The following is a 57671-nucleotide window of genomic DNA, read 5'->3' on the forward strand; positions in this document are numbered from 1 at the left end:
TAAACGTAAGATATCGTCTCAGAAATACATCTAAATCAATCACCTAACATTCTATTCCGATTTTTTGAAAACTATTATGGAACTTAATCAACTTTATGACTGGTTCATGAGCCTTGGAGAACCCTATGGAGTAAATCCTATCATTTTTGGCTCTATTTATGTTGGAGCTATTCCTTTCTTTTGGGTCGCCATGTGGTGGCTGGTAAAAAATATTCGCAATAATCGCTCTGTTGCCGGACCTGTTTTAATGGCATGCTGTTGCGCGGTCTCTTCTTATGTATATCTAATTTTCGTAGGTGAGAACGTTCCCTATTGGGTTTATGGATTAATTGTCGCCATCATTGTGTATGCTATCTATTCTACCTTACAATCAGTGAAAAAGAAAAAAAGCGAGATCAAGGAAGAGCAAACGCCTGCATGATAGTACTGTAATTACGAATGTAATGCGGCAATCTTTCCTCAACAACGACTGTCATCGCGAGCGAAATGGAATGGAGCGCGGCGATCTACATAAAACAATTTGCTCATGCTTAAGGAATAACTTTAGATACTACACACACCTGCACCAACAAATGGCTTCGGTGTACAGGCGAACCTATTCCGGGAGATTACTACGGTCAATCAGGCCTCCCTCGTACTGACAGTGCTTTTTAAAAACAACAAAGTCTTCCATCATTCATTTTCTGCCCACCTTAGTTCGTGGTGATCAAATCCATCCCGAATAGAAGGTTTCACAATCTCAAAATAGGGCGACACATCAAAATCACGAGGGGCAAACAAGCTGTGGTGACGTATATGCAAAATTTCTTTCTGTGACTGAATAAGCGCTTTGCTACTCGACCCATCAACATCAATATTGGGAAGGATTGGATATTGAATCGACTGAAAAGCCTGCGCAATTAGGGAAGAGCAAATAGCCTTTGTGGGATCGCCGCTGCCCAATGCCAACAGCCGACGCCGATATTTTTGAGGAACCGGCGGCGTTTGGATAAGGTAACGCGCCAGATCAAAAATATTCTTTAGATCATATTTATAGCCAATTCTCTCTTTCATAAAATTAACCACTTGTTTTATCTCTTCGGAAGAAAGTCCTACAGGACGACAAATTCTGGTGTGATTTTCACAATAGTTGCCCAAGGGAACTGTTCGAACTCCTTCTTTAAGATCTGCTTCTATAAGAACGTGCTGCTTGTTGGGTTCTTCATCTATCAAATTATCTTTTCCAATAAAAATAGCAGCATGCGACCAAGTAGATTGAGTAAGATATTTAATGGCCATGCTAATACGGCTACTACCATCAATTAACAATATATCTCCCGGCTTTAGGGTCTTTTCCAGTACTTCTCGAGAACAGGTGGCAACCGACTCCTGTTCCTCATCAGTCTGAGTAAGATAACGTGCTAACCGATAGCCTAAACCACTTAGTGCAGGAATCATCAGGACTTTATTTTAAATAATTTCTATCATAATCATTTCATAAATCACAAATAACGATCCACCCAAGCAGCCGTTACTGAACCGACATAGTGGGCATCCTCTTCGTTAGTCAAAAGATGGTCGGCATCATCCAGCGAGATAAAACTTTTGGGATGTTTAGCCAACTTATAAATATGGGCGGCATTATCAATTCCCACGGTCTTATCTACCGGTGAATGAAAGATAAGCAGTGCCTTGTCAAGGTTTTTAATGATCTTGTTCATTGCTTGCTCTTTCAGATCATCCAGAAATTGTTTTTTAATAGTAAAAACACGTCCGGCCAGCTTCACACGGGCTTCTCCCTTTTTCTCAATCTCATCTTTCTTGTCTACAAGAAGATGAGCAACATGTTTAGGATTACAGGGCGCACCAATAGTTGCTACTGCTTCCACAGACGCAATTCGATGCGCTGCCTGAAGCACCGCGGCGCCACCCAGTGAATGACCAATTAACATTCGCGGGGTCGACCATTCCTGATCCATATACTCTGCCGCCGCTTGAAGATCATCAATATTGGACGAAAAATTGGTGTCAGCAAAATCACCTTCACTTTCACCCAAGCCGGTAAAATCAAATCGAAGGACCCCCATCCCGTGCTCTGTCAAAGTACGGCTAATGCGTCCAACCGCACGCAGATTTTTACTACAGGTAAAACAGTGAGCAAATAATGCCGCTCCTTTTGTTACTCCCTGATCCGGTTCATCAATTCGCGCTGATAATTTTACCCCTTGACTTCCTAAAAATTCGACCTTATTACTTTCCATAAATATTTTTTGATATTAGTTATTAGTATAAATTTCTGTCTCCGGCCAAAAAACCAGCCAGGCAAACGCAAAGTAATCACCAAAGGTGACAGTCTCCAATTGTTGTCCTTCGTGTTCACCTTTTACTGCTTTGCCAGTTACACTCCAAACTGATCCCGTTTGCTTATCTACAATATTGCCATTTTCAACTACAAACGTGAGTTCCGTGCCATCAAGTACTCGTTTAAATACTCCTGTCGAACCCGACTCCTTGGATTCAGCTATCCGCGCCGCATCCATAGCCGAAGTAGCTCCACCGGTATGGATAACTACCAATGGCGTCTCTCCAAGTTTATCATTGATAACTTGTTTTTTCTTAGTAACAGAATATGGATAGGCTTTTTGATGCTCATCCAGCTTTACTCCAATGACTTTTTCCATGGGTGGCAAGCGATCGTCATCATTGCCCGCACCAAATAGGGGCGAATTATTAATATCGTCATATCCTGTATATGGATTCCGGCCGTAATTACGATCATAACCCGTATTTTTGGAAAGCACGAGTCCATCAGGATAGCTCTTTCTAAATTGTTCAAACGAAATAATCTGGCTGGAAATCTGCTCCAACGTTGTCCCCACATAATCACCCACAATAGCTTTGCCGGTAAACTGCTGCCAAAGCGTTTCGGTTTTGCGATCAAACATTACCAGATCGGAATGGCGCAAAAATCCGGATACCCCGAATTCGAGCGTTTCTCCATTAACAGTACGCTCAAAAACGAGCGCTGAGTAACAAAGCGGACAAAAGGTTACCAGTAAGGGATCCCCTTGAATCTCATCATTCACAATTTCGTGCCAGATCATAATCTGCAGCGGATAAGCCCGTGCTTCTCCCTCATGTTCTACGGAAAGTACGGGCTCCTTGGCAGCTATCCATGACGAAGCCTCATTAAGAGACACAAATTTGGGATCGTCAATCGAGGGAATCCCATCTTTGGGCGGTCCGCCACGTTTTAGTTCGCTTAGCTCAATAGTTGATTTATCAGTATTAGTATCCCAACCCCGAAGCTGCTGGGCATTCACTTTTTTTGCTAATCCTATAACAATCAATAGAATTATTACATAACTTAGCTTATATGGCTTGAATGAAAGCATAGCTCTTGTTATTTACTTGGCTAATTAAAAACTAAAACTTTTACATGCTCAACTGGTTTAAGAGACGTCGTAAGAAGAATTCTTCTTACGAGACAAACGAAGAATGGATCGAGGCGCTCAAGCCTCCCGTTGATGAGCAAGCTGTGAAAAAGCTTCGCGCCCAATTAATACGTGGGCTTAAACCAGCGCTGCATAAATATGTTGATCGCGAACTCGACCAGTTTGTTGAGGATGTAGCTCAAGATGCGCTGCTAAAAGTTCTGGATAACATCGACTCATTCCGCGGAGAAAGCAAACTCCTTACCTGGGCTATGAAAATTGCCGTGCGCGAGGGGCTCACCGAACTTCGTCTAAAACGTTATGATGATATTTCTATTGAGGATCTAAAACCCGATGACGAAAGCCGAGAGGTTTTTTCGCTATCCGTAGCCAGTGATGATACCAGCCCTGAACGTTCGCTGCACGAATCGCAGCTTGTCGATAAGGTTTTACAAATTATTAACGAAGAGCTAACTCAAAAACAGAAAACCGCAATCAATGCGCTTATGATTCAAGGATTGCCAATGCCCGTTGTTGTTAAACAACTGGATACTAATCGCAATGCGCTCTACAAATTAGTTCACGATGCGCGGGTAAAAATCAAGAACAAGCTCGAGGTAGAGGGTATCGACCCTGACGAAATGTTAAATAAACTGTAAGATCTGTAAAGCTTAGATCATCAGTACTTATGATATATAAAAGTACTTAATACCTTAACATGGAATTAACACCTAAAATATTAAAGAATTTAATTAAGTCGGCACAGATGGCGACCGCTCATGAGATCGGTTGTGATGAGTGCTTTGACGAGCTTCATAAATTTGCTGAAATGGAATTGGCTGGAAAATCTCCCGCCGAAGCCAAACCGTTGGTTCAGGATCATCTGAATAAATGCGGAAGCTGCCGGGAAGAATATGAAGCCCTGCTTGAAGGCCTTCGTGCTCTACAAAATGGTCACTAATTGTAAAAATGTTAAAACGGTATAAAAATTCCCATACCCTTATTAATGGGAATTTTTTCTTCCAAGCCACCTACTGCTTAAGTATCCCAATACCCAGCCATAAACAAGGTGTACCAATAACGTAATAGTGATATATAAAAGTGCACTATCTAAATAGAGGGGATGATCGGTTGGTAAATTATTAGCATATCCAAAGCCGAAAAATCCCCACCCAATAAGCGGACTATACACAAACATCATGAAAAGCCACAGCACAATGGCCAGCACTTCCGCTTTGAGAATAGATAGATCGTCCTCAAACGTATAAACCAACACAAAAGCCCAAAACGTGCCGTAACAAAAATGGAGCAGCAGTGCGTAACCCGATTCTACCACTCCCAAATTATACAAAAAAGCTTGCGAGGGAGGCACGTTAAAAGGGGCCAATCCCGTCACATTTATCCCTATATAGATAAACAAAAACATTACTAAGCTGGCCAAAAATCCTGAAAGGGCAATATTAAATGTTCGTTTAATTGTACACGTCATAGCAAAAAATTACTTATTCAAATAAGGCGTTACTTGATCCGGAGGCATCCGACTTTTCAAAAGTTAATGTTATATTCAATCCTCCATTATCTTCTACCGATAGTTCTCCGTCAATTTGTTGTATTAAAGCTGCAATAATAGCAGAACCAGTGCTCTCGGAATTTTCAAAGTCGTCATCTGCCGATATTCCTTTACCATCATCCTTAATTTGAATATGCACTTTTTTATCAACCTGATGCATTCCAATTTTAATAGTCCCAGATTGTCTTCCATCGAAACCATGTTCAATGGCATTGGCCATAATTTCGTTAATAATCAGTCCCACGGGAACTGCCTGATTTATATTTAATTGCACTTGGCCCAAATTGGACTCCAGCGTAATATTTTTATCCTTAGTGATATAGGTACTACAAATATGATTGGTCAATTCTTTCATGTACGCTGCCAAATCAACTTCGGAAAATGAATTTGACTGATATAGCTTTTCATGAATCATCGCCATTGATTTGATACGATCGCGACTCTCCTTCAATGCCTTGTCGGCATTTCCGTTACTCATGCTTTCCAGCTCCAGCATCCCCGAAATAACCGCCATGTTATTTTTTACCCGGTGATGAATCTCCATCAGCATCACTTCTTTTTCGTAGAGTGCCTCCTCCCACCGACCAATGCTTTTATTTGCTCGAACCGAAAATACTACGCCAATTAGCACTAATAAAATGCCCAGAATTACACTTATCCAAAGTCCAAACTGTTTTACTACTCCAGAGGCATCCCCAACCGAAGCCATAAGTTCACGATTTTGATCGTTCCATTTGTCATTTAGGCTATTATATTTTTCAAGCTTTGCCTGAGTCAGGCTATCACTGGAATCTTTTTTCTCGAGCTTCTTAAACCAGTTAACGATCAACTCATGCTGACGATGTTCTATTTCTTTCAGCTTTTCCCAATTGTGACGTAATTCTTGTATTGGCCTTGATGAATTAAAATAACGGAAGACAGTTATTAAACCGCTTATCTCGCTGGGATATATTTCGTCAGTATCAAAAGTCCGAAATACCGTTTCTACATCAGGATCCTCGGAAAAAAGCTCATCGATTGTATTTCTCAATGAATCTTTCTGAGCTTTTACTTGCAGGTAAGCCTCGAAGTGTTTCTTGTCACTTTTCCGGCTTAACCGTTCTACATGCATTCCAGCCTGGTAATGGTAGTGATTCCATTGAGAGAGCAGGGCCGAATAATCGCCTGAGGCAGCAATCATGTTAATTGAAAAGTTGGTGAGTACCGTCAACCCACTAGCGGCAAAAATAAATATTCCTACCACAATAATGAGCTTACGGCTCAAATAGAATCTATTCCCTTCTTTTAACTTATCTTCATCCATCACTACATCCCAAGTTAATGCTCACGTACAAAGACGAATTCATAAATTCAATTCTTACCGATTTATTTAATATCAAAGAATTATAATGAAGAACTGTATATACATTATTTTATAGTAAGATATGCACCCCTCGATACATCTATAAGTTGGATTGAGAAATGGATCCCCAAAAATAACTTTCGCATAAAAAGAAGAGCTGAAATCATGCATAATATTACAAAGAAAATATGGTCTGCCTTGGCTGTTTTTCTCGTTTCGGCAACCGTTGTGGCAGCCCAAACCTGTAGTTGTGCCGGAGCCCCCTTAATTAGCTCGCAAAGTATTAGTACTACATCACAGGGCAATCTATTATTGGGCATAACATATGGACATAAAGAAATTTCGGAACTGTACCAGGCAGATAATAAACTCAAAAATACAACTGTTGAGCGCAGTACACAGTCAACGCTTATTGAATTAAACTATGGCATTACCAACCGACTCACTATTTCTGGAACGGCAACCTATGTACGAAAACGACGATTGGGTTTACAAAGCAATGACGAACTTATAACAACTGGAATTGGCGATGGAGTTGTATTATTAAAATATGTTCTACATCAAAATACAATTAAAGAGCAGTATCAGCTGGCCGTTGGAGCCGGAGCCAAAATACCTTTTGGAAAAACCTCACTGACCAATGATGGAATCGGGCTTAACTTAGATATGCAGCCGGGTACCGGGGCATGGGATGGTGTTGCTTGGTCATATTTTTCCAAAACTTTCGCGCCGGTCACGACAATAAATTTATTTCTTTTTAGCACGTATCGAGCTACGGGCAGTGCAGAGCGGTTTGGCGAAAATGATAACTACGAATTCGGCAATGAACTACTGATAAATATTGGTGCCACGAATAATATTACTTCTGACCTATCCTATATTGGCACTATAAGTTATCGATCTACCAGTTCAGACCTACGAAACGAAAACAAGCTGCCCAACACAGGTGGCAAATGGATTAATTTAGAACCTGCACTAAAGTATCAACTTACTGACGGGTTATCGATTAAAGCATCTGGTGAAATACCCATCTATCAATATCTCAACGGGTTACAACCAACAACCAGTTATACCGCATCGATCTCACTCTTTTACAACTTTGGAAAGAAAGTAATCTTTTAATAAAAGGATACCACCACTATGAATTTCTTCAGACTATGGAGCGTTATACTTTTTGCGTTAACTTTTGTGGGTTGTACTTCGGTTACAAGTAACACCGAGTCTTCCTCATCTGATAACCCATCTGAGGAGTCAGAATGGCTGCTTCCAGAAGATGAAGTCATTAATGGTGGAGTATCAAAAGATGGCATTCCTTCAATTGATGATCCCAAATTTAAGCCTACCACCGAGATCAATTACGTTCAGGATGATCGGCTCATTATTGGTGTTCGTATTGGAAATACCATCAAAGGATATCCCCATCAGGTTTTAGATGCCCACGAAATAGTAAATGATCAAATTGGTGACCAACCTTTTTGTCTCACTTATTGCCCTTTGACAGGCAGTGGAATTGCCTGGGATCGAACTATTGATGGAGAAGCAGTTGAATTTGGGGTATCCGGACTATTATTCCGAAACAACCTGATACCCTATGATCGTAAAACCAACACCTAATTATTCACAAATGCTCATGAAAGGAGTTAAGGGAACGAGATCTGGAGAAAATTTAGAAACGTTTCAGGTTTTTGAAACCAGCTGGTCTACTTGGAAGAAGATGTTCCCCAATGCCAAAGTGCTTTCCACAGATACCGGATTCGGCAATAGTAGATACCAAGGCTATGTGTATGGGGAAGATTATCTGAACGAAAACTCACCTCCACTATTTCCTATCAATGTTGATGAAAAAGCTCTTGGAGGAAGGGGATATAAAGAACGTGTCTTTGGTATCATTGACTCAAATAGGGATAACAGTATATTAGATACCCAAAATTTTGTTATTGATAACTTTGGATCCGGCATAAATTTAACAAAAACGAGTACTCGAAATACCGACTATATTGTTGTGGGAAGTACTTCGTTAAACTTCGTCGTAGCCTTCAAAAGTGAGTTATCCGATGGCACGGAGTTAAACTTTCAACCTGTCCAAGGTGCACTTCCTATTATTCTAACAGATAATGAGGGTAACCGATGGGACGTCTTTGGATACGCTGTAGATGGTCCTCGACAAGGAGACCGGTTAACTCCTGCTACAGCATATCACAAGTTACTGGTTTGCCTTGGGAGAATTTTTTCTATGGGGTTGGTATCCTAGATAGCTTTAAAAGGAATTTACCATTTGTAAAACACAATATAAGGATAATGGCATTTATAGATATTATTGAACCCGAGGAGGCCACGGGCAATCTCAAGGAGATCTACGAAGAGCTTAAGCAGAAGACGGGGCAAATTGGCTACAGATTCATAAAATCCAGAGCCTGAATCCGGAGACGATAACTGCACACATGGACCTGTATATGTCCATCATGTTCAGCAAGTCACCCTTAAGTCGAGCGCAGCGCGAGATGATGGCGGTGGTTGTTTCGGTTGCCAACGATTGTGAATATTGTCAACAGCACCACGGACAGGCACTTAATCACTACTGGAAAGATCGAAATCGTATAAAACAGCTTCGGCAATAACTACAACAAGCTGGACCTCAACAATGTTGACAAGCGGCTTTGTCAGCTCGCGCGGGAATTAACGCTTAATCCCAGTAGCATAAATAAAGAGCAGTATATTCAGCCGCTTAAAAATACGGGACTGTCTGATCGAGCTATACTGGATGCGGTACTGGTCATCAGCTATTTTAATTTTGTAAATCGTATCGTTACGGGGTTGGGAGTAGAAACCAATGAAGAAGAAGTGCAGGGTTATAAATACTAAATCAAAATGGGTTTAATAATGTAGATCAATCTCCCTAAATCCCTCTTCTCCAAGAGGGACCATAAAGCAGTATTTACTAAAAAAGTTCCTCCTTAGAAAAGGAGGACAGGAGGATTGATTATAAGGTATGATTTTATTTTCGCAGTAGTGCTAATTGTAGATTAAAATATGATATGCAGAAAGTAATTATAATAACGATCACATTTATGTTGGGTATAATTGTTATTCCTGCTAATGGCCAAGATGGGATGGAAGTTATTCAAAGCCAGCATTCCGTGGAAGAAACTACAGATCGACTTAAAAATATTCTTAAAGAAAACGGTATTACCATCTTTCAAAAAGTAAATCATAAGGAGGGAGCGGCTGCAGTAAATATGGATTTATCTCCTACAACCGTTCTCATATTTGGTAATCCCAAGCTGGGCACACCGCTTATGCAGTGCGCGCAAACAACTGCTATTGATCTGCCGCAGAAAGCACTTGTTTGGGAAGACTCGGAAGGGATTACACATATTGGATATAATTCTCCCGAATATCTTAAAAAGCGACACAATATTGAAGGCTGTGATCAGGAATTGAATAAAATTAGCAAGGCACTCGACAAATTTACTCGAGCAGCAGCGGGCAGTAATTAATAACTGCTGACAGATACGTATTACACGTGAACTCTTAAATTTATCAAAACTAAAATATTATGGCATTAAGTAAAAAACAGGAAGAGATGTGTGATGAAAGTCAATGGGATTTTTCAAACTTGAATGCACTATTCTTAAACTGTACACTTAAGCGAAATCCCAAGGAATCGCATACTGAAACACTGATTGAGGTATCCCAATCCATTTTTGAAAAGAATGATGTATCTACCGAGATCATTCGTCCTGTAGATTACAACATTGCTCCGGGCGTATATCCGGATATGACCGAACACGGCTTCGAGGAAGACGACTGGCCTGAGATTCAACAGAAAGTAATGGATGCTAACATTTTGATCATTGGCTCTCCCATCTGGCTGGGCGAAAAATCATCGGTTGCCACCAAAGTAATTGAGCGGCTTTATGGCTATTCGGGCAATCTCAATGAAGAGGGACAGTACGCCTATTATGGACGCGTGGGCGGTTGCCTGATTACCGGTAACGAAGACGGCATCAAACACTGCTCGATGAGTATTTTATATGGACTTCAGCATCTTGGATATGTAATTCCTCCCCAAGCCGACGCCGGCTGGATTGGCGAAGCGGGGCCGGGACTCAGTTACGGCGATGAAGGCGAAGATGGCCCCGTTGGGTTTGATAATGAGTTTACTCAGCGCAACACCACCTTTATGACGTGGAATCTTATGCACATGGCCCTAATGCTTGACCAGGCTGGCGGTATTCCCGCACATGGCAACCAGCGATCAGAATGGGAGGCTGGCTGCCGATTTGATCATCCCAATCCTGAGCATCGATAACCTAATCCATTTATTCAATAATTATCAGAAGGTAGATTTTCTATGGATGAACAAATTACAATGACCTCTCCCCAAATGTTGAAAGAGGTTATTGAAGGATTAGAAAAAGATCAAAAAGAACTGCCGAGCAAATACTTTTACGATCAGCGTGGTTCTCGACTTTTTGAAGAAATAACTCAGCTGGATGAGTATTACCCTACGCGGACTGAAATATCCATCATGCGGAATAATATGCCCGATATTATACGAACGCTTGGCAATGATATCGTATTGGCTGAGCTTGGTAGCGGCAGCAGCAAAAAAACGCGCCTGCTGCTGGATCATTTGCCGTGCATTAGTTCTTATGTCCCCATAGAAATATCTGAGCAGTACCTGACAAACGTTGTTCAAAAGCTCAATCAGGAATACCCGGATTTACAAATAGATCCGGTCTGCACTGATTATACGACACCTTTTCAACTGCCTGCCATCTCAAAACCCTATAGCAACATCGTTTTCTTCTATCCGGGGTCGACTATTGGTAATTTTCATCCGCCTCAGGCCAAAGCGTTTTTAAGTAACCTTTCCACACTGTTGGATTCCGGCGACGGAATGCTTGTCGGCATTGACCTAAAAAAGGATATCAGCAAATTGGAAGCTGCTTATAATGATAGTCAGGGAGTAACGGCATCATTCAACAAAAATATACTCCAACACATCAACCAAAAGCTGAATGCTAATTTTAATCTTGATCATTTCCGTCACAAAGCATTTTACAATAATGACGAAGGACGCATAGAAATGCATCTGGTTTCAACTAGGAATCAAACAGTAATCATTGAAGGTCAAGAGTTTCATTTTGGACGGAACGAATCCATCCACACCGAAAACTCCTATAAATATAGCATAGCAGAATTTAACAACCTGGTGAACGAATGGTTTTCGATGGAAAAGGTATGGACCGATGCCAACGACTATTTTTCAATTCAATACCTGCAGAAAAAGTGATTTCCATTAATTTTTAACAGCGTCTGTTGGCTACGCAATTAATTAGCTGATAAAACTACCCATGAATACACTTTCTACCCAAAAACTTATTTCCAAGATTAAAAAAACCAATGCTATCTTAATCGATGCTCGCCCCATTGCAGCTTACAATGGATGGAAACTCGAAGGTGAAGAACGCGGTGAACATCTTCCGGTAGTAAAAGGTATTCCCTTGCAGTAGACCCAGTATATGGACTGAATCGAGGTGTTGGAAGAGAAAAACATCAGAATATTAAACGGCGATATCACCCTGACAAAATATATTGCTTTTTACTGCAAACCCGTATGGTGGGGCAGTGAAACTTTTATGAATGCCTGGTATATGAGATGACCCAACGTTTCGGTCTATGATGGAGGATGATATGAATGGTGCAAAGATCCGGAAAATTCCATTGAAACAGGAACTCCGGAAGAAACCGTTTTAATCAACAACAGTTAAGTTGCTTCATAGTTTTTTATTGAAAGATTTTTAATTAGAAGCTGACCGCTATTATCCGGAAAACCTTTGCTGCAATCCTTTAACTCCCAGATTATACAATCCTTCCAGAGCTTCTTTCATATCATCTTCCATACCATCTGCTGCATCAAATGTTGATGACCAGCTAAATTTCGATCTCCCATCCTCTAACTCATCAACTTGCATGGTGCCCGTATAATTTTGAATAGGCATTGGCGAATCCAAAATTGAATACTTTAGCACTCGTTTAGCCTTATCCAAACTTTCCAGCTTCTCCTTTACTTTTCCGCCATCCTGTAGCGTCAACGTTCTTACGGCTCCAACACCGTTTCCTTCGATAGTACAATCTGATACCCCTTCAACAATTTGATTTAATTCACCAAAATTGCTCGCTAATTCCCAAACCTTTTCGACTGGGGCATTTATGGTACCGCTCACTTTTACTTTTTGCATAATTTTATTCGGTTAATTGAACATTCTATCTGTAATATTGATGTACTAAAACAACAAAATCTTTCCAAAATAGCTTAAACCTATAAGAGCAAAAAAATTGGTAAGATTTGGTCTCTTTCTGCCTTCCTAATAGTAGAGATGAAGTAAAAAATATGGCCGCGGGGTCATCGCCTTATGCATGCATTTTTATATTGGAGATATATTTTATGTGGACTATTAGGGACGCTTTTTTTCTTATCTGCAACAGAGGCAAAGAGTCAAAATCCTATACCTGATTCGAGCGAAAAAAAGACCGCAACCACAAACCCCCATTGGGAGCCTTATTCATCAGAAAGGAATGCCGGGGAACACCTCCTCGCACTCCCCTCTTACTTGCTACATTGGACAACCCGGCCTGTTGGATGGGGGATCAAATGGGCAGAGAAAAAGCTTCCCCAGTTACTACAGGGAGAGCGGGCACCTTATGGAGTATATCCATTTTTTGAGCTGGGAGGAAATGTTAGAGTGGCCTATGGTCTACTGTTATATCATAATAAATTTTTAAAGTACAACCATCGGATACGTTTAGAGGCTCTCTTTGGATCCAAAGAATACAACGACTTTGATTTTAAATATTCAATTCCAGCATTTATCTCCCAGGCAAACCAGTTGGAGATCAATACCAGCTATTCCAACGATCCCGTCAAGTCACTGTATGGAGGTAACAATTCAGCACTCGCAGATGAGCAACTATATGCCACTGAAGAAGTTGAGGGAACCATCGAATTTCAGCACACAATTAGCTCTACAACAGCACTTTCAGTTTCAAGTCGCTACAGAAATTTTGATATCACCGATACTCAAACCATCATAGACGATCCATTACCAATAATTTCCGAGCAGCTTAAGGGGACAACTTCACTACTTTCATTAGGCAGCTCACTGCATTTTAATTTCGTCAAAGGATTGCCCCGAACCGTTCGCGGATCTCGTTATACTATAGGTCTCAACTGGAACCATTCCCTAAACAACAATCAATTCCATTACCTGCATTATAATCTGGGATGGGAACAGTTTTTACCAATACCATTCCTCCCAAATTCGAGACGACTCGGATTAAAAACAAATCTTAAAAAAGCCGCTCCGTTAGGTAATAAAGAGATTCCCTTTTTCACTTATCCCAATCTCGGAAGTTCCTATGATTTACGTGGATTTTCCTCCGGCCGTTTTCGCGATGACGGATCGCTACTTGTAACCCTGGAATACCGCTACCCCATGTGGAGTTTTGCGGACATCGTCTTTTTTGTGGACGAAGGACAAGTTTTTAGTCAATACTCTGATATCGGAATTAACGATTTTCACACGAGTTATGGATTTGGTTTTCATCTGATCTCCACCAAGGGATTTGCCTTCCGCTCTGAATTTGCATTCAGCAAAGAATCATCTCGCGTAATTCTCAATATTAATCCTAATTTTTAATTACCGGTAGTGACTTCAGCCATCAGAAATATCGGGAAATGGTTCCTTATACCACTTGTATTGATTGCTGCAAGCATCTCCATTTCAAGCTGTAGCAGTACCAAGCCTTACACATTGGATCGTATTAAAACATTTGATCCGGATACCTCGGAAATTGACCAACCGCCTGAAAACGCCTCCTACCAGTACTGGGATCGCATTGACAACACGATTTTTCATCAACTGGAAAAACCGCTAGATCTAAACAGAGTAATTCGAGCTACCGGTCAGGCTATTGGAGCAGCCGATGCCAAACAAGCTGATAATATAAATCACCTTGATGAACCTCCAGAATCGAGTTGGTATAACTACCGGCATTACTATAATCACATGTCCACCAAAGAGTTGGCACAAGGTCCCAATACCGTCGCACCGGATACTTCGGGTACCTGGAATATTTTCTCAGCAAAGCTGGAGGGGGCAAATCCCGGATTTTTCATTGAGGATGGGCAAGGCAATCGATTCCTGATCAAATTTGATGGCCCGAACTATCCCGAACTTACAACTTCGGCCGAAGTTATAAGCAGCAAAATATTCTACGCTGCGGGTTACAACGTGCCAGAAGCTACCATCACCTACTTTGATCCCAATCAAGTAACTATTAAAGAAGGAGTTACCGTAATGGAGGCTGGCGAAGAACGACCTATGACCATGGAAGATTATCGGGCTATTGTTGGAGACAAACCCAGAAATAAAGATGGACATATTCGCGCCGTAGCCAGTAAATTCGTGAACGGTACGCCCGTAGGGCAATGGGCCTTTGAAGGAACACGTGCTGATGATCCAAATGACCGGGTTAAACATGAGCATCGTAGAGAACTCAGGGGAATGCGTATTCTCAGCTCTTGGGTCAATGATACCGACCGTCGCGATGCCAACACCATGGCTGTCTATACAGATAAAAACTATATCAAACATTACGTACAGGATTTCGGAAACACCCTCGGAGCCAATGGCACAAGCATCCACGAACCTATTTATGGGCAGGCCTATCTCATTGATCCGCGTTACATGGGATTAAACGCTATTTCGCTGGGACTTAAATCCAACTCTTGGGAAACTGTTGATGCACAAAAACATATTCCCCATCCTTCGGTTGGATATTTTCGGGCTGATATTTTTAAGCCCGGACGCTGGGTATCAGCTCATCCGCTGCCTGCATACGAAAATATGACGCTGCGCGATGCCTTCTGGGGCGCCAAACAGGTGATGAGTTTTAGCGACGAAGATATCCAAGCAATCGTTGAAACCGGAAAGCTTAGCAATCCAGAAGCCGAAAAGTATTTAACTGAAGTATTAATCAACCGCAGAAATAAAATTGGACGCTATTGGTTTAGCCGCATTAATCCAATTGACAAATTCCATGTGGAAAAAAATAAAGAAAAAGTTTTACTTTCATTTGAAGATTTGGGTATTCATAGTCATTTATATGATGCCAGCCAAACCCACTATGAGTATAAAGTTTCAGTTGTTGATGGGAAATCCCTCTTGCAAAATCAGAAGACACAAAAACCTAACATCTCAGTTAATACTTCACTTATTCCCAAATCTAATTCAATAAAGCAACCTACAGTGCTGAAGTATAAAATTGTTACGCGCCGTACATCTGATATTTCTGAAAAGAGCACTTGGGTATATGTTGCCCTCGAGACTTCGAATACAAGGGTCATAGGCATTAAACGGGAAGAATAAACAAAAACAGTTATGGCTAAGAAAAGTATTATCGAAAGCATTCGTAAGAACTTCTTTGATATCAAAAAGAAAGAGTGGCCCAACGTCATCATGATGTCCCTCTTTTTCTTTATGGTGATCGCTACCTTTTGGGTCTTGAAACCATTAAAAAGGGGACTATTAGTCAACTTTTACCAAGAACATCCTCTCCAATTATTGGGCACAAGTTTTGCCGGCGCCGAAGTTGAACAGCTGGCTAAAGTTGTCAACATGCTTGTAGTCTATGTCATCGTCGTTGTATTTACCTTACTCTCCCGAAAACTTCAACGCCAGCATTTAAACCTGACACTCAACCTGTTTTTTGCAGGACTCTTTATACTTTTTGCCAGCCTGATGAATAATCCCGGTCCTGCCACAAGCTGGTCGTTTTACGTACTTGGAGATATGTTTAATTCCGCGATGGTTACTTTTTTCTGGGCGTATTCAAACGATATTTTTACCTCCGATCAGGCTAAACGAACATATGGCATCGTTGGCTTGGGAGGTATTATCGGAGGCATTGTCGGTTCAACAGTGGTAGTAGGCTATGTGAACCAGCTAGGGCGGCCTACACTCCTTTACCTATGCCTAATTCCCCTAGCTGTTATGATTGCTATCGGATACTACGTTAACAGTAGAACAAAGGATACTGAGCGACCAAGTCAGGACCCGTGTGCTGAGGGTAAGCGCTGCAGTGCTATTTTTGAAGGAGCAGATATTGTATTCAAATCCAAATATCTAATATCCATCGTAGGTATTATCGCTCTCTACGAAATGGTATCAAATATTGTAGATTTTCAACTTTCGGCGACCATCGCCTCCAGTATTAGCGGTGACCTGGATAAGGATGCATACTTTGGCTTCGTGGGACAAATTACCAGTATTATCTCCCTTGCTGTACAGCTATTTCTAACCAGTTTTGTTATGAAGCGGTACGGGGTTGGCATTGCGCTCCTGTTTTTACCCATCGCAATCACGCTCGGATCGGTAGGCTTCCTGGTAATCCCGAGCCTGCTGTTTGTAACCATCATGTCTGCCAGCGACAACAGCCTGAATTATTCCATCAACCAATCAGCCAAGGAAGCACTCTATACCCCGACCGAACAGGATGTTAAGTACAAGGCCAAGGCATTTATCGACATGTTTGTACAGCGATTTGCCAAAGTGCTGGCCGTCGTACTCAACCTTGCGGTTGCAGCTTGGGTGGGCCTGGAACATGTGCGATGGCTTTCCATTGCCTGCCTGATTATTCTGGTATTTTGGATATTAGCAGTACGATATGCCGGACGTAAGTTTGAAGAAAAAGCAGACGTCGAAGAAGTCCCGGTATAATAAGATTAACCTTAACTATTTGGACATAAAGCCCTGAATTCAGCTTGAAGAAACTGATCTCCATATTTTATGATATCCGAAAGGATGAGTGGCAACGAGTATTTTTGATGTTCGGGCTGCACTTTATCCTAATGGTGATTCTTTACTTTCTTAAGCCCGCCCGCGACAGCCTTTTTCTAACTGAAAACGGTCCTAATGAGCTGCCCTATGTCTATATTCTGCTGGCTGTTATCTCAATACCTGTAACACAGTTTCTTACTAGTATCATGGGCCGGTATTCGGTACGATCAGTACTAATATGGACCCTCGGATTTCTCGCAGGTAACCTGCTTCTACTGCGTTGGATGTTTCGCTTTCAACTGGATTGGATATTCATGGCATTTTATGTGTGGGTAGGCATTTTCGGGATATTGGTAATATCTCTATTCTGGTTGCTGGGAAATGCGGTTTTTAAACCCGCACAGTCTAAACGCATTTTTTCCTTCTTAACTTTGGGAGCCATCTTAGGAGCCATAGCTGGCAGTGAGGCTTCCAGCCTAACCGTTTCATGGCTGGGATTAGCCACAGAAAACCTGCTTTTTGTCTGCATTGCTCTGCTTATTGTTGGAATGGGAATTACTTATTTCATTCCGACAAATTCCCAATCCGAAAAAAACGGTAGTCCCAGCAGCAAGAAACAAAAAACATCTTCTATAAAGGCGGCACTAAAAATACTAAAATCCCGTTACCAGTTAACGGTGGCTGTAATTATTGGGCTAACAATGATTACTACCACCTTTACCGATTACCAGTTTAAAACCATAGCGTTTGATGTTTATCCCGAAAAGGCTAATCTAACCGCGTTCATGGGTACCTTTTATGCAGGGGTAAGCCTGGCTTCTCTGGCCATACAGGTATTGCTGTCAACACAGATCATTAAAAAGCTTGGGCTTTCCGGGGCTGTACTTTCCCGTCCCGCCGGAATGATGGTTGGCGCCATTTTAATGGCAATAGAACCGGTGTTGGCCTCGGTCGTTATCCTTAACGGTTTTGACGGTGCTACCCGCTATTCGATTGATAAAACCGGACGCGAGTTGCTTTTTCTCCCTCTCCCACAGCATACCAAAGAGCAAACCAAAATCTTTATCGACATTTTTGTAGATCGCTTTTCTCGGGGATTAGGAGGCTTAATGCTGCTGGGATTAATTATGGTCCTCGGCTGGTCGGTATATCTGCTAACTTATGTGGTTATCGCTTTATTAGTGATATGGATTATTCTGGGAATACGGGCAAAAAGAGGATACGTGCAAAAGTTTCGCGATTCGGTACAAAAACAACTCATCAGTACCGGAAGTATAGCGTTAGATCTTAATGAATCGACCATCTATTCCATCATCCAAGAATCACTACATAGCAAGAGCGATTCCCAGATTTTGCATACGCTCTTCTTGCTAAAAGACAGTAATATCGAAAAAATTTCGGATGATCTTAGACAACTGTTAAATCATGAGAACAGAGAAATAAAACTGCAGGCTTTAAAACTGCTACAAGATGTAGAGAGTCTAAATCTAACTGAGGAAATAAAAGGATTATTAGAAGATAAGGATCCTGAAATACGGTTAGAGACTATCTATTACCTTTGCAAACACTCCCACGAAGATCCTACCAGTGTGATTAAGTCTTATTTGGCACACGATGATTATAAATTAAAATCAGCGGCCCTTGGATGTGCCAGCAAGCACAGAGGATCAGCAACAGACTTAGTAGAACCAGAATTTTTTGATCAGCTTTTAGATCAAGAAGGTAAAGATGCTGTAGTCATAAAAGCCCAAATCGCGGATGCGCTGGGATACATTAATAATGATACCATCGTACAAAAATATTTATCCAAATTACTGGATGATGAACATCCTATCGTGGTGCGAAAAGCCATTTCCAGTATGGGGCGTCAAAAAAATGATCGTTTTATCCCATTATTAATTGATAAATTGAAAGATTCTGAATTTAAGGTCGAGGTTAGAAAAACACTTGCCTCATATGGCACCGCTCATCTAATCCTCTATAAAGATCGCTTTTTTGACAGCAATCTGGATAAGGACATTCGTAAGAATATTCCGGGAATTTTCTCCTACCTCTCTGAGCAAGCGGCGGTCAATCAATTGTTTGATATGATTTCCATTGATGATCCCAACCTGCGTTATCATGTCATCAAGGCCCTCAATAAACTACGTCGCAAATCTTCTGGGCTCGAAATGGACATACCCAAGGTACGCAAAACTATCAAAAACGAAGCTAAACACTACTTCGAAATGCTTGCTGTAAAGCAGATTCAGCCTTCGAATCGTCCAAATGCAATTCTTATAAAAGCTCTCGAGGAAAAATTAGATCAGAATACAGAACGTATATTCAGGCTATTAGGACTTATTTATAATCCCAAAGATATGTATGGTACTTACTTGTCCCTGCAAAGTATATCGTCGGACAAACGATCTGCTGCGGTCGAATTTTTAGATAATATATTATCAGAAACAGATCGCAAATACCTGTTTCCAATTGTTGATACTCGAGAACAGTCAGAAAAAATGGTCGCCGGTCGACAACTTTTTGATATTCCTCAAATGCAATACGATGAGGGCTTACTTCAATTAATTAACGGCGAAGATCAGTGGCTACATATCTGTGCTATCTATAGCGTATCGCCCCAGTGCCCTGCTAATCTACAATCAAAAGTGAAAGAAGCAGCTCAGTCATCAAATGAACTAATAAAGGAAACTGCTGAACTGGTAATTAAACGAAATAAGAAAAACGTCTAATTAGATCACTATGGAAACAACTATTGAACGGGTAATTTTCTTACAGGGAATTGAACTATTTGAAGATATATCTTCCGAGCAGTTAGCCCATCTGGCCGGTATTACCAAAAGTTTTTCGGCTGATGCTGGTCAATCCCTATTTAAAGAGGGAGATCGATCTCAATCCATGTTCATTTTAATTAATGGCAATGTTCATCTACTTCGCGATGGAGAACTAAGAAAAGAGCTTACTGAATCTGTGGCAATAGGGGTGTGGGGATTTTTTGATGGTGAAGAACGATTGATGTCAGCTACCTGTAAAGAAGAATCTCACTTCTTGGTTATTGATCGAATAGACTTTTACGACCTACTCGAAGACCGAGTTCAATTAAGCCAAGGACTGCTTAAATATTTCGTGAAACGAATTCGAAAACTAACTGAACTATCGGACGCTGTAGTATAATTTATTAACTCATAACGTGTTTAGCGGTTAGATCAGATGCTAAAAACTAACAAATATCTGCCGTGTCATCCCGGACTCCGATCCGGGATCTCGTAAGGACTATATCGTTGATCTGGCAAGAGTCTTAATCAACGTTTCTTGTCCATGCAAGATCCTGAAACCCCGCTAAAGTCGGGACACGGCAAGTTCAGGATGACACATAGGCTACTTTTTAACCGCTAAACCCGTTAACTCATATTAATGGTCTAAATAATTAGATAAGAAATTCAAAACAGAATAAACCCCGTAACAATGAACAAGCAAAGATGGACAACATACTTTCTCCTGTTTTTTGGGAGCTTCATTCTGCTATCGTGCGGAACTTCAAATCCATATTATGCCAACCCGTACAGTGATCCCGTTCCTGAAGATTCCCTCGACAAGAAAGAAATAGATTATAGTATCTATTTAATTGGGGATGCCGGGTTACCAAACCTTGACGGTAAAGACAAAACATTGGCCACGCTGGCGAATCATCTGCAACAATCTGATTCCCGCAGCACAACAGTATTTCTGGGAGATAATATCTACCAAAATGGTATGCCGGCAGACACCACCGGAGAGAAAAGAAAAATAGCCGAACAAAAAATTACCAAATCTCTCCAAACCCTTATCGATTACCCCGGTAAAGCATTTTTTCTATCCGGAAATCACGACTGGAAAGTTAGCAAAGAGAGAGTTCTTGCCCAGGAAACATTCATCGAACAGTACCCGAATATTGAGGCTGAATATATCCCCAGCAACGGCTGCCCGGGACCTGTCTCTATCAACCTTTCTGAGGATTGGCTGTTGATAGCGATCGACTCCGAATGGTGGATTAACCAAAGTTTAAAACCCAATATTTCTGAAGAAGGATGCAAACAACAATCCCGTGAAGAGGTCATTAATGTTACCAAAGAGATCGTTAACGATAATTCTCACCGAAACTTGTTAGTGACCTTCCATCATCCATTATACAGCAGTGGGTCGCATGGGGGATACTTCCCGTGGAACGATCACCTTTTCCCGCTTACAAATCTCAAAAAATGGCTCTATCTTCCGCTCCCAATTATAGGATCAACCTATCCCATATACCGCAAGCTTGGTCTTTCCAGGCAGGATATCAGAAATGATCATTACCAACAGTTTAAGCAACAAATATTGGAGGCCACTGAAAATGCAGAAAACCTCTTTTTTGCCAATGGACATGAACACAGTTTAGAGTTTTTTGAAAAAGAAAATCATTTTGCAATTGTAAGTGGTTCCGCCAGTAAGACTTCTTATGCTCGTCGAGGACAGGGTTCAGAATTCACGTATACGCAACACGGCTTTGCCAGGCTAACTTCGTACAAAGACGGTTCCATTTACGTAGAGTTTTGGGTGCCGGAAGAAGGAAAACAAAAAGGTAAGCTCATATATCAAAGGGAGTTAACCCAAGCTGGTTCATCAGATACATCAACTGACTCAGCCGACAATGTAAATGTAAGAGAAAACGTATCACAGAAAAAGGTAAGGGTTGCTGCCGGACCTCGTTATGAGGCCGGAAAACTGAAGCGATTTATCTGGGGCGATCACTATCGCGACGCCTGGACGACACCGATCGAAGTGCCAACTATTGACCTCAATACCAAGCACGGCGGACTGGAAGTGCTAAACGTAGGAGGAGGGCAGCAATCGATATCCATTACCGTTCAAGACACTGCCGGTCAGAAATATATCATGCGATCGGTCCAAAAAGATCCGTCTAAAGCGTTACCGAAAGAGTTAAGACAAACGTTTGCCAATGATATTCTGCAAGATCAAATTTCGGCTTCTCATCCCTATGGTGACTTGATTATCCCACCTATGGCAGAGGCTGCCGGTATCTATCATACTTCCTCCGAATTAGTATTCGTAACAGAAGAATCCGGACTTGAATTTACCGATGATTCAGATGGTGCTCTTGTCTTTTTTGAGGAGTTTGCAAACGAAACCTGGTTTAACCAAACATATTCCAAGCAGGTAGAAGATGTAATTGATACAGATCAATTATGGCAAAAGCTGCGAAACGACAACCACAACCGGATCAACGAAAAACAACTTTTAAAAACCCGACTCTTTGATATGTTTTTAGGTGACTGGGATCGCCATGACGGACAATGGTTTTGGGCCGAGCACAAAGACTCAGACAATTCTGTTTTTCAGCCCATTCCCATAGACCGCGACAACGCCTTTTTTAAAAGTGATGGCCTGATTCCCGGAATTACAAACCGCAAGTGGGCACTTCGCAAATTTCAGCACTTTGACGAAGGTATCAGGGATATTGCCGGTATCAATTTAAATGCCAAAGATTTTGACCGGTGGTTTCTTACTGAACTTTCAAAGGAGGAGTGGTTAAATATAGCCCGTAATTTACAAGAGTCTCTGACCAATGACATCATTAAAAATGCTGTACAGCAATGGCCTGACCCCATTTACGAATCTGAATGGACAGACACTGTAATTAACAAACTACAAGCACGCAAAGATAAGCTTACAAAATTTGCAGAGCGTTATTATGAAATCTTATCCGATGAAGTAAATGTATTCGGAAGCGATAAAGATGAATTATTTTTAGTTGATCGAAAAGAGAATGGCCAAACAGAGATTTCGGTTTTTAATTTAAATAACGAAGGAGAAAAAGAATCACAAATTTATAGCCGATTATTCCTTCCCGGAGAAACCGAAGAGATACGGCTTTACGGCTTCGGCGGGGATGACCGATTTGAGATTAGTGGTAAAAACAGCAAAGAAATAACGGTCCGTATTATAGGCGGAGAGGGTGTTGACAATATCGATGATAAATCGCAAGGTGATGGCGGCAAGAAACTAACCAAAGTTTATGATACAAAATCCGGCAGTGTAATCAATAATAATGGACAAATCGAAAATAAGACCTCAGAAGATCCAAGGATAAATAACTTTGAAAAAGAGTCATACCAATACGACTACCTTGGTCCGCTAATCACCGGTGGCTATAATACTGATGATGGCATATTTCTTGGTGGCGGTGTCCGTATAGAAACCCACGGATTCAGGAAGGAACCCTTTGCCACCATGCACCAAATTAAAGCCAAACACTCATTACTCACTTCTGCATTTAGTTTTGACTATAAAAGTATTTATACGGATGCTGTAGGCTTATACGACTTCAATGTTGACTTAAATGTTCGTGCCCCAAACTTTAAGTCAAACTACTTTGGTCTGGGAAATGAAACCCAGCAACAAAACGATTCAAAAACGTTTTACAGATTCCGATTTGACCAAGTGCTCTTTTCTACAAGACTCAAAAAAGATATTTCTAATGTAACCAGCTTTCAAGTTGGCCCAGGCTACAAGTTTTATGAAGCTTCCTCCTACCCGGGGCGTTTTATTTCTTCACCCGCGGCCGGACTTGAGGCTTCTGACTTCAAGGGGCATCATTACCTGTCTCTTAATTCAGCTTTTAATATCAACGCCACCGACAATAAGGTGTTTCCACGATACGGAATTAAAGTCAACGCTGAAGCAGATTTAAATATTGGTTTAAACGATAGAAGCGAAACATTTGGCAAACTGAAATCCGAGGCAAGCCTTTACTACACCCTTGATAACTTTCCTACTACTTTTGCTGTCCGCGCGGGAGCTTCAACCAATATCGGCAATTACAAATTTTTTCATGCCAACACTTTGGGCGGAAATTCCCTATTAGGTGATCCAGGTAACCTCAGGGGCTTTCTCCGCGACCGGTTTGCTGGTCGAACTAGCTTCTTTCAGAACGCTGAGTTTCGCACCCGTCTTTTTAATTTCCAATCCTATCTATTTCCGGCTGATGTCGGAATACTGGGATTCTTTGATAATGGCAGGGTTTGGATTAACGGTGAAACATCCAACGACTGGCACCAAGGCTATGGCGGTGGGATATGGATCAATCCATTTAAAAAAGTAGTAATTACCACTACGTACGGGGTTTCAAACGAAGACCGCCTTTTTTCCATAAATCTGGGCTTCGCCTTCTAATGAACTACAACCATTGGCACCCCACTTTTAAAAAATAGATATAACAGTATTCACAAAGCATAAAAACAAGATAATTTTTAAAATATTGGCTACCTCAGACTTTTAGAATTTAATGGAAGAAGAAAACTTCTTAACCAAGACTAATTGAATCTTTCATAAAACCAATTCAAAGACTCACCAAATAAATATCGGGCAAATTCGCATAACCTTACCCAGATCAAAATGGCACGTTTTAAAATCCCTGTTTTTTATTTTCTATGCTTTACAGTAATTGGTTTTGCATCTTTCGGTTGTTCGAGCACCACTTTTTATCAGCAGAACACCACCGAACAAACACCCCAAGGAGAACCGATTTACTCCGTATATCTAATCGGTGACACAGGTGCACCAAGTATCGAACCACAAGAACCAATATTAGGAGTCCTTGAAGCACAGTTAAAACGCTCCGGAGAACAAAGCGCAGTTATCTTTCTGGGCGATAATGTGTATCCCGACGGACTGCCCCCAAAACAAAGTCCATCCCGAGCACAAGCTGAGAAACGATTACTTACCCAATTAAAGATAATTGATGACTATCCCGGACAAGTTGTATTTATACCCGGCAATCACGACTGGGCTTCATCAGAAAAGAATGGCCTCAAACAACTCCGTCGCCAAGAAAAATACATTGAGTCATACCTGAACCGAGGTAACACTTTTTTGCCTGACAGCGGTAATTCTGGCCCCGTTTTATTAAATCTGGCAACGGCTAATACTCATCCAGATATAAATTTTGATATTCAGCTTGTGGCCATTGATACGCAGTGGTGGTTGCATAAGCACGAAAAGCCGTTATGGAAGAACGTTGACAGCGCTAACCAGCAGAAAGAAAAAATACTAACTAAACTCGAAGAAATGATTACTGCTGATCTCGACGCTGAAACCCTCGTTGCTGCGCATCATCCACTCTTTTCCTTCGGCAGACATGGAGGCAAATTTCCCAATTCCACGCATTTCCTTCCACCTGTGTTCGGTTCCTTATATGTAGCTTATCGTAATATTTGGGGATATCCCCAGGATATTGCCAGCTATAGCAATTTAAAAGAGGGAATGCTACATAGTTTTAAAGATAAACCCGGACTAATTTATGCTTCCGGACATGAGCACAGTCTGCAATTTATCCCATACCTAAATGGTAGCCGTCAACAATATCACTTAGTCAGCGGATCTGCGACAAAACCTTCTTTCGTTAAAAAAGGGTCTGGCGACAGCTTCACCTATCGCGGAAAAGGATTTATAACCAGTACACTATTATAAGGATCGGTCAAAGAAAGTTGAGTTTTGGAATGAAGAGGGAACCATGGTACATGATCGGATTATCGAACCCAAGGTTAAGCCGCAATCAACCGATTAAAACTAAGAATTTAACCCTTCCTTTTTTTGCAGCTGTCAAAAAAAGAGGGAATAAGTAATCAAACTTATTCCCTTACTATTAACCTGACAGAGAGCAATAATTACATAGTGGCAGAATCAACAGCATTCTTTATAGCATTTCCCTTAAAGGCATAGAGCAGCGATACGGCAATAATCAGTACCTGGAACTCCATTCCACGTCCTCCGTTATTACCCATATTGATGGAATTCCAGCCAAATTGGGCATGAACCATCACGATGGCTCCAATCATAATCACTGTAAAAATCAATCCACCAACACGCGTAGCCCAATCGGGGCCAAATCCACCCCACAGCATCAGCAAAGCACCTCCAATTTCAGCAATTCCAAGTATGAATACCATAGCAAAAGGCATCCCCATCATTGCAGAAACATCTCCCGTCATAGCTACTTTTGGAAAGCCGTGATAAATAAAAGTAGCAGCCAGTGACAATCTTGGTAACCAATGTGCTATTCCCGATAATTTATTTAATTGATCCATATGTAATCCCTTTAGTTTAATTATTGTGAGTTATACCTATAGATGGATCAGCCATTAATAATCTTACTTTGAAAAGAACCCCTTACCATACACGTCTCACCAATCTCACAAAGCTTTGTGATTTTAATGAATCATGAAATCCAATCGACGACTTCTTCTATGTAGACCGGACAACCTATCCGACTGCCGGGCTGGCAGCCTACAAGGTGGACTAAACTTTTATTAGCACTGATTAAAATTAACTTGCCACCCTTTTTATAACAATGCCGACTGATAATAGATAACATACGCTCCCGCTAAAATTAACAATCCCCCGGTGATGCGCTCCATGTGAGGAAGAATCTTTCGCAAGTATTTCATCAGCCAATTTTTGGCAAAAGTGGACAGCAGAATAGCCGCAATCATCATCCCACTGATACCCACAAAATAAGCCCCGATATACGAGGCGCCCAGCCAGGCCGAAGATGCTGTCATCGCCTGCGTTGCTACAATCAGGAAAAGCGGGAATAAGCAGCCCAGCGCACCTATGGCATAAGCGATCCCAAAAACAAAAGCCTCAACCGCTTCTGTTTTATGGGTGGGATTATTCATGTTGATGGAAAAGGAGATATCCATACCCCAAACCATGGCAATACCCATTATGATCAACACCACGCCCATACCAATGGTAATCCACATCATGTAATCTTTAAGTACCTGGGCAGCTACAATAATAAGAATCCCAGCCACAGCATAAACGGCTAAAATGCCCAGAATACTTAACATAGCAAGCTTTAATCCCCGGTATAACTGCTTAGCAGTAGAGGGATTTTGTTGGGAATCGCGGGATATAAAGGCTACAATATATCCCGGCAAAAGAGCCACCGCACAGGGAGCCAGAAAAGCAAGCACTCCCTGAACGAAAGAAAAATAGACGAATTCCATTTTTATTAGTTTAGCAACCCATCAAACAACTCGCGGTATTCCTCTTCGCTGAGTGCTGTTTTATTCTTCTGGAATGCAATAGTGCCATCTGTATTTACACCCACCGTTGTTGCCTGTGACTGTACGCCGAAATCTCTCATAACCTCAGGATATCCCTTTGTAATAGGGAATGTAAAATTCTCTTCGTCTGCAAGCTTACGCATGGTTTCTTCATCATCAGTGGGATCAATTCCAATAGCTACCAAGTTGAGCCGGTCTTTGTACTCGGGATATAATTTAGAAAGAACGGGCCAGTTTTTTGCGCAAATGGGACACCATGAAGCCGTAAAGTATACGACCAAAGGCTTATCCTCATCAAGTGACTGTTGCAAACTTACCGTATCGCCCTCGATTGTGGTTACTTCAAAGTTAGGCGCTTTTGGTTGTTCTGTTTCATTTTGTGATGACATCTGCTGCTCTGCTGAGCCTGACTCTTCAGATGAGCATGCACCGATAATCAGTAATAAACTGACTAAAACTGCTAATAGATTGATTTTCGTATTCATGTTATTTCCCTTTAAATTTTATTATTCTTGCTGAATTAAATTCAACTGTTATTACCATGTAGTAAACTTAAACAGATCGCAAGAGAACGTATATTCTTACTGCTTCTCTTCTCAGTTTACATTTAATTACATTGATCGATGCTCTTCTGCCCGTTTTCGGATGGCATCAAATTGATCCTTTATCTGCTCATCAACTTTTAGAGGCTCATTCATATTTTTTGTAACCATTGCCCTTTGCTTTTCGCCCCCTAAAATTACTTCGATTTCTTTATTGATGAGTCCATCTACAGTTGCTTTCGCTACCTCTTTAGGACTATCCATATCATCAACTTTTGCTGTCTCCATCATCGCGGTGTCTGTAGCAGTCGGATATATGGTCATTACGTGAATGGGATAATCGGAAAGTTCTCTACGCATTGCTTCTGAGAAATGTTTAACAGCAGCTTTGGTAGCTGCATACACGCTGTAAAACGGCATGCCGATATAGCCCAAACCTGATGAAATATTGATCAATGCTCCTTCTGAAGTTTCTTTAAGCAGGGACAACATGTGTTTTGTCAACAGGATTAATCCCGTAACGTTAATGTTCACTTGATCAATAATATCTTCATCGCTGATTTCCTCCAAAAGACCGGCGCTAACCACCCCGGCATTATTGATCAGCATATCGAGAGTTCCCCATTCCTCTTTAACTTTTTGTACGGCCGATTTTATATGATCTAATTGCGAGATATCGCCCTGAATTTTCAGGAATTCTACGGAAGGGAAATCCTCTTCCAGCGCATCCAACTTTTCGGCCGTTCTGCCCATCACGGCAATTTCTTCCACACCATGGTTTGACAATTCCTCAATGAGTGCCTTACCAATTCCGGCACTCCCGCCGGTAATAAACACTTTTTTATCTGTAAGATTCATCCTAAAACTTGTTTTTATTCATTTTAACAGACCCCTAAATGAGCATCGCAAGCTTACTTCACAAATTCAAATAACGTTTCAATTGCCGCAATCATAAAGAGCACCCCTTTATCCAGCTCTAGTGAATCTCCGTTATATAGATTACTTACTGGTAGTACCGCTCCGCACCAACCATCCTTGCACAACCAGTACCCTCCTGATGGAAGATTAGGAAGTTCAGAGGAATTAAAAACAGCTTTTTTATTCCAATAACTTACATATAAATAATGTTCGTTAATCATGTCATTGGCAATAGCCAACCCTACCTTAATTTTGGTATCGGAGTGCTTGTGTCCATTTAAAAATACATTGATGGCACTACACGTATCAAGATCGTACGGCCAGGTACAAACTTTATCGTAAAGTCTATTCGGCCTCGAAAACAGCAATGCTGCTTTGATAATAAGAATTCCGGCCGTTCGCAGTTTTGAAAATTTTTCGAGTGCCGCCTTGTTATTCACAGAATATTTAGTTGCCATCTTAATATCATACGGCAAAGAGTATGCGAGATCATAGGACAACGAATCAGTAGAAATTCCACGTTCTAAAAGGTGTTTTTGAAGCCATCCCCATACCGTTTCGTCTGAAATACCCGAACCGCTAAGTTTACTTAAATTATTTAATTTGTCATCCATTAGCAGCCAGCTAAAATCACCCGGGCAAAATCCCAGCCGTAACGGATATTCAGAGAATGTCTGCCCATAAAAAAATTCTTCTTTTTTATTCCATGCCATAGTTGTGTGGCTGTCATTTTCACAGGTGGCGACAAAGGCTTCTGCCACTTGGGCAATCCATTGAACAGCTCGATGTATTTCCTTAGTTGCCTGATTTATCTTCACTCCTTCTTCGAGGAATGGCACCGTTGATTTGATAGCAAGAGTGCTCTGAATCATGTTATCAAGTTATTATTTGTTAATTTCTATTGTTGGTCCTTATCCAGACATTCACTAAAGTGTTTCTGCCGGATTGAAACAGCCTGAACTGAATATATAATCAGCAGTATAAGCGAGATAAACAGGAAAGCTACTCCCACAAGCAAAATTAAAAGACCCCAACTATGTTGAGCATCCAGGCCAAAACTCTGTGTCACCGAAACCAGTCCACTTAGAACCATGAGTGCCGTAGTCAGATATAATCCCGTAAGGCTGTAAGTTAACAACCGTAACTGTGCAAGCTTTTTATGAAGAATCTGCTCATACGTGGATGCCTCCTGAAGCAGTACCTCCATCTCCTTATTCAGCGATATTGCAAGTCTTGAGGTACTCAAAATAAGCAGGCCAATACCCGGGAGTATTGTTATAGGTAAATACCATTTTTCCATATCGGTTTCGTTTCATGTTTATTAGCTTACCCTGATTATTTGATTGGATAACATGACAAAATCTTACATGAATTGTTCATCATTCCAACTTTTAGAGGCCAATAGCACTTTCGTTATATCTCTAATTATGAGATGACTTATTTTTGCTAAAACAAGAAAATTTTCTGGTGCAGGATAGAAATAAAACGCTATCAATAAGGTTTAAATAAAACGCTATCAATAAGGTTTTCGTCACCAAACATAAAGCTATATCACATATCCAATAATCTCTTTGCTTCTCACTAATAATGTATCTAAATATAAACGCTATCAATCAGGTTTCCGTCACCAAACATAAAGCTATATCACATATCCGATATATCTCTTTACTCTCACTAATCATATAAAACGCTATCAATCAGGTTTTCGTCACCAAACATAAAGCTATATCACATATCCAATAATCTCTTTATTCTTATTCACTAATAATGTATCTATCAAAAGTTTTTTGTCTACTCAATAAGGTTTTCGTCACCAAACAGTAAAGCTAACCGTTTACATACTCACATGCAAATGGATCAAACAGGTAGTACTTCGGCAATCTGTAGTCTATTATAATTTACATAGCATATAATTGGACAAGGCTCGAATCGGATTTCTTCCTCAATTTTCCAAGAAATCTCATCAATCCCATAAAATATGAGTCGAAAATACATTATTACCACGCAAAATCGGGAATCACGTAAGACATACCGATGTTATTGCATCTAACTTTATTGGAAATACTAACTCAAATTATTTTGTCGTATGAATAAAGTAGCTATTGTTGTCTTGGCCGGCACAGAATCTCACGAATCATTAGGGCGCATTGTCAACGCGCTGGAGCTTGCCAAAGAATTACAAGATCATGATGATGAAGTTCAGATTGTCTTTGACGGTGCTGGTACCGAGTGGATTCCAGAATTAGAAGATGAAGATCATAATGCTCATCCGCTATACGCAGCAGTTAAAGATAATATTCACGGCGCATGCAAATTCTGCGCAAAAGCTTTTGGAGTTATAAATGAAATCCAAAATACAGACGTAGATCTCTTGGATGAATACGATCAACATCCGAGCCTGCGCAACTTTATTGCGGACGATTATCAAGTTATCACGTTTTAATTACAGCTCTCTTTTCAACGGTCCCCTAAGATTCCCGTTCTCACTTTTTTGAAAGCGGGAATCTTTTTTTATTGGGCTTATCAACTAATAATATCCAGGGGATCAGCAATGATTTTATCATTATTACTATGGACCACGGTAGCTGTTATCGCTACGGGCATTTTATGGAAGGGGAGCGACTGGCTTGAACACTCCAGTGAGGGGCTTTCCACCTATTACGAGCTGCCTGATATCGTACAGGGGGCCTTGGTTGTAGCAATCGGCTCCAGCTTTCCCGAGCTGGCTACCGTTGTGATTTCTACTATTTTACACGGAGAGTTTGACCTCGGAGTAGCGGCCATCGTCGGATCTGCCATTTTCAACATTCTTGTAATTCCAGCCGTAGCGGGACTCGTTACCAAAGATCCATTAGAGTCAAATCGAGATCTCGTTTATAAAGAGGCGCAATTCTACATTATATCAGTAGCCGTACTTATTATTACCTTTTCTTTTGCAGCCATTTTCAATCCCATCGAAGCTACAAACGGCAATGGAATTATTTTAGGCGAAATGGATCGCCTGCTGGCCCTGCTTCCATTACTTTTATATGGGTTCTATATCTTCATACAATACCAAGATACCATGGATTATGTCCCCGAACGAGATTCAAGCGCCATCAATCCCCTAAAAGAATGGGGACTATTAATAGCTAGTCTGATTGTTATTTTGATAGGCGTTGAACTACTGGTTCGATCTGCTATTGAATTTGGCAATATCCTGGGCACTCCATCTTTTCTGTGGGGTATATCAGTGGTTGCAGCAGGCACCAGCATCCCCGATGCCTTTGTAAGTATTAAAAAAGCTCAAAAAGGTGATCCCGTCACTTCGCTTGCCAACGTGTTGGGGAGCAATATTTTCGACTTGCTCGTGTGTATTCCCGTTGGGGTACTCATAGCGGGAGCTACGGTCATAAACTTTACTGTTGCTGCTCCTCTTATGGGTGCTCTCACCCTGGGCACGCTCCTTTTATTTAGCTTCATGCGAACCGATATGATATTGGGCAGATGGGAATCGATGGGTCTTATTTTCTGCTACCTGCTATTTCTACTCTGGATGGGACTCGAAAACTTTGGTGTTATCGATTCTATTCCTTCGTTGCCGTCTTAACTCAACAAAAATTGCTTACTCCAAATTATAGTTGATAAGCAGCGTTCCAGAAGTACTTCCACTTACAGTATGGAAAGTTTCATTCCTCATATCAACTTCAAACGTTCCCGACTCATCGGTCAGTACCAAATTACCTTCAATTTTAGAGTCATTTATAATCTCCCATTCCAGCTTTAAGTCCTCACCGCTGTCAACCTGATACTGTAATGTCCATGTTACCTGCTGGTTGATATTACTTCGGAAATCTCTGTAGAGATCCAGATCACCAATTTCAAAATAAGCATGAAGAGCCCCTGCGGGCGGGGATGGAGGCGCATCCTGATCCACTCCATTATCAAAGCCATCACTGCCCCGGCTTGACTGTCCAAACCTGAGATCCACCGTATCCCCGGTACTAACGGCAAACATCTGCACCGTATATACCGATCGCAGATCATCAAAATTAGCCGTTATCTCCGTATCTTCAGTAATCGTAAAACTTATTGGGTTTTCTTCGGAGCTAACGGCTCCGCTCCACTCACTAAAAGCAAATCCATCATTCGCCGTAGCCTCAACCGTTACCTCGGTATTTTCTTCATAGGTCCCACTGGCAGGATCCACCGATCCACCATCCGACGGACTTTTTAACACCGACAAGTTATACTCAACAGGTTCCGGTTCATTATCTCCCCCATTGTTATCACCACCATCGTCAGGTCCTGTTCCTCCACCGGAACCACAGCTCCAAATTGCGAGAGAAACTATTAACAATAGACATAGTTTCTTATATAATTTTATTTTCGGCTTCTCTATGTTATTTAACATCATCTTTTAATATATAAATATTGTTGGGCGGTCACATCGTCTAATACTTTGGCTTTTTTCAAGAAAACATTTTAATCTTTAAATCAAAATTGATCATATTTATTATTTTTTTACCAAGTAATTAATCTATAAAGTCGCAGGAACGTGATTCTTGGTATTACTACTGATTTTTAATGCGTTAACATTTACACAACACGCTATTCAAATATTATGAACTGCTAAATCCAATTTCTTATCAAAAAAAACGCAATGTAACCTTTTAACCTGTTTTCTGTAAAGAAATTGGGACTATCTGTTATTTATTAATAGACGAATAATGCATTTGTATCGCAAATTGTTTTAATTGATGGTACAACTTCATAAAAAAGCAGGGGGCTGACATGAAGAAACTACTCTTATCTTTTGTACTGTGTTTAGTCTTTTTTGCATCTGCATTTGGACAAGCACAGGAGGATCTTTACAAAAAAATTGACTACTTACAAGTTGACCAGACTCAACTCGCTCGGTTCTTGAAGGTGGCTAACAAAGATCTTGTGTCGGGATTTACATCTCTTCTTGACAATGAGAACATAAAAGGCTGGTACCTTTACAAGGTAAAATATCCGGGAGGTAAAAAAAGTACCTACAACTTTGTAAGTGTCACTACTACTTCTTCAATTAATGAGTTGGGCAATCATTTTTCCGACAGTAGTACACCCGGTTTTGTGCCTTCTACAATAACCAAAGTTGGTGCAGAACAACTTTCTAAACTTGCCACTCTTGTTAAGTCGGAAATATGGATGATTGAAAATAGCGTTTATGCTGATACGGGCTCGGCTCCAAGTCGATACATGTCGATGGATTACATGAAGGTAGCCCAAGGCAAAAACCCTGACTATCTGATGCTGGAAGATGAAATTGCCAGACCCATTCACCAGGAACGGATCGAACAAAATCGAATGGCGGGTTGGGAAGTATATTCACTTATTCTGCCATCTGGAATAAATTACGGATATGATTTTGCTACCGGCAATCATTTTAAAGAGTTAGAACATTTTGAATTCGGTTTTAATGAGGAGATTATCCGCCAAACCATGGGAGAAAACAGCAATGTGGCTGAGCTTTTTGAAACGATCTATAATACCAGAGATCTTGTTAAAGTCGAACTATGGGAGCTTGTTAATCATGTACAATAATTATTAAAGATATCGACCGCACCCTCTATAGGTTTTACCATTTACAGTTATCATAACTGTTTGGGGAAAGTCAAAACCGCTCATACTATCGGTACAGGGAGTATCTGCAATTACCAGCTTAAGCTTTTGATCTGCATCTTTTGACCGATAGACTGTTCGTTTTCCCTGAGTATCCGCCTCGGGTGTAGGGGTCTTAACTGTCAGAGTATCATTACCATAATTTCCCACGTATTTAAGCTGGCCTTCTTTTTTTAGCTCTAAAAACCAGCCGGGTTCCTGTCCCAAAGCTCTAAAGTCGACACCCCGAAGTTTCGCTGCTGCCCACGAACGTTCTTCGGGAACAGACTGGCAAGTCATAAATGAGCCTTGTGGTTTTTGAAGGATAGCTTCGCTGCCCTTACTCCAGTACATGTATGATTTACCTTCATATCGAGCACCTGACCCGGCCTTTACAGGCAATACTTTAAGCGTTGTATCAGACAAGAAAAGCCAGGTACTGTCTTTAGTGACGTGGGCAGTAAATTGCAGGGTATCACTACAGTTATATACAAAAACCTGATCTGTTTGTATGGAGTCAAAATTCGGTATTGAGATATGGGTGTTATTTTGCGCTTTCTTTGTCTGCTGTTCACAGGCCAATGCCAATACAGCAAGACTTAAAAGCAATACCAAGTATATATGATTCTGGAAAGAGAACAATTTCATTTCAATCTACATAAATATAAAAGGGAGAGCACCTCAAGATACTCTCCCTCTTTCTAAATTTCTGTTTAGTACTTTTTCCTAACTTTTATCAACGGAGTATTTACCTGGACCAAGCAAGAAGATGACAATGAATGCAACCAAGTATAATACCGGCAGTTCCATATCACCAAACCAATCACCACCGGGCAGATGTACAAAGAACACGGCCACTGCCATATTTATGGTTAATATTAGTGAAGCCAAGCGAGTCCAAAATCCGGCTATAATTAAAAGTGAGCAAATTCCCTCAGCAAAAGCAGCCAAGATTAATGATGCCGTTGGCCCGATACCTATGGGATCCAAGAATTGAAATTCTCCTCCGAAGACACTCATCAATTTTCCCCAACCGTGTCCATATAGCATAAAAAAGGCGACCAAAATTCGGAAAATAGCGGCCGATGTTCCGGCATCTACAAATTCACCCAATTTGGAAGAACGTAATCGATCTAGCATAATACCCCTATTTTTTATTAAGAATTACTTTTTCATTAAAAGACTTAATATTGAATTATACTAATTAATTAAATCCTTTTGCATAATTAATTACAGAGAAAGGATTGACGTTCCCCAGTACTTGTTTTCAGATACAGTTATTTACGATTTCTGAGCACACTTCACACATCGTGCCGTCCAGGGCATAAATTTTAAGCGTCCCAATGGTATATCATCACCACATTTAACGCAGATACCATACTTGCCTTCATCAAGCTTTTTTTGTGCTCGTTCTAACTTTTGAAGCCTGCTTTTTTGTTCGCGTAACGCCTTATCGTTAATGGTCTTATTATTAATCGCATCCATCCGCGACAACCGTCCATAGGCGTTATCGGGCTTCACAGGTTTTGTAAGCTCTTTAAGCTGTTCGATCTCCTGCTTTGTCTCTTCAATTTTCTCGTCCAATATTTTTTGCATCTCCCGGGCTTCCTGATCAGTCATAATAAATTTCTTCCTGATTAATATTAAAGGCAGCGTAAGCCATTAACGTGGCAATACCAATTGTTATAATAGCCACAAATATGATTGATTCCATGGCTATTCCATTATCGATAGCCCATCCCATAAGAATAGGACATAATGCTGTGCTTAACACCATGAGGGACGAAAATAACGATCGGACGGTTCCGATGATATCTCTTCCATATAATTCTGCCCATAATGCCGATTTAACATTACTTCCCATCCCCATAGTAACACCCACAAGCAACATATATGCAAAAGCCGACCAGCTTCCCGGATGGAAATAGGCAAATAACAATCCCATTCCAAAAGGAACAACATAGTAGGGAATAACCGTTTTAGCACTAAAATAATCTATGACCGGCCCGATAGATATGGTACTTACCACTCTGCTGGCAGCAAATCCCACAAAAGCAGTGGCAATAAGTGTAGCAGACCATCCCAATTGTTCTGCGATAGAAACCTGGTACAAAAACAAACCTGTTGCCCAAAAGGGAGGGAGCAATACCGCAGGCGTTATTAACCAGATTCGATAATCTCGTGCCAGCATTTTGTACACATCCCAGCTGCTGTCATTTGTTTGAGTATCTTCCTCAGTTTCTTCAACATCTTCATAATCGCGGTTATTCAAGGTATAACGAACAAGCGGTATAAAAAGCAGTGCAATTACTAAAACAATAAGACCCCAGGTCATGCGCCAGCTAAAAATACCCAGTAGCCCCGCAATAGCTACTGGCAATATTCCTTCCCCGATAGGGTATCCTAAACTGGAAATACTCAGCGCTTTCCCCCGCTGATGTACAAAATAACGCGCCATTGCGGTCTGCGCAGTATGACTGCTAAGCCCTTGTCCCGACAACCTGAGCAGTACCAATCCCACAAATAATAATGCCACATGCCACGACAAGGCCACCGTTATACTTGCTACCAGCAGCCCGGCTGCCACCATCTGGCTGTAGGTTCGAAGAGGTAAATCATCTATCCACTTGCCCAGGTAAGGCAATAACCCTGCACTTACGAGCGTAGCTACTGAATAAAGACTGCCAAAAGTGGCGTTATTAAGAGAAAAGTCTTTCAAAAAATAGGGGACAAACAGGGAGATTAGAAATGTTTGTCCAAAGCTGGACATAAATGTAAAAGAGAGCCCAAACGATAAAATGCGTTTTTCTCTGAGGGCAAAACTGAGATAGTTCACTAATACCAATTACTTGTTGTGTGAAATGAAACCCCAAAAATACGGTTAATTCCTCAGAACTTAAACTTATTAGTATCCATCTTCACTTGCTTGACCTTCGTCGAATCTCTTATAAATTACAAAGTCATATTCTTACGTTTCGTCATTAACTCAATGATATTATATGTACGAAAACAAGGAGCCTTATAACTGTAACCCGCCCGGCACGCATCTTGAACAAGTTGCTCATCCCGGCGGTAGTGACCGTACTATCGAAAAAGCCATCATCATGGAGCACCGCTTTGCTTTCTTTTTCTGGATGAAATGGCGAAACCTTCTCAGTGATAACGAGCTTCTTAAGCAGTCCGCACCAACGCTTGTTACCATCGACTGGCATCGTGATCTGGCTCCGGTCCCTGACGATCAAAAAAAAGCGCTGGAACAATTGAACCAAAGCAATCTCTCTGATGTGGCCAACTACGTTTGGGCCCAATTTGACCAGACGAATGACGGACATATTTTATGCGCCTCATGGCTCAATCTTATTGGAGATGTGATACTGCTTCAAAATACAACAAGCTATCAAGAGAGCACCGTTAAAGACAGGAATGGAAATGATCATGGCATTTTTGAATTCCGTGATTTTAATCGCTTCCAGGAATTTATGGTCGATCGGAACGACCAGAATATCTTTTTCGATATCGACCTGGATTATTTTATCCACGGTAAAGGCAAACGGCAATACTCCGACGATTTTCATCGCTATTCTGATGAGGAAATCAAGCAAGTTATTGATATCTCAAAACCCGTATTCCAACAGATCCTTCCTAATATCAATGGTATCACAATTGCCCTGGAACCGGGCTACTGCGGTGGAATTGTAAATTCTTGCCAAATTATGGATCAGTTTCACTCCCAGCTTTTTACCGAAAATAACGAGTGGAAGCATTTATAAGAATCTGGCACGTTGCTTAACAATTTTCCATTCCGGTGACAGTATGGTTGCATCCATTTTTTTCGATTGCATTACCATGGATCAACGTATCCTCAAAGAAATCAAACGAATTTATCATAGCACCAAAAAAGAGATTGTTTTTCGTCCCGTATTCGAGCGTAAGCTTGCAAACATATATCCAACGTCTGGCTCCAGAAAACTCCGCTACGAATTTCGAACGATTTATCGAAAATATCGCGATGAGCAATATTCCCTGAAGGACTATCTGAAGTATATGACTGTCTTTACCGAGATTGCCACGGAAGGTAATCACTAAAAAGTGGAAATCGATCCCCAGTCGTTAAAGCCACATCACCACTGATACAATAATGCCGCCCCAACCAAATACTTTTTGTATGTTTACAACGCCTGTAAAAAATAAATCAACATAATTATTGTGGCAGACAGCGCTGACTTTTACGCAAATCTACCTGTTATTGAGGACTTTTTTAACGCCTCAAATCAAGAAAATTTTCACCCTCTCCCCGATAACTGGTATGTAGCTGTAACAGATATTGTAAACTCCACCGATGCCATTCAAAATAACCGTTATAAAGAAGTAAATATCTTGGGCGCATCGCCCATTGTGGGTATCTTTAATATAGCTGACCGCAATACAATCCCATTTACCTTTGGCGGAGACGGCGCATCATTTTGTTTTCCTCCCCACCTGATTGATGATGCCCGACGTGTTTTAGGAGGATGCAAAACCATTGGCAAAACAGAATATAATCTTGATTTACGTGCAGCTATTATCCCCCTCTCATATATTCGCGAGCAAGGGTATGATATACAGGTTGCCCGATACCGTGCTTCCGAGTTCTATATTCAATCTATTTTTTCGGGCGGGGGCTTAAGTTTTGCTGAAAGGATACTGAAAAACCTTAACTCGGATACGTTCCGAGTACCGGCCTTAGAAAATGCACAGACGGTTGACTTTAGCGGACTGGAATGCCGCTGGCAAAAGGTAGAGCAGCCTCAAAATGAGGTCATCACCATGATGATTAAAGCCAATCCCAACATTGATCATCCTCAAAAAATTTACGAACAAGTATTCCAAAAAATACGCACCACTTTTGGTTTTGATGAGAAAACAAATCCCATAAATATACCCGAACTATCCATGACGTTATCTTTCTCTAAACTTATGGGGGAGGCCCGATTTCGAACACACGGGCAGGGCTGGCTAAAACGCATTGGGTACATCCTGAAAGTACAGCTGCAAACCATTATCGGTAAAGTGTTAATGGCTCTGGATTACGAAACTACAGCCACTAATTGGTCACTTTATAAATCGGATCTGGCCCAGAATTCCGACTATCGAAAGTTTGACGATATGCTGCGCCTCGTAATCAGCGGCAGCGAATCAGAGCGAAAGGAATTTGTTAATTTTCTTGAAGAACAATTCAGAAATGAAAAGTTGGCTTTCGGCATCCACCTATCCAAAGCCGCCATGATTACCTGTATGGTATTTCAATATCACCGCGACCATATCCACTTTGTAGATGGCAGCGGCGGGGGATATGTTTCGGCTGCCGAAGGATTGAAAAAACGCTTAAAAAAACTCTAAGAAAAATCTGACGACTAATAAGAAACTGGGGACTACACTTCACTCCTCCTTTTTCTAACCCCTCTGTATCTCCCCTTGCTAAGGGGAGAATATTTTAGCATATCCAAACACTTCGGGATTTAATATTGCTTTGCAATTTAATTTATACCCTGGAAAAATACTGAGCGTTAAATAATATATTTTGCAACAAACTAACAACTCCCCTCCTTTAAAAGGAGGGGAAAAGGGGTGGTTACTAAAATCTATTGGTGAGAGTACTTTTTAACATATATTGGAGGTACAACTCCTTCAATTAAATGCTTCCTCATTCTATGACACAAATCTTAACCAATATTAGAGACTTAAGTGACGATTTTACATACCAACTTTGCCAAAAGTATAGTTTAGATATTGGTGATTTGCCATTTTTGCAAAACTGAGCTAAGCCGATCATCATTGGCACGGCATTTGTTAAATTTATAATGTGATTGAGTGATGGACGTCCATCACACTCATGAGTAATTAGAACTGCTAAATGAAAACAAAAATTTAGGAGGTATTTGCTATGCTGATGAGACAAAATAAATTTCCAACATTGTTCAACGATCAAGGACGAAATCGAAACACAAATACGCTTCGATTCTCTGATATACTCGACGAAATGATGGAAGATGCATTCTCGTGGAACAAAGGTACATTTGTACCTGAACTCAACGTTTATGAAACGGATAAAGAGTTCGAAATAACCGTTGCTCTACCGGGAATGAGTAAAGATGATATTAACATCGGATTTGAAAATAACACTATTACCATAAGCGGTGAGCGCAAGCTGACAGAAGAAGATGGCACCAAGTATCATCGCATTGAGAGCCGTTTTGGAAAGTTTGAGCGCTCGCTGCCACTGCCTAATGTGATTGATGAGGAAAACATTAGCGCCACATACGACAACGGCGTGTTAACGATTACGGTACCAAAACTAAAAGAAAAAGCCGGTAAAAAGATTGAAGTGAGCTAACAAAAACCGGCACATCTTACAAATAGACAAAAAGCCGCGGTTTCCCGCGGCTTTTTTATTTCATTTCCTTGATTCGGCTTTCAATCAAGATGTTTCCTCTTTGGATTCATCCTCCTTTCTCTTCTTTAATTGATCAAGCACAATAGGAATTATAAAGAATAGCGATGCAATAGCACTGATAATAATAGTTGTTAAATCTATATCCATTTTTCAAAAACTGTTTTAAATGTACCGTTGCGATATACCGATTACGTTACTCTTATAAATTTCGGTTATATCTATTTATGACTGAAAGGCTACCAAATATCTTAACCCTGATAGCCTATCATACATTAAACAGCTATAGAAATGAGTGAAAAGGGAAAATATATTTTAAAAGGATTGGAGTCCGATCTACTTTATAATAAATCTGCAGAAAAACACAGGCCCTATTATCTGCTACTGAAGCAATAACTTTATGAACTTCCGACTTTCCCAGCTCTTCGCCAGAAAGAAACGGCCCCGGAATATTAGTTATACTTATTCCGCTTTCTACAGGAAAATAGACATTAAATAGATTCGGCTGTGCTAAGGGATTCGTAGCCTGGCCACTTTCTTTTTCTACAGGCAAGAAAACTGCAGATCTTTTCTCCATCAGGGGCTGCCCCTGCACCAATGAATGGCCAATCAGCACAATGGCCATAATGGCTACCAATATGTTGCGCTTTTTCTGCATCAATGAAAACATACAAATAACATCATCCGGATGCAGTATTTATATCTGGGGATAAACAACTATTCATCAATCGCGGTTCTTTATTGCTGTTCGATGTATTGTGGCGGCACATAGTTCGTCAGCCAGATACTCTCCTCGCTTTCGGATTGATAAAAGTCATAACCCTCGCGACTCATTCGCCTTGCAAACACCAAAAGAATTTCCGGCTCACCATGCCGTCCTCCTACATTGCGCGCTTCATCAACCGTGGTAGATAAGTGCACAAAATTACGACTGCGAGCCTCAATGCCATCAGCCAAAATAGACGCTACATTATCATGAGCCGTTCCGTGATAAAGTTTTTGGGGCGGAGTTTCCGGTTTTAACTGCAAATCCACGTTAATGGAATGACCATAACCTGCCCTTATGTACTTCCCATCACTGCTAACAATAAACCGCTGCTTAGAACTGTTTTGCATAATCTGACGAATAATATCACGGTCTATATTCTTTCCATGATTTTGAGCCTTTTCAATTAGCTCAGAGACCTTCGCCCAGCCGCTGTCATCCAGTTCAAGGCCAATGTCCTCGGGGTGGTGACGCAGCACATAGCTCAAAAATTTACTGAGTGCTGTTACATCCATATGCTAATCTGTATTAAATATTTCGCAAATCCAGTATGTTGCTTTCATTTTAAACTATTAATAGATATATAACCTTTCTCTTTATTAGCACTAACACAAATATATGAACGGTTATGGAGCAAGAGGAAAAAGAATTTTCACTTCGGGCAAAATCAAAATGGGGCATGTTCTTTTTGTTTTCCCTGGTAGGCGGGCCCATGCTATATGCCGCATATCTCAATTATAATGTGGGAGAAACGCTTTTTGCTGTCCTAATGGTGATTCTATTTCTGCTTTGGGCTGTGGTTATTGTAATTGCAGTAGGTTATAAAATTAAATTAACAGATACTTCTCTTCACCGGCAGGGTTTAATTTCACCAAGTATTATAGATTTTAAAGATATAAAAGCGATTAACTTTGGATCTACATGGTCCAACTTTTATGTGGAATCGGATGATAAAAAAATCTTTTTTGGAAAGGATTTTAATAATTATGAAACCATCTTACAGGGCATCGTTGACGAAGTGCGTGAAGTCAAAGATCTTGAAGAAGTAGAGCTTCTGGGCGATCCCGAAAATATTGAGGAATACGTTGGCAATTAGCCGCCAGGGGCTTCCATCAATATAGTCCTACCGAAAATCCCACCTTGGGAAATAACGTTTCCATAGTAATATCATAGTTTAAACTCCCGGTAAAATGAACAAAGACCCCACTTTCCCCATATTCCGATGGAGGAGCCACCAATGCCACTGCCCGGAGGCCTACTGATCTCGTATAAAAGTCATCGGACGGAAAACAAAAACAGTCCACATTCTCGATTCCTAAGTATTGGTATTCTCTTTGATAAGTTGCACCTATACTTACTCCTGTGGCAGGGCCCTTTTTTATTCTTTTTTGAAGTATAACCTGGCCGGCCTCAAAGCGTGGCAACGTCATAACTCCACTTACATACCAATGCTTATATATGCGAAGCGTAACATCAGCCCCCAAACTACTACCTACTGCAATTGAAGCAGCAATGCGATCAATCTTATCAGACATAAATATAAAATTTGTCGTAATCGCAGGAAGTGATTGGTGATTGTATTCTGTATCAGCACCTCCCATCCCCTCCTTTTTGGCATAGTTTATTACCGCGCTTTCAGAATAAATGTTGTTAGTAACTCCTGCCAAACTATGACTATACCGTGCCCTGTACGTCTCTCCGTTATATGCTTTTTTCTCTTGGAACATGAGCATCTCACTCATGGGACTGTGAACCGCACATCCAGAAAAGAAGATAACTGAAAGGAAAATAATTACGATTGCACCCGTTCTGCATGGAATCATTTTTTAGTACCTATGTTTCAGGATTATCCCAAAAGCCTGATGATTTAAAAGTCTATTATTTAGTTATGAGATTGGCAAATAAAAATCCCCTCCTGCACAAACAGAAGGGGATATAAAGATTCGTTATGTTAATCAGGCTTAGTTTTCAACGGTCGTTTTTTCTACTTCAATTTCCACGTCAGGGCGTTCTTGCTGCTGTCCCTTCAAGTATTGATTAAACCAACGCATCATACGCAGGTTATAGTCGTAACGCGCCGTTGCGTTGCGGTTGCCATGTCCTTCTCCGGGATACAGTACCAGACGAACAGGAGTGTCGGTTCGCGTTTTAATATGGCGATACAGCTCATAAGACTGGCCCGGATTAACGCGCGTATCTTCTTTGCCGTGCATAATCAACAGGGGCGTATCTGCCTGTCCGGCGTAATAAATAGGGCTCCGCTCCAGGTATTTTTGATAATCCTCCCAAATACGCTCGCGGGTATGTACCAAATAGAGCTCTTCGGGAATATCGCTGGTTCCCCATTTAGAAATATTATCGCTGATGCCCACAAACATAACTCCTGCTGCAAAACGATCGGTATACTTCGTAGCCATCCATGCGGTAGCATATCCACCATAAGAACCACCGGTGACACCTACTTTGTTTTCATCTACCAATCCTTCTTCTACCAAGTCATCAACGCCGGCAACAATATCATCAAACTCTGCCCCGGCCAAATCGCCCTGACTGCTCTTGGCAAATGCTTCTCCACGGCCGGTACTGCCTCTATAATTAGGATAAAAAACGAAATAGCCCTGCGCGGCACCAACTTGACCGGCATCAGAATAGCTTGTTACCCAGCCATGGTTATAATGCGCTTCGGGTCCGCCGTGTACGGTGGTAATCAGTGGATATTGCTTACCCTCTTCATAATCAACAGGATACACCAAGATGCCCTGCAGTTCCGTACCATCATCCGCCGTCCAGGTGACTACTTTTTGCTCACCCAGCTTTTTCTTATCCAGCCAGGCGTTACTTTTCGTCACTCGTTTAACATTGTTATTAGCCAATTGATACAACTCCTGCGGATGTGATGCAGAACTTGCTGAAAAAACAGTAGCTCCACTCGAAGCACGGGCAAAAGAGGAAAGATTTGTATCACCTTTACCTATAATCGTGTTCATATTTGATCCGTCAGCGTTAATACTGCCGTATGTTGACCATACGCCCTCACTACTCAGATAATGAAGTTTATTATTACCAGTCCATTTGAACTGCTCAAACATGCCTTTGTATTGAGGCTTTAGCTGGGTAGGCTTACCGCCATCAGCCGAAACAATAAATAATCGTCCGGCTATAGTATCATGAATATCAGCTCCTGCGATCATCGCCAGTTTACTTCCGTCCGGGCTCCAGCCAATTTGTCCGAGTTTTCCATGGTGATCAACTTCGGCCAAAACTTTTTTGCCCATGTGATCAACCACTTTTACCTGCTGCTTCATGTAATAATCATCTACGAGGGGAGAAGGGGCAACACCTATAGCAATCTTTTCTCCGTTTGGACTCCATCGCATCTGGTAAATAGATCCTTCAACCTGAACCTGATGCGGACCGTGACCGGGCATGTTCAACATTTGCCACATAACCGCGTCGCTGCTTCAGATTTTCTTCATACACTTCGGGATGATAGGGCAGCGACGATCGTTCAAAAGTGATCGTATCTTGGGCCATAAATGCGATGTGACTCCCATCAGAAGCCCATTCATACTCTCCAATAGCAGTCTCGAAGGAATATATTTTCTGGGCTTCTCCGCCATTCATAGAAATTTCGTACAAACTCGTAGTTTCATCCGATGAACGTTTTGCCAAAAACGTAATGGAATTATGATTAGGACGAAAAGCGATATCACTGACGCTCATCGTCGTCACATAAGGAATGGAATTACCGCTGGCCAAGTCCGCAAGATACAGGTGATAACTTGCCGGTTTATTTTCCTTTTCGGGATCTGCTTGCTTCTGTAAGGTATAGATTGCTTTTTCTCCGGATGGAGCAATCGCAATCTCATTTACCTGCTGCATCTTGGCAACATCTTTTGGGGTTAATCCCTGATCTGATTGTGCCGCCAATGGCTGCACAGCAACAAAGCAGATCATTAAAACAAATAGCATCGATTTTTGTAGTGATGATGGTATCATACTTATTCTCCGATTTTTTGTTTGATTATTTTGAAAAAGTCATTAGTTCGTTGATTCACTTTACCTCAACATAGAAATTGTAGCTCATTGTTTCTTCAACAAATCATTTTTAAAATTATTCTATTCTACAGTGTCACCTTCGATATCAAAAGCTAACGAAAAACGGCTCCCAAAATCACCCGAATCAACTTTCAGCTGTCCATCCAGCTGAGTAGTTAATGTATTAATAATCGTCATTCCCAGCGACGGCTGCTGCTCAATACTAAAATCTTCCGGCAATCCAATACCGTTATCCTCAACACTTAATTTTACTTGCCCCTCCTCTTCTCTAACTGAAATATTTATTTCCCCTTCATCACTATTTTTAAATGCATGCTTGTAACAATTTGTGATCATCTCGTTCAGTAACAATCCACAGGGAATAGCCTGCCCTACCGTTAACCGAATCGATTCCATATCCGTATTCACACGGATATCTTTTTTAAAATCGGTCATTGATTCTTCGATCATATTAAGCAGATCGTTTATGTATTTATCAATGGCAATTTCCGAAAATGTTTCCGAGCTGTAAAGCTTTTCATGCACCATCGCAATCGACTGAATGCGCGACTGACTTTCCTTAAGCTTTGCCAACAGGTTTTCATCTTCGGTATTAAATACCTGCATCTGCAGCAAGCCGGAGATAATTGCTAAATTGTTTTTTACCCGGTGATGAACCTCCGACAACAACGTTTCTTTTTCTTTCAGCGATTTCCGTATCGTTTGCTCATATTTTTTATGATCGGTAATGTCACGCACATAGGCTATTAGCCGTTTTTGTCCGCCCATTTCATAAAATGCCGTATGAATTTCAGTTGGGAATTTCATGCCGTCTTTCTTTTGATAGATTCGCTCCCAGGCTTCATCCCCCGTTGTAGTTATATCAGCAAATGTCTCGGGCTGTTTACTGTGAAATTCTTCGGGAGTCAAATCCAGAACATGCATGCCGATCAACTCTTCCCGGGAATAACCAAAAAGCTCACATGCTCGCTTGTTGCATCGCAGAATAGTTCCATCAACGTGGATTTCAAAGATAGCATCAAAAGCCATTTCAGTAAAAGTGCGATGTCGTTTTTCACTTTCCGCGAGTTTCTTCTCAGCTATTTTACGCTTCGTAATATCCCGGTTAATTCCCACCCAAAATTCATACTCCGCGTCATCTGTAGGAAAGGGGGCCATATCCAGCTCAACCCAGTAAGGAGTGCCATCCTTCTTATAATTGATAAACTCCTCCCGCAACGATTCTCGTTTTTTAATTTTTTGATTGATTCGGCTCAACGCCTCTTCCGACGTTTGGGGACCGTGCAAAAAGGTAGGCGTTTTATTAATAATCTCTTCCGATTGATATCCGGTAAACTGCTCAAAAGATTTATTAACAAAAACTATACGTGAATTCAGCGGATCATCTTTCGGAGCCCGGGTAATTACCACCATGTCATTCAAGTTATCCAGCGCCAATTGCTGTAACTTTTCCCGCTCTTCCAGATTCAAGTACTGTATTTCTTTGGATTTATTTGCTTTAACAAACACCCCTACCAATTCTTCCTTTTCTGCATTGGCAACCCGTTCAAATTCATCGCGCAGCCAAAGATAATGTCCGGACTTATGCTTAAACCGATATTCAATTATCTGGGGATGACCTGGATCAATATTTTCTAAGATTGAGATCACTGATTGTCGATCCTCCGGATGTATTCGACTTAACCAGCTAAAATCCTCAGCTTTGATTTCTGCTCGGGAGTATCCCAAAAGGCGGCTAACATTTGGACTGATATCTATATAGGAATATTGATCACCACTCTCTCGATGGTAATATACAATTGAACTTTTTTCCAGCAGCTTTTCAGGTCGAAATTTGACCTCACCACTGTCATTCTCTTTGTGTTTCATTAAAGCCCGGAGGTCTATTTACTTTGATTAGCCAATGTTTTTAAAATATAAAAACTATTGTAGAAAAGCGGGGGATCATTATGTTCCTTAATCCCTTTTGGTTATTACTTTTGATGATCCCCAAAATATCAATACCATATATCTCCTGAACAATATCTTCCGAATTCATCTATTATGTCAAATATCAAGATAAATATGTGGTCCGGCCCTCGTAATATTTCCACGGCCATTATGTACTCCTTTGCACAGCGCAGCGACACCCAGGTGGTAGATGAGCCCTTCTATGCCCACTACCTGCTGCAGAGCGGTGCCGAGCATCCCGGACGTGCAAAAGTGCTCGAAAGCCAGCCCAAAGATCCTTCTATTGTAATGCAAAATCTGATGGCAACCGGCACGAACTCTGAAGTCCTGTTTGTCAAAAATATGGCTCATCACATGATAGAAATGAATGACATCCTGGAACAACTTTTCGAAGAGTTTACCCCCATATTTTTGATTCGTGATCCCGCAGATATGCTACTTTCTCTTGATAAATCACTGCCTGATCCCTCACTGCTTGATACCGGATATCAGCAACTGCTCGATCTTTTTGAAAAAGCCGAAAACAAGAACCTTCCCCTTATCGTCCTCGATTCAAAGGAAGTGTTGGAGGATCCTGAATTTGTTTTATCAGTATTGTGTGAACAGCTGGGAATTCCATTTGAGAAATCAATGCTTTCATGGCAACCGGGCCCCATTCCCGAGGATGGCATATGGGCGGAATATTGGTATGACAATGTACACCAGTCTACGGGATTTAAGCCCTACAAACCTAAAAACGAGCAACTTCCCGATCGCCTGAATCCGCTTTATGAGCACTGCAAGTCGATTTATGATAGATTGCTTGCACATGCAATTAAAAAGTAATGTTAACTAATAATTAGTCAGTTTTGAATTATGGATACACATCCCACAATCCCAGATCCTCGCAATAAAGACATTAAAGTTTGGATTGACGGTGAGCTCTATGATCGTCAGGAGGCTAAGATTTCAGTCTTCGACAGTCTGGTACAAGGTGGTGATGGCGTCTGGGAAGGACTGCGCGTTTACGATGGTAAAATATTTGCGCTCGACGAACACCTCGAGCGATTGCAAAATTCGGCTCATGCCATGGCTTTCGATAGCATACCGTCAAATAATGAAATCAAAGAAGCGCTCTTTGCCACGCTCAAAGCCAACGGCATGCGCGATGAAACACATATCCGGCTGACGCTGTCGCGCGGCAAGAAAGTAACTTCCTATATGGACCCCCAGGTTAACCAGTACGGACCAACACTTATTGTCCTGGCAGAATGGAAGCCGCCTATTCACGAGGATAAAGAAGGGCTTCAACTGGTTACTTCTTCGATACGACGAAATTCCCCGCAGTGCATCGACTCCAAAATCCATCACAACAACCTGATTAACAATATTCTGGCTAAAATTGAAGCAAATGTCGCAAATGCCGATGGTGCTGTTATGATGGATATTGAAGGCTACGTATCAGAAGTAAATGCAACAAATATCTTTTTTGTCAACAACGGGAAAGTACTTACGCCTTTTGCAGATAGTTGCCTGCCGGGTATTACACGTAAAATCGTAATCGACCTCTGTAAAGAAAATGACATTCCAGTGGCAGAAAAACGTATTAGTATGGCTGAGATGTACTCCGCCGACGAGTGCTTTACCACCGGTACCATGGGCGAATTGGTTCCCGCAGTAGAAATAGATCAACGCCTAATCGGTGACGGTACAAAGGGACCCATAACCGATCAGCTGCAAAAGCTACACCGCCAGCGAGCTCAAAAAACCGGCGAACCCCTTCCTTTTTAACAACAAAATATCTGCATCATAATATTGGCACGATCACCCAACATATCATTTAACAGTGTTACCTTTGGCTTTGAAAACGAACAGATTGTAACGGATTTCTCATTTGTGGCAAGGCCCGGCCAACATACCCTATTAAAGGGAGAATCCGGATCGGGGAAAAGCACTCTTCTCAAACTACTTTTGGGATTTCACAAACCACGGGATGGCACTATTTCCATCAATCGCGAAAACTACGACGCCCAGAAAATACGGAAACAGACAGCCTGGCTTCCACAAGATTTAAATTTGGGATCCGGTACGGTTGCTGAGGTCATGGACAAACCATTTGAATTTTCGGCCAACCAATCCACCAAAAACACTCAACAAAATCGGATTAAAACTTTAAAAGCGTTAGGGTTGGCCCCGGATATCCTCGGTAAACAATTTCGTGATCTTTCCACGGGGCAGCGTCAACGCGTTGGACTAGCAATCTGCCACCTGCTTGACAAGCCGCTCCTTTTGCTGGATGAGCCGACTTCGGCACTGGATAAAGCATCCAAACAAAAAGCTGCAGAATTGCTGCTTAAGAGCGATCGTACCATTATTTCAACTTCACACGATCCATTCTGGGTCGCTAAAGCCGAAAATATAATAGAACTCTCGTAATGGAAATTATTGACCTTACATGGGTACAGCTGGGAATTGGCTTTATTATCATGCTGGTACCAGCCTATATTTTGTGGAAGTATCGAACCGGGCTAAATAAAAAGCTCTTAACCGCCTCTGTTCGGATGGTCCTGCAATTGCTTTTTGTAGGATATTATTTGCAGTACCTTTTTGAATATGACAATCCCTGGATTAATGCTGCATGGATTTTTGTAATGGTAGCCGTTGCCGACTTTGCCACTATCGACCGCAGTGATCTAAAGCGCAAATGGTCGGTAATATTACCGATTTTCGGAGCTACCTTTTTTGGCATCATTATTATAGATCTCTTTTTTCTGGAAGTGGTAATACAGCTCCCAAAACTACTGGCGGCACAATATACCATTCCCATAACAGGAATGGTGCTGGGCAACTGCCTCAGAAGTAACGTGATCGGGATTAATGCCTTTTACTACAGCTTAAATGAACATCAGGAGCGCTACCAGTTTTACCTTTCTTGTGGGGCAACACGGTCCGAGGCAGTACATTCATTTTTTAGTGAAGCGCTCCAAAAATCAGCTAACCCTACCCTTGCTTCTATGGCTACTATAGGCCTCGTTTCTCTGCCGGGCATGATGACTGGTCAAATATTAAGCGGAAGCTCTCCCCTTATTGCCATTAAATATCAAATTATGATTATGGTTGCCATCTTTTCGGGCACCATACTTTCGGTCTATTTAGGGATTCTTTTTACCAACAAATTTGTTTTTAATGATACGGATATGCTGGACGAAACGATCTTGAAAAATTAATGCGTCTTATCACAGGCTATTATCGTTCTGTAACATAATTTTTAAATCAAGCCCCGAGTTTTATAGGTTGATTTATGTAATCCCAAAAGACCAAAAAGATTATGAAGTTTTCAAAACCACTTATCATACTGCTTGCTGCGGGACTATTTGCCACGGTGTTGGGCTGCTCCACCACCAGCATTACAAATAAGAAGAAATCCCAAAAGACCAACCCTGAAAACAACTGGACCCTTAAAAATCACCTTCAGAGAACTAGCAAAGCAAGAATTACTGGAAGCCCGGGTAGTGAGCGCGTTATCATTCGTGGTGTGAGTAGTACCAACAGTCCTACAAGTCAACCATTGTTTGTTATTGATGGACAAAAAGCCGGCCATAGTTTTGCCCGTGTTAATGAAATGCTATATCCCGGCGAAATAAATTATATCGAAGTACTCCCACCTTCGCAGTCTGCCCGATACGGTATGGAGGGACACTTCGGAGTCATCCGTATTTTCACCAAGAACCAGTAAAAATATCGATAAGTCCTTATTTTTTATTTACTTAATTAATAATAAATGTCTATACTGCTAAGTACCTAATATTATTAATCAAATCCCACCATAATGAAACGATTAAACTTAGGTATATCAATAGGATTATGTGTGCTATTACTTGGCTCATTAGGATGTGCTACCACCAGTCAACATTCACAAGCTATAGAATCCCAAAATTATACCAGCTATTGGACCCTCGAGGATTTTCTGCGCCGCGCCAACGGTGTACAGTTAAATGGCTCTGGTGACAATATCCAAGTTATAATAAGAGGACATAAATCAATCAATAATCCAATGTCACAGCCATTATTTGTTGTTGATGGCCAAAAAGCAGGACGAAACTATTCCCGTGTTTCGAGTATGTTTTCTCCTGGTGATATAAACTCCGTTAAAGTACTACCGCCCGGTTCTTCCGCACAATACGGCATGCAAGGGCAATACGGAGTAATTGAAATTGAGTCCACATATTCAGGGAATCAGAATTCTTGATGTCAAAACAACTTATCGCTTTATAAAAGTTTTCATTAAGCTAATTACGGGATGTAGATTAAGAACTCTTCTGAAGTACACGTCCTACACTCAAAAATGATATCCCTTGTTGCTGTGATGTACTAATATTTACCGCCTCAATAACCGGTGGATAAATAGGCTCTTGCGAATGCCAGCGTACCAGAAAATTAGCTCCAACCCCTCCGCGCAAATCAGCCTCTTCAATCACATATGAGGTTGAAGCCAACGGTCGTATTTTTTCCGTCGAATCCACATACTGTTGAATGAACTTTCCTTTCGTATCATAATACGATAAAGATCGGCTTCATTTTACAAACAAGCATAACCATTACATTTCAAATTACGATTCTACAAGATAGAAAAAGTAATACCATTCCAACCTTCAGTTTTGCTTCAAAATCATTTGTTATGTTTGAACTGCTATGAAATTACTCATCATCGAAGACAACGAAGATTTACTGCAGAACATCCAAACGTATCTGAAGCGCGAAGGATATATCTGTGAAACCGCTCAATCATATTCCGAGGCTTTTGACAAGGTAATGTCGTACACCTACGATGTGATACTTATTGACATTATGATTCCGGGCGGTTCGGGCCTACAGGTTTTACGGGAGTTGAAATCCGTGAATCCGGAAACAGGAACGATCATCATATCGGCTAAAAATGCTCTGGATGACAAAGTGGAAGGACTGGAACTGGGCGCCGATGATTACATCACCAAACCCTTTCAATTGCCCGAGCTCCACGCACGTATTAAAGCTGTAAATCGAAGGCAGCAGCGCGACGGCAAGGAAATTATTGATGGTCTCAATTATCAAGCTTCCATGCGCTATCGTGGACCCAGCGAAACTACTCAGGGCCGACGCGAAGGCATGACAATGATTGATACTGGTGTTTCTAAAGACTTGATGGATGGAAAGGCCAAGATTTCACTCAATATTCGCGACCTATTGAATTCACAGAACTTTAGTTATACTGCTAATACCGACGGTAATCCCAATACCGATTTTTATACCCAGCGTGAGTTTAGCTGGTCATCACGATCTGCAACCATCAGCTTTCAATACTTTTTCGGAGAACGCAACAAAGAACAGAGAAGAAGAGATCAAGGTCCCAACGGAGACGGTCCTCCAGAAATGGAGATGTAATAAACAGACTAAAAATTCACAAAGAGCTCTTAAGTAATTATCTTAGCATAAACAAAAACAAATGACCTTATGAGCTCTGTTATTGCATCCTATAAACTTGGCGACATCGCTGTTGAAATTAGCGAAACAGATCATCCCAATAAATTAAAAGTGGATTGTAACGACGGTAACTTTCACTCCGAATTTACCGTCCGCAAATACGAATACGAAAATTATAAGCGTCATATGAACCAGCGCATAAAAAACGCTTATGATGAACAATATAAAAGTGAAGAAGAGTAGCCGATAATTATTTTTAGCAATAATCATAAATGCCCGGCACTTTTAAAGTGCCGGGCATTTTATTTCGGAAAACTATTTATCTAATCAAACAAATATTCTCCGGTACGCTGCATGTGCATCAGCCGCTCTACGCGATCCTCAGTTTCGGGATGCGTAGAAAACAGTCTCATAAAATTTCCGCCGCTAAAGGGATTCACCGGAAACATATGCGAAGTTGAACGCATCGCTGTATCTGATACATTCATTGGAATTTGCTCGGCCGCCTTTTCAATCCGCTGCAAGGCCGATGCAAGCTGGCCCGGCTGACCGCATATTTCTGCTCCTGTTCGATCAGCTTCATATTCTCGGGTTCTGCTTATTGCAGCCTGTAGCATGGTTGCAGCAATTGGAGCCGTAATCAACACAATAAGGGCCACCAAAGGATTTGATCCACGATCGCTTCCCCCTATAGGAATGAAATAAGCAAACTGTGCCAGCATTGTAAGTGCACTCACTACCGTGGTAACAATTGTCTGCGTTAGAATATCACGGTTTTGGATATGGGCAAGTTCGTGAGCTATTACCGCCCGAAGTTCATTTTCATTAAGCGCCTGCATGATACCTTTCGTTACTGCCACAGCTGCATTTTCGGGATTGCGTCCCGTTGCAAAAGCATTTGGTTGGTTTTGTGGGATAATATACACCGCCGGCATCGGAAGCTCAGCCTTTCGGGATAACTCTTCTATCATTCCATATAACTGGGGATGCGAGCTTCGATCTACCTGCTGGGCATCGTACATTCGCAATACCATCTTGTCGGACTTCCAGTAGCTGAAAAAGTTCATCGCCATGGCAACCACAAAAGCAATAATTAAACCGGTAGATCCCCCCAATACCTGTCCCACCAGCATAAACAACACGGCAGCCAGCGTCATCAGAAATACCGTTCGTAAACTATTTCTATTCATATCAATCGTTAAAAATTTTTCGGTTAATTTTTTCTGCTTATTAAACGTAAAAAGTACCGCTTTGTTTTAGTTTCATAAACAAATTTAACGCACAAAGATGTTCGCTAAACGTAGGTCGGGATGCCATCCCGACTTACATCATGGAATGGCAACCCCCTCTCAGATTGTTATATGGTGCTGTATTTGTGCGAACAAATATGGAACCAAATCTTAAGAGGTGATCACTATGCCACTTACGATGAAACGTATATCAGCAACAGAACTTCACGATCGCATGACGAGCGAAAATCGTCCTGTGTTGATCAATGCGTTATCGGAAGAAGCCTTCACGAGCAAGCGCATTCCGGGCTCCATCAACATTACGGAGCATAACCTCGAATGCGCATCAAATGTAATACCTGACAAAGATCAGGATATCGTAGTCTACTGCGCAAATGCGGATTGTGATGCCTCCCCCAAACTTGCTGAAAAGCTCACAGAGATGGGCTACAACAACGTTTGGGACTTTGAAGAAGGCTTAGCCGGATGGCGCAGCGAAGGCTATCCCCTCACAGGCACCGATGTAAGCTAACATATATCACTTTCTTATTTTGGGAAGCTGCGGCAATTCAGTTTGCCGCAGCTTTTTTATTTTGACCTGAATCAGAAATATAAATGGTTTTCAATCGGGCATAAGAATTGTGTTCTGTTAGTCAAAGGATGCAGTTTGTAGATTTTGTACCGGTGAGGCTTCCATTATTATGCACTAACAGTCAAAGGACTATTAAAATCTACGCATCCTGCCGACCAAAGCGTTTACACAATTCTAAGTACGGCCTACGTAGCTAAGCTACTTCGGCGTAGTAGGCCCTTGATCTTTTCATCTCTTCCAGTGGTTTTTCTGGTCCCGTGTGTCCCGAACTTTTCGGGGTTTACTATTGGTGGTTGGATCAAGCCCCCGAATTCTCGGGGCGCAGCAAAAGGGATACCCAATCGTATTTTGGGTCGTTTAAAAAAAGGAGTCATTAAGACTCTTAGTTCGGAATTTACATCGAATTCACGTTATTTTATCATCCAATTTGCCAATTAAAACTACGCTACCACTCATTGCAATACATGCAAAAAGAAATCAAAGATCTCGAACAGCAGGCCCGCCAGCTGGAAACCACCACCGAAGAGCGGAATCATTTATTTGACAAAGCCCGTCAATACGGAGAACGTTTTCTTAATTCCCTTTCCGAAAAGCCGGCTTATGTAGATGAGCAATCCATGGGCAAGGGCGTATATGATCTGCCATTTGATGAAAAACCCAAAGACTTTGATAAACTGTTGGATCTCCTTCATTCAGAAGTAGATACACCCGGACTCAATCCCGCCTCGGGCAAGCACGCCGGTTATATTCCCGGCGGCGGAATCTATCCCTCGGCCATCGCCGATTACCTGGCGGCCGTAACTAATCGCTATACGGGTGTTTTCTTTTCATCACCGGGGGCCGTTCGCATCGAAAATATGTGCATCCGCTGGATGAATGATCTGGTTGGCTATCCCGAAGGAGCTGCAGGTAACCTCACCTCGGGCGGATCCATTGCCAACTTAATAGCACTGGTCGTTGCTCGAGATAATTCCGGAATTAAAGCTAAAGATTTTAATCGCGCCGTTATTTACACAACCCGGCAAGTTCACCATTGCGTAGTCAAAGCTATTAAGTTTTCCGGACTGCAAGAGGCTACGCTTCGTACCATTCCAATGGACGATCGTTTCTGCATGAAGGCAGATGCGCTGGAAAAGCAAATTAAAGCCGACAAGAAGGAGGGACTCATTCCCCTGACGATTTTTGCTTCGGCGGGCACTACCGATCTCGGGGCTGTCGACCCGCTCGATGAAATTGGTGCTATCGCTGAGCGGCACGACCTTTGGTTCCACGTGGATGCGGCCTACGGCGGCTTTTTCCTGCTCACCGATCACGGCAAAGAGGTCATGAAGGGCATCGAAAAATCAGATTCGGCCACTATCGATCCTCACAAGGGATTGTTTTTACCCTACGGATCTGGAGCGTTGCTTGTGAAAGACGGGGAGAAGCTATACGATTCGCAGCACATGTCGGCCAATTATTTGCAAGATACTTACAAGGCGACACAAGAAGCATCACCCGCCGATCTTTCCCCGGAGCTCTCCAAGCATTTTCGCGGACTGCGGATGTGGCTGCCCCTCCAGCTTTTTGGCATACAGCCCTTCCGCGCTGCACTGGAAGAGAAACTGTTACTCACGCGCTACTTTTATGATGAGATTCAAGAAATCGATGGCATCGAAGTTGGTCCTGAGCCTGAACTTTCGGTTGCCTTTTTTCGGTACGTTCCCGAATCAGGAAGTGCTAATACATTCAACAAAAAGCTGGTCAATGAAATCCACCGCGACGGACGCGTGTTTCTCTCCTCAACGCACATTGATGGAACTGTATACCTGCGGCTGGCAGTACTTAACTTTCGGACGCATTTGGAAGATGTGGATTTGATACTGTCAGTCCTCAAGGAGAAAATTCAACAGCTAACATAAATAGCCTCGTATTCTTAAAGATTAAGCCTCTGCCTGTTGCAGACGCCATAAACATTAAGCAATTCTTTTCAATATGACGGAGCTACTCGTACACGCTAACCGAGGTGCTTCCCTATGCAGGGAGATATGCTCAACAAGAGTTAATTTGCCGGCTCAAAGAAAGACCCTTGGGGTATTTCTGTTAACTTCAGTTGTTCCAATAAGTCGCTGTATCGCGAATCTTCCTTTATTTCATCCCACAAAGGATCAGAAAATATAAAATATATTTCTCCAACTTTATCTTCGGCCGCTCGTTGCAGGTGAAAGAAGACCTCATCGTACTTTTCCATTCCCAAATAGGCCATGGCAATATCAAGTGAGGATGCCATATATGAGTCATCTGCATCACCGATTTGCAACGCATCTATAAAATGATCTGCCGCATCATCCAGGCCAAGCCGGGCGGATGTGTAAACCAGATGGGGGATATTTTTTTGCTCCCGGGATACTAAATTTTGTAATACTTCAAATTCTTTGTGCGCCTTTTTTAACTTTTGCATAGCAACGAGGGTCCAGCCCTTCCCTTCCAGTGCTGCCAGAAATGACGAATCCAACTCCAGCGTATAATTATACTGCTCCAGCGCATTCGAAAACTTATTTAAATTGTAATAGGCTCTGCCCAGTTCGGCATTATAAAGAAGATTGGTAGGCTCCAGCTCTAGCGTCCGCTCCATCCAGGAAAGAGCAGTTTCATTTTCACCGATCATATTCAAAAAACGAAAATAATTATAGCATACTTCCGGATTGCTTGGATCGATTTCATATGCCCTGTTCAGCAAGAATTTTGCCTTTTCATAATCTTGCCTCAATAATAGTTCTATCATTCCGCTTAGAGCTACTGCTGTTGCAAATTGATCATCTAAAGTTAAAACGGCATCAATGTTTTCTTCGGCCTTTTTATAA

61 protein-coding genes and 1 pseudogene (1 of these 62 running past the window's edge) are annotated in these 57671 nt (G+C 41.5%); 36 read left to right on the forward strand and 26 right to left on the reverse strand.

Going from position 1 to position 57671, the window contains the following annotated elements:
• Positions 1-76: 76 nt before the first annotated feature.
• Positions 77-421: a hypothetical protein gene (locus U5J89_RS06950; RefSeq protein WP_322574883.1), complete on the forward strand. Its 345-nt coding sequence runs from the start codon at positions 77-79 to the stop codon at positions 419-421.
• A gap of 251 nt (positions 422-672) precedes the next feature.
• Here the strand turns inward: U5J89_RS06950 and U5J89_RS06955 are convergent, their stop codons facing one another.
• From U5J89_RS06955 to U5J89_RS06965, 3 genes are read right to left on the reverse strand one after another with little or no spacing between them, the layout of a single operon-like run.
• Entirely contained in the window at positions 673-1437 is a 765-nt protein-coding gene (locus U5J89_RS06955; RefSeq protein WP_322574884.1) for a YiiX/YebB-like N1pC/P60 family cysteine hydrolase, read from the reverse strand.
• 44 nt (positions 1438-1481) lie between these two features.
• Positions 1482-2240 (reverse strand): alpha/beta hydrolase family protein, encoded by a 759-nt coding sequence (locus tag U5J89_RS06960; protein WP_322574885.1) that lies wholly within the window; start codon positions 2238-2240, stop codon positions 1482-1484.
• Positions 2241-2255: 15 nt separating this feature from the next.
• Entirely contained in the window at positions 2256-3374 is a 1119-nt protein-coding gene (locus U5J89_RS06965; protein WP_322574886.1) for a DUF3179 domain-containing protein, read from the reverse strand.
• A gap of 44 nt (positions 3375-3418) precedes the next feature.
• On the opposite strand from U5J89_RS06965, the gene U5J89_RS06970 reads away from it, so the two are divergent.
• Together U5J89_RS06970 and U5J89_RS06975 are read left to right on the forward strand one after the other, a co-directional pair.
• Complete coding sequence (locus U5J89_RS06970; RefSeq protein WP_322574887.1) at positions 3419-4072, forward strand: sigma-70 family RNA polymerase sigma factor; 654 nt, start codon at positions 3419-3421, stop codon at positions 4070-4072.
• A 59-nt stretch (positions 4073-4131) separates the two neighbouring features.
• Positions 4132-4374, forward strand: a complete 243-nt coding sequence (locus U5J89_RS06975; protein WP_322574888.1) for a hypothetical protein — start codon at positions 4132-4134, stop codon at positions 4372-4374.
• Between the two features lie 42 nt (positions 4375-4416).
• Here the strand turns inward: U5J89_RS06975 and U5J89_RS06980 are convergent, their stop codons facing one another.
• Both U5J89_RS06980 and U5J89_RS06985 read right to left on the reverse strand, forming a co-directional pair.
• On the reverse strand, positions 4417-4902 hold the full coding sequence (locus U5J89_RS06980; RefSeq protein ID WP_322574889.1) for a hypothetical protein: 486 nt from the start codon (positions 4900-4902) through the stop codon (positions 4417-4419).
• Positions 4903-4915: 13 nt separating this feature from the next.
• Positions 4916-6286, reverse strand: a complete 1371-nt coding sequence (locus U5J89_RS06985; protein WP_322574890.1) for a sensor histidine kinase — start codon at positions 6284-6286, stop codon at positions 4916-4918.
• A gap of 204 nt (positions 6287-6490) precedes the next feature.
• Between U5J89_RS06985 and U5J89_RS06990 the strand changes: the two genes are divergently transcribed.
• The 8 genes from U5J89_RS06990 to U5J89_RS07025 all read left to right on the forward strand — a co-directional run bounded on the left by U5J89_RS06990 (position 6491) and on the right by U5J89_RS07025 (position 11844).
• Positions 6491-7447: a hypothetical protein gene (locus U5J89_RS06990; protein ID WP_322574891.1), complete on the forward strand. Its 957-nt coding sequence runs from the start codon at positions 6491-6493 to the stop codon at positions 7445-7447.
• Between the two features lie 18 nt (positions 7448-7465).
• Positions 7466-7939, forward strand: coding sequence for a DUF3179 domain-containing (seleno)protein (locus U5J89_RS06995; protein WP_322574892.1), 474 nt, complete (start codon positions 7466-7468; stop codon positions 7937-7939).
• Entirely contained in the window at positions 7917-8576 is a 660-nt protein-coding gene (locus U5J89_RS07000; RefSeq protein ID WP_322574893.1) for a DUF3179 domain-containing (seleno)protein, read from the forward strand. The genes U5J89_RS06995 and U5J89_RS07000 overlap by 23 nt, the downstream gene beginning before the upstream one ends.
• Before the next feature lie 190 nt (positions 8577-8766).
• On the forward strand, positions 8767-8943 hold the full coding sequence (locus tag U5J89_RS07005) for a carboxymuconolactone decarboxylase family protein (protein WP_416208505.1): 177 nt from the start codon (positions 8767-8769) through the stop codon (positions 8941-8943).
• Positions 8944-9360: 417 nt separating this feature from the next.
• The gene (locus U5J89_RS07010) at positions 9361-9822 is read left to right on the forward strand and encodes a DUF302 domain-containing protein (RefSeq protein ID WP_322574894.1); all 462 of its coding nucleotides are present in this window, start codon (positions 9361-9363) and stop codon (positions 9820-9822) included.
• 59 nt (positions 9823-9881) lie between these two features.
• Entirely contained in the window at positions 9882-10637 is a 756-nt protein-coding gene (locus U5J89_RS07015; protein ID WP_322574895.1) for a flavodoxin family protein, read from the forward strand.
• A 42-nt stretch (positions 10638-10679) separates the two neighbouring features.
• Positions 10680-11624: an L-histidine N(alpha)-methyltransferase gene (gene egtD / locus U5J89_RS07020; protein ID WP_322574896.1), complete on the forward strand. Its 945-nt coding sequence runs from the start codon at positions 10680-10682 to the stop codon at positions 11622-11624.
• A gap of 61 nt (positions 11625-11685) precedes the next feature.
• Positions 11686-11844: a hypothetical protein gene (locus U5J89_RS07025; RefSeq protein WP_322574897.1), complete on the forward strand. Its 159-nt coding sequence runs from the start codon at positions 11686-11688 to the stop codon at positions 11842-11844.
• A 309-nt stretch (positions 11845-12153) separates the two neighbouring features.
• On the opposite strand, the gene U5J89_RS07030 is transcribed toward U5J89_RS07025, so the two are convergent.
• Entirely contained in the window at positions 12154-12573 is a 420-nt protein-coding gene (locus U5J89_RS07030; protein WP_322574898.1) for an SRPBCC family protein, read from the reverse strand.
• A 372-nt stretch (positions 12574-12945) separates the two neighbouring features.
• Here U5J89_RS07030 and U5J89_RS07035 point away from each other — a divergent pair, with 372 nt between their 5' ends.
• The 7 genes from U5J89_RS07035 (at position 12946) to U5J89_RS07065 (ending at position 25677) form a co-directional block, all read left to right on the forward strand.
• Positions 12946-14031 carry a BamA/TamA family outer membrane protein gene (locus U5J89_RS07035; protein ID WP_322574899.1) on the forward strand — a complete coding sequence of 362 codons (1086 nt, stop codon included), beginning with the start codon at positions 12946-12948 and terminating at the stop codon, positions 14029-14031.
• Between the two features lie 114 nt (positions 14032-14145).
• Complete coding sequence (locus tag U5J89_RS07040) at positions 14146-15762, forward strand: hypothetical protein (protein WP_322574900.1); 1617 nt, start codon at positions 14146-14148, stop codon at positions 15760-15762.
• Positions 15763-15774: 12 nt separating this feature from the next.
• Positions 15775-17112: an NTP/NDP exchange transporter gene (locus U5J89_RS07045; RefSeq protein WP_322574901.1), complete on the forward strand. Its 1338-nt coding sequence runs from the start codon at positions 15775-15777 to the stop codon at positions 17110-17112.
• A gap of 44 nt (positions 17113-17156) precedes the next feature.
• Positions 17157-19904 carry an Npt1/Npt2 family nucleotide transporter gene (locus U5J89_RS07050; RefSeq protein WP_322574902.1) on the forward strand — a complete coding sequence of 916 codons (2748 nt, stop codon included), beginning with the start codon at positions 17157-17159 and terminating at the stop codon, positions 19902-19904.
• A gap of 10 nt (positions 19905-19914) precedes the next feature.
• Positions 19915-20346 carry a cyclic nucleotide-binding domain-containing protein gene (locus tag U5J89_RS07055; protein ID WP_322574903.1) on the forward strand — a complete coding sequence of 144 codons (432 nt, stop codon included), beginning with the start codon at positions 19915-19917 and terminating at the stop codon, positions 20344-20346.
• Between the two features lie 291 nt (positions 20347-20637).
• A complete protein-coding gene (locus U5J89_RS07060) occupies positions 20638-24381 on the forward strand; it encodes a BamA/TamA family outer membrane protein (protein WP_322574904.1) in 3744 nt (1247 codons plus the stop codon).
• 222 nt (positions 24382-24603) lie between these two features.
• A complete protein-coding gene (locus U5J89_RS07065) occupies positions 24604-25677 on the forward strand; it encodes a metallophosphoesterase (protein ID WP_322574905.1) in 1074 nt (357 codons plus the stop codon).
• 197 nt (positions 25678-25874) lie between these two features.
• Here U5J89_RS07065 and U5J89_RS07070 read toward each other — a convergent pair whose 3' ends face one another.
• From U5J89_RS07070 to U5J89_RS07095, 6 genes are all read right to left on the reverse strand, one after another.
• Positions 25875-26294, reverse strand: a complete 420-nt coding sequence (locus tag U5J89_RS07070) for a DoxX family protein (RefSeq protein ID WP_322574906.1) — start codon at positions 26292-26294, stop codon at positions 25875-25877.
• A gap of 255 nt (positions 26295-26549) precedes the next feature.
• Positions 26550-27218, reverse strand: a complete 669-nt coding sequence (locus tag U5J89_RS07075) for a cytochrome c biogenesis CcdA family protein (protein WP_322574907.1) — start codon at positions 27216-27218, stop codon at positions 26550-26552.
• A 5-nt stretch (positions 27219-27223) separates the two neighbouring features.
• Positions 27224-27763, reverse strand: a complete 540-nt coding sequence (locus U5J89_RS07080; RefSeq protein ID WP_322574908.1) for a peroxiredoxin family protein — start codon at positions 27761-27763, stop codon at positions 27224-27226.
• Positions 27764-27889: 126 nt separating this feature from the next.
• Complete coding sequence (locus tag U5J89_RS07085) at positions 27890-28678, reverse strand: SDR family NAD(P)-dependent oxidoreductase (protein ID WP_322574909.1); 789 nt, start codon at positions 28676-28678, stop codon at positions 27890-27892.
• A 53-nt stretch (positions 28679-28731) separates the two neighbouring features.
• Positions 28732-29610 carry a hypothetical protein gene (locus U5J89_RS07090; protein ID WP_322574910.1) on the reverse strand — a complete coding sequence of 293 codons (879 nt, stop codon included), beginning with the start codon at positions 29608-29610 and terminating at the stop codon, positions 28732-28734.
• 26 nt (positions 29611-29636) lie between these two features.
• The gene (locus U5J89_RS07095) at positions 29637-30038 is read right to left on the reverse strand and encodes a hypothetical protein (RefSeq protein WP_322574911.1); all 402 of its coding nucleotides are present in this window, start codon (positions 30036-30038) and stop codon (positions 29637-29639) included.
• Between the two features lie 786 nt (positions 30039-30824).
• Here U5J89_RS07095 and U5J89_RS07100 point away from each other — a divergent pair.
• On the forward strand, positions 30825-31181 hold the full coding sequence (locus tag U5J89_RS07100; protein ID WP_322574912.1) for a DsrE family protein: 357 nt from the start codon (positions 30825-30827) through the stop codon (positions 31179-31181).
• 108 nt (positions 31182-31289) lie between these two features.
• Positions 31290-32327 carry a sodium:calcium antiporter gene (locus tag U5J89_RS07105; RefSeq protein WP_322574913.1) on the forward strand — a complete coding sequence of 346 codons (1038 nt, stop codon included), beginning with the start codon at positions 31290-31292 and terminating at the stop codon, positions 32325-32327.
• 15 nt (positions 32328-32342) lie between these two features.
• Here the strand turns inward: U5J89_RS07105 and U5J89_RS07110 are convergent, their stop codons facing one another.
• The gene (locus tag U5J89_RS07110; RefSeq protein ID WP_322574914.1) at positions 32343-33077 is read right to left on the reverse strand and encodes an InlB B-repeat-containing protein; all 735 of its coding nucleotides are present in this window, start codon (positions 33075-33077) and stop codon (positions 32343-32345) included.
• 434 nt (positions 33078-33511) lie between these two features.
• On the opposite strand from U5J89_RS07110, the gene U5J89_RS07115 reads away from it, so the two are divergent.
• Positions 33512-34306: a hypothetical protein gene (locus tag U5J89_RS07115; protein ID WP_322574915.1), complete on the forward strand. Its 795-nt coding sequence runs from the start codon at positions 33512-33514 to the stop codon at positions 34304-34306.
• A gap of 3 nt (positions 34307-34309) precedes the next feature.
• Here the strand turns inward: U5J89_RS07115 and U5J89_RS07120 are convergent, their stop codons facing one another.
• From U5J89_RS07120 to U5J89_RS07135, 4 genes are all read right to left on the reverse strand, one after another.
• On the reverse strand, positions 34310-34978 hold the full coding sequence (locus tag U5J89_RS07120; RefSeq protein ID WP_322574916.1) for an MliC family protein: 669 nt from the start codon (positions 34976-34978) through the stop codon (positions 34310-34312).
• A 111-nt stretch (positions 34979-35089) separates the two neighbouring features.
• Positions 35090-35503: a DoxX family protein gene (locus U5J89_RS07125; protein WP_322574917.1), complete on the reverse strand. Its 414-nt coding sequence runs from the start codon at positions 35501-35503 to the stop codon at positions 35090-35092.
• A gap of 141 nt (positions 35504-35644) precedes the next feature.
• Positions 35645-35983, reverse strand: a complete 339-nt coding sequence (locus tag U5J89_RS07130) for a TraR/DksA family transcriptional regulator (RefSeq protein WP_322574918.1) — start codon at positions 35981-35983, stop codon at positions 35645-35647.
• A complete protein-coding gene (locus U5J89_RS07135; RefSeq protein ID WP_322574919.1) occupies positions 35976-37199 on the reverse strand; it encodes an MFS transporter in 1224 nt (407 codons plus the stop codon). Before U5J89_RS07135 ends, U5J89_RS07130 begins: the two co-directional genes overlap by 8 nt.
• Positions 37200-37362: 163 nt before the next feature.
• Here U5J89_RS07135 and U5J89_RS07140 point away from each other — a divergent pair, with 163 nt between their 5' ends.
• The 4 genes from U5J89_RS07140 (at position 37363) to U5J89_RS07155 (ending at position 40736) form a co-directional block, all read left to right on the forward strand.
• On the forward strand, positions 37363-38133 hold the full coding sequence (locus U5J89_RS07140; RefSeq protein ID WP_322574920.1) for a hypothetical protein: 771 nt from the start codon (positions 37363-37365) through the stop codon (positions 38131-38133).
• Between the two features lie 76 nt (positions 38134-38209).
• Entirely contained in the window at positions 38210-38449 is a 240-nt protein-coding gene (locus U5J89_RS07145; RefSeq protein ID WP_322574921.1) for a hypothetical protein, read from the forward strand.
• Between the two features lie 120 nt (positions 38450-38569).
• Positions 38570-39742: a DUF3095 domain-containing protein gene (locus tag U5J89_RS07150; protein WP_322574922.1), complete on the forward strand. Its 1173-nt coding sequence runs from the start codon at positions 38570-38572 to the stop codon at positions 39740-39742.
• Between the two features lie 574 nt (positions 39743-40316).
• Positions 40317-40736 carry an Hsp20/alpha crystallin family protein gene (locus tag U5J89_RS07155; protein ID WP_322574923.1) on the forward strand — a complete coding sequence of 140 codons (420 nt, stop codon included), beginning with the start codon at positions 40317-40319 and terminating at the stop codon, positions 40734-40736.
• 340 nt (positions 40737-41076) lie between these two features.
• On the opposite strand, the gene U5J89_RS07160 is transcribed toward U5J89_RS07155, so the two are convergent.
• Together U5J89_RS07160 and U5J89_RS07165 are read right to left on the reverse strand one after the other, a co-directional pair.
• Positions 41077-41418, reverse strand: coding sequence for a hypothetical protein (locus U5J89_RS07160; protein WP_322574924.1), 342 nt, complete (start codon positions 41416-41418; stop codon positions 41077-41079).
• A 113-nt stretch (positions 41419-41531) separates the two neighbouring features.
• Positions 41532-42074, reverse strand: a complete 543-nt coding sequence (locus tag U5J89_RS07165) for an RNA 2'-phosphotransferase (RefSeq protein ID WP_322574925.1) — start codon at positions 42072-42074, stop codon at positions 41532-41534.
• Between the two features lie 113 nt (positions 42075-42187).
• Here U5J89_RS07165 and U5J89_RS07170 point away from each other — a divergent pair, with 113 nt between their 5' ends.
• Positions 42188-42655 (forward strand): hypothetical protein, encoded by a 468-nt coding sequence (locus tag U5J89_RS07170; RefSeq protein WP_322574926.1) that lies wholly within the window; start codon positions 42188-42190, stop codon positions 42653-42655.
• Between the two features lie 16 nt (positions 42656-42671).
• Here the strand turns inward: U5J89_RS07170 and U5J89_RS07175 are convergent, their stop codons facing one another.
• From U5J89_RS07175 to U5J89_RS07190, 4 genes are all read right to left on the reverse strand, one after another.
• A complete protein-coding gene (locus U5J89_RS07175; RefSeq protein WP_322574927.1) occupies positions 42672-43382 on the reverse strand; it encodes a hypothetical protein in 711 nt (236 codons plus the stop codon).
• Between the two features lie 138 nt (positions 43383-43520).
• Positions 43521-45005: a S9 family peptidase gene (locus U5J89_RS07180; protein ID WP_322574928.1), complete on the reverse strand. Its 1485-nt coding sequence runs from the start codon at positions 45003-45005 to the stop codon at positions 43521-43523.
• Entirely contained in the window at positions 44953-45558 is a 606-nt protein-coding gene (locus U5J89_RS07185; RefSeq protein WP_322574929.1) for a hypothetical protein, read from the reverse strand. Before U5J89_RS07185 ends, U5J89_RS07180 begins: the two co-directional genes overlap by 53 nt.
• Positions 45559-45678: 120 nt before the next feature.
• Complete coding sequence (locus U5J89_RS07190) at positions 45679-47487, reverse strand: PAS domain S-box protein (protein WP_322574930.1); 1809 nt, start codon at positions 47485-47487, stop codon at positions 45679-45681.
• Positions 47488-47661: 174 nt separating this feature from the next.
• Between U5J89_RS07190 and U5J89_RS07195 the strand changes: the two genes are divergently transcribed.
• The 6 genes from U5J89_RS07195 (at position 47662) to U5J89_RS07220 (ending at position 51796) form a co-directional block, all read left to right on the forward strand.
• Positions 47662-48393, forward strand: a complete 732-nt coding sequence (locus U5J89_RS07195) for a sulfotransferase family protein (RefSeq protein WP_322574931.1) — start codon at positions 47662-47664, stop codon at positions 48391-48393.
• A 30-nt stretch (positions 48394-48423) separates the two neighbouring features.
• Positions 48424-49338: an aminotransferase class IV gene (locus U5J89_RS07200; protein ID WP_322574932.1), complete on the forward strand. Its 915-nt coding sequence runs from the start codon at positions 48424-48426 to the stop codon at positions 49336-49338.
• Positions 49339-49362: 24 nt separating this feature from the next.
• On the forward strand, positions 49363-49983 hold the full coding sequence (locus U5J89_RS07205; protein WP_322574933.1) for an ABC transporter ATP-binding protein: 621 nt from the start codon (positions 49363-49365) through the stop codon (positions 49981-49983).
• Positions 49983-50774 carry an ABC transporter permease gene (locus U5J89_RS07210; RefSeq protein WP_322574934.1) on the forward strand — a complete coding sequence of 264 codons (792 nt, stop codon included), beginning with the start codon at positions 49983-49985 and terminating at the stop codon, positions 50772-50774. The genes U5J89_RS07205 and U5J89_RS07210 overlap by 1 nt, the downstream gene beginning before the upstream one ends.
• Positions 50775-50875: 101 nt before the next feature.
• Positions 50876-51283 carry a TonB-dependent receptor gene (locus U5J89_RS07215; RefSeq protein ID WP_322574935.1) on the forward strand — a complete coding sequence of 136 codons (408 nt, stop codon included), beginning with the start codon at positions 50876-50878 and terminating at the stop codon, positions 51281-51283.
• A 93-nt stretch (positions 51284-51376) separates the two neighbouring features.
• A complete protein-coding gene (locus U5J89_RS07220) occupies positions 51377-51796 on the forward strand; it encodes a Plug domain-containing protein (protein WP_322574936.1) in 420 nt (139 codons plus the stop codon).
• Positions 51797-51854: 58 nt separating this feature from the next.
• Here the strand turns inward: U5J89_RS07220 and U5J89_RS07225 are convergent.
• Positions 51855-52103 (reverse strand): annotated as a pseudogene (locus U5J89_RS07225) (DUF3124 domain-containing protein); the annotation flags it as partial.
• A 136-nt stretch (positions 52104-52239) separates the two neighbouring features.
• On the opposite strand from U5J89_RS07225, the gene U5J89_RS07230 reads away from it, so the two are divergent.
• Positions 52240-52968, forward strand: coding sequence for a response regulator transcription factor (locus U5J89_RS07230; RefSeq protein ID WP_322574937.1), 729 nt, complete (start codon positions 52240-52242; stop codon positions 52966-52968).
• 69 nt (positions 52969-53037) lie between these two features.
• The gene (locus U5J89_RS07235; RefSeq protein ID WP_322574048.1) at positions 53038-53250 is read left to right on the forward strand and encodes a hypothetical protein; all 213 of its coding nucleotides are present in this window, start codon (positions 53038-53040) and stop codon (positions 53248-53250) included.
• 80 nt (positions 53251-53330) lie between these two features.
• Here the strand turns inward: U5J89_RS07235 and htpX are convergent, their stop codons facing one another.
• The gene (gene htpX / locus U5J89_RS07240) at positions 53331-54197 is read right to left on the reverse strand and encodes a zinc metalloprotease HtpX (protein ID WP_322574938.1); all 867 of its coding nucleotides are present in this window, start codon (positions 54195-54197) and stop codon (positions 53331-53333) included.
• A gap of 238 nt (positions 54198-54435) precedes the next feature.
• Between htpX and U5J89_RS07245 the strand changes: the two genes are divergently transcribed.
• Complete coding sequence (locus U5J89_RS07245; protein WP_322574939.1) at positions 54436-54768, forward strand: rhodanese-like domain-containing protein; 333 nt, start codon at positions 54436-54438, stop codon at positions 54766-54768.
• Between the two features lie 524 nt (positions 54769-55292).
• Entirely contained in the window at positions 55293-56729 is a 1437-nt protein-coding gene (locus U5J89_RS07250; protein ID WP_322574940.1) for a pyridoxal phosphate-dependent decarboxylase family protein, read from the forward strand.
• Between the two features lie 140 nt (positions 56730-56869).
• On the opposite strand, the gene U5J89_RS07255 is transcribed toward U5J89_RS07250, so the two are convergent.
• On the reverse strand, positions 56870-57671 hold the 3' end of the coding sequence (locus U5J89_RS07255; RefSeq protein ID WP_322574941.1) for an adenylate/guanylate cyclase domain-containing protein. 1172 nt of this gene lie beyond the right edge of the window; 802 of the gene's 1974 nt are visible here — the last part of the coding sequence; its start codon lies beyond the right edge, outside the window; its stop codon occupies positions 56870-56872.

This window comes from Fodinibius sp. (assembly GCF_034521915.1).
Classification (GTDB): Bacteria; Bacteroidota; Rhodothermia; order Balneolales; family Balneolaceae; genus Fodinibius.

Bases quoted from the DNA above. Each gene is read 5' to 3' on its own strand.
- U5J89_RS06950 (WP_322574883.1), top strand. From the start codon at position 77: ATGGAACTTAATCAACTTTATGACTGGTTCATGAGCCTTGGAGAACCC.
- U5J89_RS06955 (WP_322574884.1), bottom strand. From the start codon at position 1,437: ATGATTCCTGCACTAAGTGGTTTAGGCTATCGGTTAGCACGTTATCTT.
- U5J89_RS06960 (WP_322574885.1), bottom strand. From the start codon at position 2,240: ATGGAAAGTAATAAGGTCGAATTTTTAGGAAGTCAAGGGGTAAAATTA.
- U5J89_RS06965 (WP_322574886.1), bottom strand. From the start codon at position 3,374: ATGCTTTCATTCAAGCCATATAAGCTAAGTTATGTAATAATTCTATTG.
- U5J89_RS06970 (WP_322574887.1), top strand. From the start codon at position 3,419: ATGCTCAACTGGTTTAAGAGACGTCGTAAGAAGAATTCTTCTTACGAG.
- U5J89_RS06975 (WP_322574888.1), top strand. From the start codon at position 4,132: ATGGAATTAACACCTAAAATATTAAAGAATTTAATTAAGTCGGCACAG.
- U5J89_RS06980 (WP_322574889.1), bottom strand. From the start codon at position 4,902: ATGACGTGTACAATTAAACGAACATTTAATATTGCCCTTTCAGGATTT.
- U5J89_RS06985 (WP_322574890.1), bottom strand. From the start codon at position 6,286: ATGGATGAAGATAAGTTAAAAGAAGGGAATAGATTCTATTTGAGCCGT.
- U5J89_RS06990 (WP_322574891.1), top strand. From the start codon at position 6,491: ATGCATAATATTACAAAGAAAATATGGTCTGCCTTGGCTGTTTTTCTC.
- U5J89_RS06995 (WP_322574892.1), top strand. From the start codon at position 7,466: ATGAATTTCTTCAGACTATGGAGCGTTATACTTTTTGCGTTAACTTTT.
- U5J89_RS07000 (WP_322574893.1), top strand. From the start codon at position 7,917: ATGATCGTAAAACCAACACCTAATTATTCACAAATGCTCATGAAAGGA.
- U5J89_RS07005 (WP_416208505.1), top strand. From the start codon at position 8,767: ATGGACCTGTATATGTCCATCATGTTCAGCAAGTCACCCTTAAGTCGA.
- U5J89_RS07010 (WP_322574894.1), top strand. From the start codon at position 9,361: ATGCAGAAAGTAATTATAATAACGATCACATTTATGTTGGGTATAATT.
- U5J89_RS07015 (WP_322574895.1), top strand. From the start codon at position 9,882: ATGGCATTAAGTAAAAAACAGGAAGAGATGTGTGATGAAAGTCAATGG.
- egtD (WP_322574896.1), top strand. From the start codon at position 10,680: ATGGATGAACAAATTACAATGACCTCTCCCCAAATGTTGAAAGAGGTT.
- U5J89_RS07025 (WP_322574897.1), top strand. From the start codon at position 11,686: ATGAATACACTTTCTACCCAAAAACTTATTTCCAAGATTAAAAAAACC.
- U5J89_RS07030 (WP_322574898.1), bottom strand. From the start codon at position 12,573: ATGCAAAAAGTAAAAGTGAGCGGTACCATAAATGCCCCAGTCGAAAAG.
- U5J89_RS07045 (WP_322574901.1), top strand. From the start codon at position 15,775: ATGGCTAAGAAAAGTATTATCGAAAGCATTCGTAAGAACTTCTTTGAT.
- U5J89_RS07055 (WP_322574903.1), top strand. From the start codon at position 19,915: ATGGAAACAACTATTGAACGGGTAATTTTCTTACAGGGAATTGAACTA.
- U5J89_RS07060 (WP_322574904.1), top strand. From the start codon at position 20,638: ATGAACAAGCAAAGATGGACAACATACTTTCTCCTGTTTTTTGGGAGC.
- U5J89_RS07065 (WP_322574905.1), top strand. From the start codon at position 24,604: ATGGCACGTTTTAAAATCCCTGTTTTTTATTTTCTATGCTTTACAGTA.
- U5J89_RS07070 (WP_322574906.1), bottom strand. From the start codon at position 26,294: ATGGATCAATTAAATAAATTATCGGGAATAGCACATTGGTTACCAAGA.
- U5J89_RS07075 (WP_322574907.1), bottom strand. From the start codon at position 27,218: ATGGAATTCGTCTATTTTTCTTTCGTTCAGGGAGTGCTTGCTTTTCTG.
- U5J89_RS07080 (WP_322574908.1), bottom strand. From the start codon at position 27,763: ATGAATACGAAAATCAATCTATTAGCAGTTTTAGTCAGTTTATTACTG.
- U5J89_RS07085 (WP_322574909.1), bottom strand. From the start codon at position 28,678: ATGAATCTTACAGATAAAAAAGTGTTTATTACCGGCGGGAGTGCCGGA.
- U5J89_RS07090 (WP_322574910.1), bottom strand. From the start codon at position 29,610: ATGATTCAGAGCACTCTTGCTATCAAATCAACGGTGCCATTCCTCGAA.
- U5J89_RS07095 (WP_322574911.1), bottom strand. From the start codon at position 30,038: ATGGAAAAATGGTATTTACCTATAACAATACTCCCGGGTATTGGCCTG.
- U5J89_RS07100 (WP_322574912.1), top strand. From the start codon at position 30,825: ATGAATAAAGTAGCTATTGTTGTCTTGGCCGGCACAGAATCTCACGAA.
- U5J89_RS07105 (WP_322574913.1), top strand. From the start codon at position 31,290: ATGATTTTATCATTATTACTATGGACCACGGTAGCTGTTATCGCTACG.
- U5J89_RS07115 (WP_322574915.1), top strand. From the start codon at position 33,512: ATGAAGAAACTACTCTTATCTTTTGTACTGTGTTTAGTCTTTTTTGCA.
- U5J89_RS07125 (WP_322574917.1), bottom strand. From the start codon at position 35,503: ATGCTAGATCGATTACGTTCTTCCAAATTGGGTGAATTTGTAGATGCC.
- U5J89_RS07130 (WP_322574918.1), bottom strand. From the start codon at position 35,983: ATGACTGATCAGGAAGCCCGGGAGATGCAAAAAATATTGGACGAGAAA.
- U5J89_RS07140 (WP_322574920.1), top strand. From the start codon at position 37,363: ATGTACGAAAACAAGGAGCCTTATAACTGTAACCCGCCCGGCACGCAT.
- U5J89_RS07145 (WP_322574921.1), top strand. From the start codon at position 38,210: ATGGATCAACGTATCCTCAAAGAAATCAAACGAATTTATCATAGCACC.
- U5J89_RS07160 (WP_322574924.1), bottom strand. From the start codon at position 41,418: ATGGCCATTGTGCTGATTGGCCATTCATTGGTGCAGGGGCAGCCCCTG.
- U5J89_RS07165 (WP_322574925.1), bottom strand. From the start codon at position 42,074: ATGGATGTAACAGCACTCAGTAAATTTTTGAGCTATGTGCTGCGTCAC.
- U5J89_RS07170 (WP_322574926.1), top strand. From the start codon at position 42,188: ATGGAGCAAGAGGAAAAAGAATTTTCACTTCGGGCAAAATCAAAATGG.
- U5J89_RS07175 (WP_322574927.1), bottom strand. From the start codon at position 43,382: ATGATTCCATGCAGAACGGGTGCAATCGTAATTATTTTCCTTTCAGTT.
- U5J89_RS07180 (WP_322574928.1), bottom strand. From the start codon at position 45,005: ATGTGGCAAATGTTGAACATGCCCGGTCACGGTCCGCATCAGGTTCAG.
- U5J89_RS07185 (WP_322574929.1), bottom strand. From the start codon at position 45,558: ATGATACCATCATCACTACAAAAATCGATGCTATTTGTTTTAATGATC.
- U5J89_RS07190 (WP_322574930.1), bottom strand. From the start codon at position 47,487: ATGAAACACAAAGAGAATGACAGTGGTGAGGTCAAATTTCGACCTGAA.
- U5J89_RS07195 (WP_322574931.1), top strand. From the start codon at position 47,662: ATGTCAAATATCAAGATAAATATGTGGTCCGGCCCTCGTAATATTTCC.
- U5J89_RS07200 (WP_322574932.1), top strand. From the start codon at position 48,424: ATGGATACACATCCCACAATCCCAGATCCTCGCAATAAAGACATTAAA.
- U5J89_RS07210 (WP_322574934.1), top strand. From the start codon at position 49,983: ATGGAAATTATTGACCTTACATGGGTACAGCTGGGAATTGGCTTTATT.
- U5J89_RS07215 (WP_322574935.1), top strand. From the start codon at position 50,876: ATGAAGTTTTCAAAACCACTTATCATACTGCTTGCTGCGGGACTATTT.
- U5J89_RS07220 (WP_322574936.1), top strand. From the start codon at position 51,377: ATGAAACGATTAAACTTAGGTATATCAATAGGATTATGTGTGCTATTA.
- U5J89_RS07230 (WP_322574937.1), top strand. From the start codon at position 52,240: ATGAAATTACTCATCATCGAAGACAACGAAGATTTACTGCAGAACATC.
- U5J89_RS07235 (WP_322574048.1), top strand. From the start codon at position 53,038: ATGAGCTCTGTTATTGCATCCTATAAACTTGGCGACATCGCTGTTGAA.
- htpX (WP_322574938.1), bottom strand. From the start codon at position 54,197: ATGAATAGAAATAGTTTACGAACGGTATTTCTGATGACGCTGGCTGCC.
- U5J89_RS07245 (WP_322574939.1), top strand. From the start codon at position 54,436: ATGAAACGTATATCAGCAACAGAACTTCACGATCGCATGACGAGCGAA.
- U5J89_RS07250 (WP_322574940.1), top strand. From the start codon at position 55,293: ATGCAAAAAGAAATCAAAGATCTCGAACAGCAGGCCCGCCAGCTGGAA.